Source organism: Ottowia beijingensis, assembly GCF_013423955.1.
GTDB classification, from domain to species: Bacteria; Pseudomonadota; Gammaproteobacteria; order Burkholderiales; family Burkholderiaceae_C; genus Ottowia; species Ottowia beijingensis.
In genome coordinates, this window is record NZ_JACCKX010000001.1 from 3,866,785 (window position 1) to 3,924,455 (window position 57,671).

The window sequence follows — 57,671 nt, forward strand, 5'->3', positions numbered from 1 at the left end:
CACCAGATTTACCAGGGCAACTGCTTCCCCGAGGGCACCGACCCGACGGTGGAGGGCTTTGACCCGATGGCTGCCGTGATGGACTACTACGACCTGAAGGTGGGCCGGGACAACCTCGACTTTGAAGGCTCGGAAGACCAGAAGAACTTTGCCGCCTGGCGTGGTGATGCTGTTCAAGGAGACAAGGCATGAGCGTCGTTGCTGTCAAACCCTACGACTTTCCCGCCCGCGACCGGCGCGAGAACTTCCCCGCACCGCTGCTCTACATCGGCTGGGAGGATCACCTGATGTTTGCATCACCGGTCTGCCTGCCGTTGCCGCCGGATACCCCGTTCGGCGCGCTGGCCCAGGGCGTGCTGCCCGGCGTGTACGGCGAGCACCCCGACTTTGCCAAGATCGACTGGTCCCAGGTCGAGTGGTTCAAGTCCGGCCAGCCGTGGACGCCCGATCCGGCCAAGTCGCTGCAGGCCAATGGCCTTCAGCACAAGGACGCGATCCGTTTTCGCACCCCGGGCCTGACCGGCATCCAGGGTACGTGCAGCTAAGTCCCATTCGGTGAGGAAGCCCGGGGCTACCCCGGGCCCCGCGTCCATGCCATGACCTACCAACTGACCATCGAGCCCTTGGGCGCAACGATCGACGTCGAAGAGGGCCAGACCCTGCTCGACGCCGCGCTGCGCCAGGGCATCTACATTCCCCACGCCTGCGGCCACGGCCTGTGCGGCACCTGCAAGGTGCAGGTATCCGACGGCGAGGTGGACCACGGTGCCGCCAACCCCTTTGCGCTGCTGGAGATGGAGCGCGACGACGGCAAGACCCTCGCCTGCTGCGCCACGCTGCAGTCGGACGCCACCATTGAGGCCGATATCGACGACGAGCCCGATGCACAGATCATCCCCATGCGCGACTTTGAAGCCACGGTGGCGCGCATCGAGCAGCTCACGCCAACCATCAAGGCGCTGCATTTGCGTCTGAACCAGCCCATCCGCTACCAGGCGGGGCAGTATGTGCAGGTGCAGATTCCCGGCGTGGAAGGGGGCCGTGCGTTCTCGATTGCCAATGCCCCGCAAGCCGGCGGCCAGAGCAGCGAGATCGAGCTGAATGTGCGCCGGGTGCCCGGCGGTGCGGGCACCACCTGGCTGCACGAATCGCTCAACGTGGGCGACCGGTTGCAGCTGACCGGGCCGTATGGGCGCTTTTTGTGCGCCGCTCGGCCGCCATGCCGATGGTGTTCATGGCCGGCGGCTCGGGCCTGTCGAGTCCGCGCGCCATGATTCTGGATCTGCTGGCCAGCGGTTGCACGCAGCCCATCACGCTGGTCTATGGCCAGCGCAGCGCGCAGGAGCTTTATTACGACGCCGAGTTTCGCGCCCTGGCGGCGCGCCACCCGCATTTCACCTACGTGCCCGCGCTGTCGGAAGCTGCCGACAGCGATGGCTGGGACGGTGCGCGCGGCTTTGTGCATGAAGCGGCCAGGGCGCACTTTGGCGGCAGCTTCACCGGTCACAAGGCATACCTCTGCGGGCCGCCGCCCATGATCGAAGCGTGCATCGGAACGCTGATGCAGGGGCGCCTTTTCGAGCGCGACATCTACACCGAGAAATTCCTCTCGGCAGCCGATGCGCAGCAGGCGCGCAGCCCGTTGTTCCGGACCATCTAGGAGTTGCCATGGGTGCCACCACCTGCCAGCAAGTGCGTGTCAGCGTGTCGCAGACCGGCGACTGTTTTGACTGCGCCACCAACGAAAGTCTGCTCGCCGGCATGTTGCGGCTGGGCCGCAAGGGCATTCCAGCCGGGTGCGTCAATGGTGGCTGCGGGGTCTGCAAGGTGCGCATTGTGGAGGGTGCGGTGCAGTCGCTCGGACCCGTCAGCCGTGCGCATGTCAGCACCGAAGAAGAAGCCAACGGCTACACGCTGGCCTGCCGCGTGGCGCCCACCCAGGCGGTGTGCCTGGAAGTGGCCGCCCGATTGCGCAAACCGTTTCTGGGCAGTGCCGCCTCGGTGGCGCAACGTCCAGCCAATTGAGTCATTGAAGATTTATCAACCAAGAGGAGACATGAATGGGTGTACTGAGAATCGGCCACGCGAGCCTGCGGGTCATGGATATCGCTGCTGCCGTCAAGCACTACGAAGAGGTCCTGGGCCTCAAGACCGTCATGAAGGACAGTGCGGGCAACGTCTACCTGAAATGCTGGGACGAGTGGGACAAATACTCCATCATCCTGACCCCCAGCGACCGGGCGGGCCTGAACCACGTTGCCTACAAGGTGGAGAAAGACGAGGATCTGGACGCGCTGCAGGCACGCATCGAGGCCTGGGGCATCAAGACCACGCTGCTGCCTGAAGGCACGCTGCCCTCCACCGGCCGCATGCTGCAGTTCAACCTGCCCAGCGGCCACGAAATGCGCCTGTACGCCATGAAGGAATACGTGGGCACCGATGTGGGCACTGTCAATCCCGACCCGTGGCCCGACGGTGTCCGGGGCGCGGGCGCGCACTGGCTCGACCACCTGCTGCTGATGTGCGAGATGAACCCCGAGGCCGGCATCAACACCGTGCAGGACAACACGCGTTTCATGAAGGAATGCCTGGACTTTTTCTTGACCGAGCAGGTGCTGGTGGGCCCCCAGGGCGACATGCAGGCCGCCACCTGGATGGCGCGCACGTCCACGCCACACGACATCGCCTTTGTGGGCGGCCCTGTCAGCGGCCTGCACCACATCGCGTTTTTCCTGGATTCGTGGCACGACGTGCTCAAGTCCGCCGACGTCATGGCCAAGAAGAAGGTCAAGATCGACGTGGCCCCTACGCGCCACGGCATCACGCGCGGCGAGACCATTTATTTCTTCGACCCCAGCGGCAACCGCAACGAAACCTTTGCCGGACTGGGCTACCTGGCGCAGCCCGACCGCCCAGTGACCACCTGGAGCGAGGACAAGATGGGCAGAGGGATCTTCTATCACACGGGTGACCTGGTGCCGTCCTTCACGGACGTCTATACCTGATCGGGCGCGCATCCATGCACAAGGAACACAGCATGAAAAACACAGGGTCATTGCCGCGCTTGCCCTGGCAGGCGGTCTGGCCGCGCCGCTGGCTCAGGCCGAGGGCACTACGTGCCCGGCGTCGAGGGGATGCAGGCGGCGAGCGTGCCGCCGCCCGGCTTCTACTACCTGGGCTATCTCCTCAACTACGACATCGACGATTTCCGCGCGCCAGGCACCAAGAGCAACCTGCCGGGGCACAACCGCGGCACCGTCTCGGCGCTGGCCAACCGCTTCGTCTGGGTCACGCAGCACAAGCTGCTGGGCGCCGACTACGGCATGGAGGCCATCGTGCCCCTGATGCGCACTTCGCTCACCATCAACGCGGCGGGCATCTCCGACACCCGCTCGGGCGTGGGCGACGTGTATCTGGGGCCGCTGGTGCTGGGCTGGCATGGCCCCCAGTGGGACGCCGTGGCGGCCGCGGGCATGTGGTTCGACACCGCCAGCACCAGCGACCCCGCCTCCCCGGGCAAGGGCTTCAAGAGCACCATGCTCACGGGCGGCCTGACCTACTACTTCGACGGCGCCAAGACCTGGTCGGGTTCGGGGCTGATGCGCTTCGAGCGCAACGGCAAGAACGGCGCGGGCATGCGCCCTGGCAACCAGATCACGCTGGAATGGGGCCTGGGCAAGTCCTTCGGCGCCTGGCAGGCGGGGCTGGTGGGCTACAGCCAGTGGCAGACCAGCGAAGACAGCGGGCCGGGCGCCAGCACCCACAAGGCATCGCGCCACGCGCTGGGCGCCGAGGTGGTCTATCCCGTGCCTGGCGCGGGCATGTTCCTGAAGGGCGCGCTCTACAAGGAGCTGAGCGCCGAGGCCGGCACCGGCGCGCAGCCCAAGGGCTCTCTGCTGCGCTTCTCGCTCGTAAAAGCCTTCTGAGCGGTGAGCGGTGAGCGCTGCCGCAGGCGGCTACCCCGGCGCAGCGGCGCGCACTTGTGCAAAGGCGCGCACCACGTCCAGAAATGCCCCCAGCACGGGGAAGGGTCATCGCTGCGGTACAGGCAGCTGAGCTCGATGTCGCTCAGGTGGCGCGAGCGCAGCGGCCGGTAGGTCACGCCGGGCAGGCGCAAGCTGGTGGCCGAGCGGGTGGTGATGCAGCAGCCAAAGCCGCCCGCCACCAGCGCCACGGCGGTCACTACGTCCTGCACCTCCTGCTCGACGCGCAGGGGACGCCCTCGGCGCGGAAAGCGTCCGTCACCTCCTGTGCCAGACCGCGCAGGGGCACGTTGGGGTAGAGGATGAGCGGCATGCCCTCCAGGTCGGACAGGCGCAGCGAGGGGCGCACCGCCAGCGGGTGGCTGGCCGCCAGGGCCACCACCAGCGGCTCGTGCAGAACGGTTTCGATGCTGATGTCGGCCTCTTGCGGCACCAGACGGTTAAAGCCCACGCTGATGCGCCGCTCGCGCAGCGCCTGCAGCTGGGCGTCTTTGGTCAGGTTATGCAAAACAATTTTGACTTCGGGGCGCTCCTCGTGAAAGCGCGCCAGGATGCGTGGGATCACATCCAGCACGCCCGAGCCGAACAGCCCCACATCCAGCTGCCCGATCAGGCCCTGGCCTGCCAGTCGCGTGCGCTCCAGCGCCTGCTGTGCCAGCGCGAGCAGGTTGGGGGTTTCCTGCAGCAAGGTGTGGCCGGCGTCGGTGAGCTGCATGCCTTTGGGGGTGCGCACAAACAGCGGCACGCCGATTTTTCTTCCAGCGCCTGGATGTGGCGCGTCAGCGGCGGCTGCGACAAATGCAGGCGGGCCGCCGCACGGCCAATGTGGCCCTCTTCGGCCACGGCAAGAAAGTGGCGCAGGTCACGCAAATCCATGGGGGCTCCCGTCCGTGCTGTAAAGATGCTGAAATGGTATGGGATACCGCAAAAACAGTATTGGAAGGTATCGGGAGGGCGTCCCATCATCGCGGGCATGGCCTGCTTGCCGAGTGGCGCAGCTTTTCAAGGACACCGAATGACGGCTTCTTCACCCGCCTCTCCCGCCTCCCACACTTCCCCTTCGGCGACCGCCCGCGGTGCAGTGTCCGACGCTTCCCGCCGTGTGGTCACCGTGCTGATTGCCCGCCGCGTGGCGCCCGCGTCGGTGGCGGCGTTTGAGGTGGCCATCCAAGGCATGCTGGCCGCTGCCGAAGGGTTTGCCGGGCACCTGGGCGGCCAGGTCATCCGACCCGGTGACAGCGACACCCCGGGCGAATCGCTTGCTGCGGACGGCAGCACCGAGCCGCTGCTCTACCACGTCGTTTTTGCGTTCGATAACGAAGCCCACCTGGCCGCCTGGCAAAACTCCGCCGAGCGCGCGCACTGGCTGGCCCAGGTGCTGCCGCACACCGTGGGGCAGCAGCAGCTGCACCGGGTTACCGGCCTGGACTACTGGTTTGCCGCCCCCAACAGCACCACCCGCCCCGCGCCGCCGCGCTGGAAGGTGGCCACCGTGACCTGGCTGGGCATTTTTCCTACCGTGCTGCTGCTGTTTCTGACCATTGCGCCGCTGATGGCCGACTGGTACCTGGTGCCGCGCGTGATGGTCATTACCGTGCTGGTCGTGCTGATCATGACCTGGGTGGTGGCGCCGCGCCTGACGCGCTGGCTGCATTCCTGGCTGCACGCCAAGCGTTGAAATCGCCCTATCACAAAAATCAAGGGAAAACCTAATAAATGCCAAAACGGTATTGAGGGTGGGCAAAAATGGTATTGGACGGTATTGAAATGTCTTTCTATCGTTGCTTCCTGGCTCGCAATTGCTGGTTTTTAAAGGCACCGCGTAAGCGACACACCACCATGCAGAAATTTGTCGTCAGCATCGAAGACACCGGCGAGCAGTACAGCTGCGTCGGCGGTCGCTCCGTGCTGGAAGGCATGGAAGCGTTGGGCAAAAAGGCATTCCCGTGGGCTGCCGGCAGGGCGGCTGCGGCGTGTGCAAGGTGCACATCCTGGAAGGCCAGTACGCGCGCCGCGTGATGAGCCGCGCGCATGTCAGTGCCGAGGAAGAAGCCGCTGGCTGCGTACTGTCGTGCCGCATCTACCCGACCAGCGACCTGCGTCTGCAGGTCGTGGGTGCAATGAAAAAGAACGTCTGCCGCCCGCTGGCGGCGCCCCGTCAACCCACCCGTGAACCCCATCAAAGGAGACCCACCATGGCATTAACCGGCGTTTTGCGCCCAGGACACGCACAAATCCGCGTGCTGGATCTGGAGGAATCGGTCAAGTGGTACACCGAGGTCATGGGCCTGGTGCCCATGGGCCGCGACAGCCAGGGCCGCGCCTATTTCAAAACCCGCGCCGAGCGCGATCACAACAGCGTGATCCTGCGCCAGGCCGACCAGGCGGGTATCGACCTGTTTGCCTTCAAGGTGCTGGACAAGGCCACGCTGGAAGACTTCGACAAAGCTGCAAGCCTTCGGCGTGAAAACCGAGCGCATCCCCGCCGGTGAGCTGCTGGAGACCGGCGAGCGCGTGCGCTTCCAGATCCCCACGGGCCACACCGTCGAGCTGTACGCCGAGAAAACCGACGTGGGCAACGGCATCGGCTACTTCGACCCCGATGTGGACGTGCTCGACGGCCCTGGCATTCGCCCCATCCGCATGGACCACTGCCTGCTGTACGGCGGCGACATCGAAGGCAACCTCAAGCTGTTCACCGAAGTACTGGGCTTCACCCTGGTCGAGCGCGTGAAGCTGGAAGACGGCAAGACCGACCTGGCCATCTGGATCACCTGCAGCGCCAAGGCGCACGACATCGCCTTCGTGCGCAGCCCCGAGGACGGCAAGCTGCACCATGTGTCGTTCCAGATGCCCAGCTGGGAGAGCGTGCTGCGCGCGGCCGACATCATGAGCATCAACCGCGTCTCGATCGACATCGGCCCCACGCGCCACGGCGTCACGCAGGGCACGACGATCTACTTCTTCGACCCCAGCGGCAACCGGCTGGAGACCTTCTGCGGCGGCTACGACCACTACCCCGACATGCACCCCATCACCTGGAGCTGGGAGAACGTGGGCCGCGGCATCTTCTATCACGACCGCAAGCTCAACGACGCTTTCCTGAGCGTGGTGACCTAAAGGAGCAGGCGGCAATGGCACAACACAGCGTTGAACAACGCGCCATCACTGCCGAGGCCGCCAACGCGGCCGTGGTTGCAGCGGTGGCCAAGGCGGGCGAGCTGGGCATCCGCATCAATGTCGCCGTGACCGACGCATCGGGCGTGCTGGCGGCCTTTCTGCGCATGCCGGGGGCGTTTTTGCATTCGGTGGACATTGCCATCGACAAGGCCTACACCAGCGCCGGCTTTGGCTTTGCCACGGCGCAGTGGGCCGGCATTTTGCAGGGCGACGAAGCGCTGCGCCTGGGCATGCCCACGCGCCCGCGCAACGTGGTTTTTGGCGGCGGCCTGCCCATGCGTGAGGGCGGGGCGCTGATCGGCGGCATTGGCGTGTCCGGCGGCAGCGCCGAGCAGGACGAAATCTGTGCCCGCGCCGCGCTGGCCGCGCTGGGGCTGGATTGCTGAGGATGCCCGGCATCCCGGACAAGCCGCAGCGTTGTTCAACATTTCCATAGCAAGGTAACACCATGAAAGAGTTTCTGAATTTCATCAACGGCGAATATGTTCGCAACGCCAGCGGCAAGACCTTCCAGGACATCAACCCGGTGAACGGCAGCGTCATCGGCAATATTTACGAAGCGGGGCAGGCCGAGGTCGATGCCGCCGTGGCCGCCGCGCGCGCCGCGCTCAAGGGCGACTGGGGCCGCCTGTCGGTGGCCGAGCGCTGCAAGCTGCTGGACGCCGTGGCCGGTGAGATCAACCGCCGCTTCGACGACTTTTTGCAGGCCGAAATTGCCGACACCGGCAAGCCGCACCACCTGGCCTCGCACGTGGACATTCCGCGCGGCGCCGCCAACTTCCAGATCTTCATCGACACCATCAAGAGCACGGCCACCGAGTCGTTCAACATGCGCACGCCCGACGGCAAGACGGCATTGAGCTACGGCGTGCGCGTGCCGCGCGGCGTGATTGCCGTGGTCTGCCCCTGGAACCTGCCGCTGCTGCTGATGACCTGGAAGGTGGGCCCGGCCCTGGCCTGCGGCAACACCGTGGTCGTCAAGCCCAGCGAAGAAACCCCGCTACCGCCACGCTGCTGGGCGAGGTGATGAACGCTGTGGGCATGCCCAAGGGCGTGTACAACGTGGTGCACGGCTTTGGCCCTGCCTCGGCCGGTGAATTTTTGACCAAGCACCCCGGCGTGAACGGCATTACCTTCACCGGCGAGACGCGCACCGGTACCGCCATCATGAAGGCCGCTGCCGATGGCGTGCGCCCCGTGTCGCTGGAAATGGGCGGCAAGAACGCCGCCGTGGTGTTTGCTGATTGCGACTTCCAGGTAACCATCGATACGCTGACGCGCTCGTGCTTTGAAAACGCTGGCCAGGTCTGCCTGGGCACCGAGCGCGTGTACGTCGAGCGACCCATCTTCGACAAAGTGGTGGCTGCCCTGAAAGAGCGCGCCGAAGCCATGAAGCCCGGCCTGCCGTTTGATCACGACACCAAGATTGGCCCGCTGATCAGCAAGAAGCACCAGGCCAAGGTGCTGGGCTTGTACAAGACAGCCAAGGACGAAGGCGCCACCATCGTCACCGGCGGCGGCATCCCCGACATGCCCGACGCGCTGAAGGATGGCTCCTGGGTGCAACCCACCATCTGGACCGGCCTGCCCGAAACCGCCACCGTGGTGACCGAAGAAATTTTTGGCCCCTGCTGCCACATCAGCCCCTTCGACAGCGAAGAGGAAGTGCTGGGCAAGGTCAACGCCAACCGCTACGGCCTGGCCACGGCCATCTTCACGCAAGACATTGCGCGCGCCAACCGCCTGGCGCACCAGATCGAAGTGGGCCTGTGCTGGATCAACGCCTGGTTCCTGCGCGACCTGCGCACGCCGTTTGGCGGCTCCAAGCAATCGGGCATCGGCCGCGAAGGCGGTGTGCACTCGCTCGAGTTTTATACCGAGCTGCGCAACGTGATGGTGAAGTTCTAAGCCAAATCGGCCTCTCGCGCTTGCCAGGCAAGCGCGAGTAGCTCTTATAAAAATAGCAAGGAGACAGTTTCACATGAGCAATACATCGTCCAACCCCGAGATCGGGCACAGCATCGAAGCAGCGGGCATTCGCACCAACTACCACGACAGTGGTGGCCAGAACGCGCCCGTGCTGCTCATCCACGGCTCGGGGCCGGGTGTTTCTGCCTGGGCCAACTGGCGCCTGGTGATGCCCGCGCTGGCGCAGAACGCCCGCGTGATTGCGCCCGACATGGTGGGCTTTGGCTACTCGGAGCGCCCGCAAGGCTTTGTCTACAGCATGGACGCCTGGGTGCGCCAGGCTGTGGGCCTGCTCGATGCCCTAGGCATTGAGCGCACCGACCTGGTGGGCAACTCGTTTGGCGGCGGCCTGTCGCTGGCGCTGGCCATTGCCCACCCCGAGCGCGTGCGCCGCTTGGTGCTGATGGGCAGTGCCGGTGTCTCCTTCCCCTGACCGAGGGGCTGGACGCCGTGTGGGGCTACACCCCTCGGTAGAGAACATGCGCGCCATCATGGACTACTTCGCCTTCGACCAAGGCCTGATGAGCGACGACCTGGCGCGCCTGCGCTTTGAGGCCAGCATCCGCCCCGGCTTTCAAGAATCGTTCGCCGCCATGTTCCCCGCCCCGCGCCAGCGCTGGATTGAAGCCCTGGCCAGCGCCGAGGCCGACATCCGTGCCCTGCCGCACCAAGCCCTGGTCATCCATGGCCGCGAAGACCGCGTGATCCCGCTGAGCACCTCGCTGACCTTGTCCAGCTGGATTCAGCGCTCCCAACTGCACGTCTATGGCCAATGCGGCCACTGGACGCAAATTGAACACGCCGCGCGCTTTGCCCGCCTGGTGGGCGACTTCCTTGCTGAAGCGCACCCCGACGAGCCGCTGCCGCTGCGGCCCTGAACGACTTTTCTGAACACCCTCGCCAAAGGAACCCCCATGACCATGACCCCTGCCTTGATCGAACAACTGGGCGACGAGCTGTACCAGGCCCTGACGCAGCGCCAAACGCTGGAGCCGCTGACCAACCTCCATGCCGACATCACCATTGAAGACGCCTACGCCATCCAGCAAAAAATGCTGGCGCGCCGCTTGGCCGCTGGTGAAAAAGTGGTCGGCAAGAAAATTGGCGTGACCAGCCAGGCCGTGATGAACATGCTGGGCGTGTTCCAGCCCGACTTTGGCTGGCTCACCGACGGCATGGTGTTCAACGAAGGCGAGGCCGTGCCCGCCAACACGCTGATCCAACCCAAGGCCGAGGGCGAGATTGCCTTCGTGCTGAAGAAAACCCTCAAGGGCCCCGGCGTGACGGCGGCCGACGTGCTGGCCGCCACCGAGGGCGTGATGGCCTGCTTTGAAATCGTGGATTCGCGCATCCGCGACTGGAAAATCAAGATTCAAGACACCGTGGCTGACAACGCCAGCTGCGGCGTGTTCGTGCTGGGCGACCGCCTGGTCGATCCGCGCGACGTGGACTTGGGCACCTGCGGCATGGTACTGGAAAAGAATGGCGAGATCGTTGCCACCGGTGCTGGCGCTGCGGCCCTGGGCCACCCCGCCAACGCCGTGGCCTGGCTGGCCAACACGCTGGGCCGCCTGGGCATTGCGCTGGAAGCCGGTGAAGTGGTGCTGTCGGGTTCGCTGGGCATCATGGTGCCTGTGCAAGCGGGCGACAACCTGCGTGTGACCATCGGCGGCATCGGCGGTTGCTCGGTGCGTTTCCTCTAAGGAGCGCGGCATGGACTTGCAACTCAGCGGCAAACGCGCCCTGGTCACCGGCTCCACCGCAGGCATTGGCTTTGCCATTGCCACCGAACTAGCACGCGAAGGCGTGGCCGTCGTGCTCAATGGCCGCAGCGAGGAGCGCGTGGCCCAAGCCGTGCAGCGCCTGCAGGCGGCCGTGCCACAGGCCCAGGTGCGCGGCGTGGCTGCCGACGTGGCCACGGCCGTCGGCTGCGACCTGCTGGCCCAGGCCAGCGCGGGCGTGGACATTCTGGTGAACAACTTCGGCATCTTCGATCCGCAGCCCTTCGGGGCCATCGACGATGCCCAGTGGCAGCGCTTTTTGATGCCAACGTGATGAGTGGCGTGCGCCTAAGCCGCGCACTGCTGCCCGCCATGCAGGCCGCAGGCTGGGGCCGGATCGTGTTCATTAACAGCGAGTCCGGCGTGAATCCCCCACCGAAATGGTGCATTACGGCATGAGCAAGGCAGCACAGCTGTCCGTCTCACGCGGGCTGGCGCAGCACTGCGCAGGCACGGGCGTGACGGTCAATGCCGTGCTGCCCGGCCCCACCAGCACTGAGGGAGTGGGCGACTTTTTCGCCAAGCTGGCTGCCGACCAGGGCGTGGATCTGGCCGAGGCCGAGCGGCGCTTTTTCGCCCAGGCACGCCCCACCTCGCTGCTGCGCCGCTTCATCGAACCTTCCGAGGTTGCCGCACTAGTGGCCTATGTGTGCAGCCCCGATCCTCCGCCACCAATGGTGCAGCGCTGCGGGTTGAGGGCGGCATCCTGTCTTCGATTTGCTGACCCTTTTTCCAAAGGACTTCTTATGACCCAAAAATCAAATGTGCCCTGATCGGCCCCGGTAACATCGGCACCGACCTGCTGGCCAAGCTGCAGCGCAGCCCCGTGCTCGAACCCGTGTGGATGGTGGGTATCGACCCCGAATCGGACGGCTTGAAGCGTGCCCGTGAGATGGGCATCAAAACCACCCACGAAGGCGTGGATGGCCTGATCCCCTACATGAAGGCAGACGGCGTGCAAATCGTCTTCGACGCCACCAGCGCCTACGTGCACGCCGAGAACTCGCGCAAGGTCAACGCGCAGGGCGCCCTCATGATCGACCTCACGCCTGCGGCCATCGGCCCGTTCTGCGTGCCGCCCGTCAACCTGAAGGAGCACGTGGGCAAGGCCGAGATGAACGTCAACATGGTCACCTGCGGTGGCCAGGCCACCATCCCCATGGTCGCAGCGGTGAGCCGCGTGCAGCCTGTGGCGTATGGCGAGATCGTCGCCACCGTCTCCAGCCGCTCGGCGGGCCCCGGCACGCGCAAGAACATCGACGAGTTCACCCGCACCACCGCCGGTGCCATTGAGAAGGTGGGCGGCGCCAAAGGGCAAGGCCATCATCATCATCAACCCGGCCGATCCACCGCTGATCATGCGCGACACCGTGCACTGCCTGGTGGAAGGCGAGCCCGACCGCGAAGCCATCACCAAGAGCATTCACGACATGCTGGCCGAAGTGCAAAAGTACGTGCCCGGCTACAAGCTGGTCAACGGCCCGGTGTTTGACGGCAACCGCGTCTCGGTCTTTCTGGAGGTTGAAGGCCTGGGCGACTACCTGCCCAAGTACGCCGGCAACCTGGACATCATGACCGCCGCTGCCGCGCGCACCGCCGAAATGTTTGCCGAAGAAATTTTGGCCGGCACGCTCACCTTGCAAGCCGCCTAAGGAGTTTTGACATGACACAAAAATCACCCTGCACGACATGACGCTGCGCGACGGCATGCACCCCAAGCGCCACCTGATGACCTTGGAGCAAATGAAGTCCGTGGCCCAGGGGCTGGACGCTGCAGGCATCCCACTCATCGAGGTCACCCACGGCGATGGCCTGGGCGGCGCTTCGGTGAACTACGGCTTTCCGGCGCACAGCGACGAAGAGTATTTGAGCACCGTCATCCCGCTAATGAAACAGGCCAAAGTCTCGGCCCTGCTGCTGCCGGGCATCGGCACCGTCGATCACCTCAAAATGGCCCATGGCCTGGGTGTGCACACCATCCGCGTGGCCACCCACTGCACCGAGGCCGATGTGAGCGAGCAGCACATCACCATGGCCCGCAAACTGGACATGGACACCGTCGGCTTTCTGATGATGGCGCACATGAGCGATTCTGCCGGTCTCATCAAACAAGCCAAGCTGATGGAAGGCTACGGTGCTAACTGCATCTACGTCACCGACTCGGCCGGCTACCTGCTGCCCGACCAGGTGAAAGAGCGCATCGCTGCCGTGCGCGATGCCCTGAAGCCCGAGACCGAGCTGGGCTTTCACGGCCACCACAACCTCGCCATGGGCGTAGCCAACAGCGTGGCCGCCATCGAGGCCGGTGCCAACCGCATTGATGCCGCTGCTGCTGGCCTGGGCGCTGGCGCAGGCAACACCCCGATGGAAGTGCTGGTGGCCGTTCTCGACCGCATGGGCATCCAAACCGGGGTGGACGTGTGGAAGATCCAAGACGTGGCCGAAGACCTGGTCGTACCCTTGATGGACTTCCCTATCCGCATCGACCGCGACGCGCTCACGCTGGGCTACGCCGGGGTGTATGGCAGCTTCTTGCTGTTTGCCAAGCGTGCTGAGAAGAAGTACGGCATTCCGGCGCGCGATCTGCTGGTCGAGCTGGGCCGCCGTGGCATGGTGGGTGGTCAGGAAGACATGATTGAAGACACCGCCCTGACCATGGCCCGCGAACGTGGCATTGCCCTGCCTGCATAACCTGCTTGCAAAGCAACGTCAGCACTGCCCCAGCGCGGTGCTGACCTGGGCCACCACGCTCAACCCTTGATCAACCCTTGAACCAGGAGTGCCTCCAATGAACATGCTCGCATGGTGGAACCCCGCTACAGGGCTTGGCTTTGCGCTGGGCCTGCTGTGCGGAATGGCCTTGGTGGCCCTGGTGGCCTGGTGCAGTCGTGGAAGACTTCGGTGGCGCAACCGCCGGGGCGCTTCTCGCCAGACCGTATTGGCACAGATCGACCAGCACGCGCTGGACGTGATTGTCAATAACGCGAGCATGCTGTCCTCCTTCACCCGGGTGGTGGCTTTTTCTCGCACGCAAGAGAGCAGCCTGCAGGCCCTGGATCAGAGCGTGCATGGCTTGTCTGAAAGCGTCGAGACGGTGGTGCAATCGGCCGACATCTCTCGCCAGCAAGTGCAATCCATGTACGAGCTGGCACTCGATGGCGACCGCTTGCTGCGCGAGACAACAGAGCAAATCACCGCCCTGGGCAGTTCTGCCCATGGCCTGGATGTCCGTTTTGGCGAAGTCCGCCAGCACACTGCCGCCATTGACGGCATCCTGTCCATGATTAAGAACGTAGCCATGCAAACGCACTTACTCTCCCTCAACGCCGCCGTGGAAGCCGCCCGAGCGGGCGAGCAGGGTCGGGGCTTTGCCGTGGTGGCCGACGAAGTGCGCAAACTGGCCGCCCGCACCAGCGAAGCGACCCAGCAAATTCAGCAGATGGTCGTCGGCATCACCCATAGCACGCAAGAAGCCGATCAATTTCTGCAAACCGTGCTGCAAGGCATGGATAGCGGTGTGGCCCGCACCCAACAAACGAGCAATGCCCTGGCCGACATCCGCGCCCGGGCTGAACAGGCGCTGACCGCTACCAGCAGCATGGCCCAGGCGGTGCAAACACAAACCCACTGGGGCGAACGCCTGCGCCAGCAAAGCGAAACTCTGTCACAAGCGGCCAAGGAATCGGTGGAATGGATTGGCAAAAGCAACACCCAGGTGCGCACCGTGCAAGCCATGGTGGGCCAGCTCAAACGCGAAACAGCCGCCCTGCAGCCCAAGCGCCAGGCGCTGGAAGTGATCAGCGATGGGGTGGAAGAAATGCGTGCCTGCAACATCCTTATCATGAATTCCGAAACATGGAACGATGTGGCCGCCGTAGTTCACCGCATTGGTGAACTCGACCAGCTCATCGACCAGGCATGGGCCCAGGCCGCCACCCTGCGCACCCGCGCTGCCGGCCAAGACTTTGACCGCGCCATGGCGCACTACCGCCAAGTGCGTGCCCGAATGCTGGAGTGTGCCCGCCAGGGCGACTTTGACACCATCCGGCAACTGGTCCCCGAGCAGGTGCGCCCCGCTTACGACCGCGTCAAAAACGCCTTGAGCGCCCTGGGCGATAGCACAGGCCGCAACGTTCCGGCCACCGCCGCCGCAGCGACACCCCAAACAAGCGCACCGGTGCCCGCCGTACCCAGCAACCGGGTGACCCCAGTTCTGCGCCAGGCAGGGCAGCCTTTCAGGCTATAGCCCATTAACCAACGCGGCACTTGGGCTAACGATTTCCGACTTTTATTCATCCCAACTTTTTGGAGTATTCACTATGGCACTCTCACCCCAAACCATCGCCCAACTTGCTGAACACCTGGAAACCTGCCAGCTTGAAGTTCGCGATACACCCAAAATCACCAACGACCACCCTGATATGGACTGGGACGATGCCTATGCGATTCAAGATGTCATCCTGCAGCGCAAGCTGGCACGCGGCGCGCGCGTTGTTGGCCTGAAGGCGGGCCTGACCTCACACGCCAAAATGAAACAAATGGGCGTGACCAACCCGGTGTTCGGCTTCCTGGTCGATGAATACGTGGTCTCCGAAGGGGCCACCGTGAACACCGCCGAACTGATTCACCCCAAGGTAGAACCCGAAATCGCCTTCGTGCTCAAGCACGCGCTCAAAGGGCCGGGCTGCCACATCGGCGCCGTGCTGGCGGCAACCGACTTCGTGCTGCCCGGCATCGAGGTCATCGACAGCCGCTACCGCGACTTCAAGTTTGACCTCAAGAGCGTGGTGGCCGACAACACCTCGGCCTCGCGCTTCGTGGTCGGCGGGCGCGCGATGCGCCCCGAAGACGTGGACCTGCGCACCGTGGGCATCGTGCTGGAGAAAAACGGCGAGCCCGTCGCTCTGGGCGCTGGCGCTGCCGTGCTGGGTCACCCCGCAGCGGCCATTGCCATGCTGGCCAACCACCTGGGCCGCCGCGGCCAGGAGATCCCGGCCGGCAGCCTGATTCTGTCGGGCGGCGCCACCGAAGCCGTGGCCGTGGCCGCGGGCGACAGCGTCTGCCTGCGCGTGCAGGGCATGGGCAGCGTCTCGCTGCGCTTTGCCTGAGGGGCCGCGTCGCCCCTTTTTGATGCAACCACAACGATAACTGGAGACAGCGCATGCAACGACGTGACTTCATGACCGCAGGCGCGCTGGCCGCGCTGGGCGCAACCCTGCCCGGCGCCGCCTGGGCGCAGTCGGCCTACCCGACCAGGCCTGTGCGCCTGATCGTGCCCTTTCCGCCCGGCGGGCCGACAGACATCATGGGCCGCACGGCCGCCAAGGCCATGGGCGACCAGCTGGGCCAGCAGTTCGTGGTGGAAAACAAGGCCGGCGCGGGCGGCAACATCGGCACCGACGCGGTGGCCAAGTCCGCGCCGGATGGCTACACCGTCGGCCTGTCGGCCATCAGCAGCCTGGCGATTGCCCCGCACCTGTATGGCAGCGTGCCGTTCAATGTCGAAAAAGACTTTGTCCCGATCTCCTGGTGGGCACCACGCCTTGCGCGCTGGTCGTGAATCCGTCGGCGCCGTTCTCCGACTTCAAGGGCATGGTGGCCTATGCCAGGGCCAACCCCGGCAAGCTCAGCTACGCCACTTCCGGCATCGGCACCAGCAACCACCTGGCGGCCGAGCTGCTGCAGTCGGTGGCGGGTATCAAGCTGACCAACGTGCCGTACAAGGGCTCCAGCCAGATCGTGCCGGACCTGCTGTCGGGCACGGTGCTGATGAGCATGGAAAGCTCGCTGGCCACCACCTTGCAGCATGTCAGGGCAGGCAAGCTCAAGGCCATCGCGGTCACATCGCAACAGCGCACCAGGGCCCTGCCCCATGTGCCGACGATCGCCGAGTCCGGCTACCCCGGCTTTGAGGTGGAGACCTGGTTTGGCCTGATCGCGCCCGCCGGCACACCCGCAGCCATCGTCCAGAAGCTGCAGGCTGCCTGGGCCGCCGGCTCTGCCGCCCCCGAAGCGCAGACCGCGTTTGACAACATCTCCGGCAACCTGCGCGTCACCACGCCGCAGCAGTTTGCCGAGTTCATCCGCACCGAAAACCGCCGCTGGGGCGACCTGATCCGCAAGAACGGCATCAAGGCGGAATAAACCCCTTTTCACAGACGGACACACCATGCCATTCGCACAGATCTACATTATCGAAGGCCGCACCGAGGAGCAGAAAAAGGCTGTCATCGAGAAGGTGACCCAGGCCCTCGTCGATGCAGTGGGCGCGCCGCCCGCCAACGTGCGCGTCTGGATCCACGATGTTCCCAAGGAAAACTGGGGCATCGCGGGCGTCAGCGCCAAGGAACTGGGACGGTAAGCGCCTTGTGGCCAAAATAGCTTGCAGCGCTTATCCAGCAAGCGTTGCGGATGAGCGAGCACCAGCGCCGCTCACTGGTACGTGAACTGCGCGACGAAGTGGCGCGCTGCGCCGACCGCGATCAGCTACTCGTGCGGGCGCGTCAATGGCTGTACAAGAACAAGCTGGTGATCGTGCACGAGCGGGCAATTCGGACACTGATTGCGGCGGCACTTGCCCAGCTTGAAGTTGAAACAGGCACCGCCATCGCCGCCAGCGTTGATCCAGCAACACTTGATCGCTGGCGAGCTCAGTTTCAGAGCTGCGCCCAGATGGACAAACCCAGCAGAGTTGGCTATGGGCTGCACCGGCGAAACACTCAACCCGCCAAATCAGCGAGGTACTGGAGCGCATCGACCTGCTTTACACGCTGGACGTTCATAAGCACCTGGCAGACATCCCCGATCTCATCTTGCGCCGCTACGCGCGCCGACTTGTCTCCAGGCCGCCCTCAGCCGGAGCCAAGATCAAAGAGCCAGCGCGCACCGTGGAGGTCGCATGCTTTCTTCGGTATTGCCTGTTCACCACCACAGACCAGTTGATCCTTATGGTGCAGCGCCGGATCGCCGATCTGTGGCGTCAGGCTGCCGCCGATGTCCCCGCTACCGTCAATTGGGCCGCAATGTACAAAACGCTGCTCGGCGAACTTGTTGCCTTGAGCGCGCAAGGTGCGGTGCCAGATGCTGAGTTGCGTGCCCGTCTTGAAGCCTTGATCACCGAAACCCAGAAACGCAAACCACCGAGCAGGGCCTCCCTGGTCCGCGAGGGATTGATTGATGGAATTCGCCCCGTGCGGTCGTTGCTCGTCGCCATTGCAAAGCTGCCCTGGCAGGCCACCGGCGAGCATCCTGCCATCGAGTACCTTGCCAAGCTGCAAGCTTTATATCTCAAAGGATCCAGAAAGCTGCCAGTTGAAGTGGTGGCACCAAGTCTGGGAATGATCTGGCAGGTTTCGATCTCCAGCCCAGACCGGGAACGGGCGTTTCAGGCGTTGGAGGTGGCCACCCTGTTTGCCCTGCGCCGCGCGGTGCGCAATGGCTCGGTCTGGATTGAGCACAGCCTGAGCTTTCGGGGTCGTGCGCGCTTGTTCTTCACGGACGAGCGTTGGCAGGCAGAGTCCAAGAAACACTATGCCCGTCTATCGTTACCCAGCAAGGCTGCCACTTTCTTGAAGCCTTTGCTGGCCAGAGTAACTGCCGGTGTCGATGCGGTGGCCGCTGCAGCCCGCAGTGGCGTACTGCGCGTGGATGATGAACTCCATTTGTCGCCATTGCCCGCAGAGGACGAAGACCCAGAAGTGACCAAGCTGCGCGCGGCTTTGGATCACCGCATCGGTGAGGTTCAATTGCCGGAAGTGATTCTGGCCGTTGACGCCCAGGTGCGCTTTAGCTGGATCATGCTCGGACGTGAGCCGCGCTCTACCGACGAGCTGCTGATGGTCTATGCCGGCATCATGGCCCACGGCACCAGTCTGACTGCGGTCGAATGCGCGCGCATGATTCCGCAATTGTCTGCCACCAGCATTCGCCAGGCCATGCGCTGGGCGCGGGACGAACGGCGTCTGAGCCAGGCCTGCCAGGCTGTGCTGGAATTCATGCAGCGACACCCGATTGCCGCCACCTGGGGGCGGTCCGATTTGGCATCTTCTGACATGATGAGCATGGAGACCACCAAACGGGTGTGGCAAGCCCGGCTTGATCCTCGGCGCAACACACCTTCCATTGGAATCTACTCCCATGTAAAAGACCGGTGGGGCATCTTCCATGCGCAGCCCTTTGTGCTCAATGAGCGCCAGGCGGGCGTGGCCATTGAAGGTGTCATCCGCCAAGAAAAGCTGGAGACCAGCCAGCTTGCTGTGGATACCCATGGCTACACCGACTTTGCCATGTCACATGCCCGTTTGCTTGGTTTTGATCTTTGCCCGCGGTTGAAGGAACTCAAACAGCGCCACCTCTTTGTGCCACGCGGCACCAAAGTGCCCGCAGAAATCGCTGCGGTGTGCGAAGCCAATGTCGACGTCGCTTTGATCGAAAAGCATTGGGATAGTCTGGTGCACCTGGCAGCCTCGGTCATGAGCGGACATGCCAGTGCGGTGGCAGCTCTTGCGCGGTTCGGTTCTGCCGCCCAGGGCGATCCAATCTATGAGGCTGGCGTGCAATTGGGGCGGTTGCTGCGTACGGCGTTTTTGGCTGACTACTTTGTCAAGGACGCTTTCAGGAACGAGTTGCGCCGGGTGCTCAATCGGGGCGAGGCTGTTAACGCCCTCAAGCGCGCCATTTATACCGGCCGGATCAGCCCGGCGCAGGCCAAACGTGTCGATGAAATGCAGGCTGTGGCCGATGCGTTGAGCCTGATGGCCAACATCGTGATGGCGTGGAATACCTCACAGATGCAGGCGGTCCTGGATCGCTGGTCGAACCGCCGCCAGGTCATTCCACCGGAACTGATCGGGAAGATTGCGCCCACCAGGCTGGAGAGCATCAACTTGCGGGGTGTGTTTCGCTTCCCGGTTGACCGCTATGCTGACCAAATCCTGCCTTCGCGGCCAAATGCATCGATAACTGGCACCAATGGATGAAACCGACCACGGTTTGACGCCACGAATCGCAGATTTGAAAGTGAACAGGAAAGTCAATGAAATCAACGATCTACCAACACCACCTCCGCGCCAGTGCTAGCTTTTCGTACCGTCACTTATTGCACTGAAAACGAGGAGACCCCAACAGCACCGGCACCACATCGAGCGGCTTCGAGCAGTTCGGCGAGACGGTCAACCGGCTGGACCAGATCAGCAAAAGTGTGGCGGACACGACGGGGCTCACGCAATCTCAGGTGGCACGCATTGCCATGGGTGCATCCGGTCACGTGGGAATCAATACCCCCTTGCGGGACTAGGCGCAAACGCGTCTGGCGACAAGAGCTATTTATCGGGGCTATCTGCCGCTGAACAAAAGGTGCTGACCTCCATGAACAGCGAGCAACTGGCCGAGTTCAAGCAGTTTGGCGACCGGGTGTCTCGGGACAGAAGCTTCATCAGCATGGTCGCCAGCGATAGCCGTGAAGCCCAGGACCTGTCCGCCCGGCTGGCATCGACCACCGCGCGGACCGAGCGGGCTGACGCCAGCCTGAACGAGCGTAGCGCCTTCGCAGAGCGGGTCTCGACGGCCTATGAGCGAGGAGAGACTATCTCGATCGATATCGCCCAGGATCCCCACAACCTCGCGATGTTCACCCGCTACGCCGAGCAGTATGGTGGCAACAGCGCGTCGGCGCGCGTGCTGATGGAAGCGGAGCTGGCCAGGCAGTCGCTGCAGCCCAACCGGGTGTTCTCGGACGGCACTGCAGTGCCGTCCGCCTTTGGGGACCTGTCCGTCCAGCACCTGCAGAATTCCAGCAGCCCTGCCCTTGCGCCGGATCTTGGAGGCCAGCACCGCGCCAACCAAGGCAGCGTGCGCAGCTCTGGCGGTGGGCCCAGGGCTGCGTCGCCGGGCGAGTCCCCGTCGGCCATGCGCAGCGAGGTCCAGGCAGAAGGCCAGCGTATCCGTGCAAGCTCCTCCGCGGATCAGGCCACCTTCGAGCGCAAAGCGCAGATCACCAAAACGCCGGATGGGACCCTGGCTTCGGAGCGGTCCCTGATGCTGCAAACTGGCAAGCAGGTGAAGGAGGATGCCGCCCCCATCGTTGAGGACGCCAAGCAAGCTGTCAAAGATGCGCTGAAGAAATAGACCCGTTAGAGGCTCTTGTCTGCGTCGTGCATGCGATTGCCGTACTCAGAGTGCGGCGGCTTCATGAACGGCGGATGTCCTTCGTCCCGCCAGTAGTTCGCCGCCAGGTCTCGACCGGAGGTACCCATTCCGGGGATCGGATTGAGTTCCTCCTCCGTCGGAGCTCGGCGAAGCAAACGCTGCCGCTTCCCAACTTGCGATAGCGCTCCTCCGATTGCCCCCGAACAGCATCCCCAAGACCATCATGACAACGCGTACCCCCAGTCTTCGTGGCGCGCAGGCAGGTAGCCGAGACCTGCGCCCAGCACTAGGATGAAGAGGAAGATGGCTTTTCGCATAGAACCTCCTTGCGATACGAGACACCTTACTGATCGACAGCCAGAAATCAAGGCGATCGGCGCATCCGCCACCGAGCTTCAAGCTCCTGTAACGCGCTGAAGCTATATCAGATTGGCTACGAGCTGTTCCAGTGTGAGGCGTTCTCGCGGAAATTGCGCTCGCACCGCGCTAGGCTCGGCGATACCCAGTAGCAGTCCAACTTGCACTTCGTCCGCCCCTCTCGCATACAGCTTTGCCGCAACAGTATGGCGCGCTCGAAGCGCCGTCATATTCTTGAGCTCGGCATAGCAGAAGATCTTGCGATAGGCTTCCAGGATGCTGCGGCATTGAAACTGCCTCTGACCGTTCGCTTCGTACGGCGTGATTTCAAAACCCCGTCCACTGGAAGACAAGAACAGTCGAGTGGTTGGATCGAGCCCTCTATATGCCCTATCGTCACCAAGTCCGAGTTTTCGGAGAACGCGCTCGGCGAGATAGCTGCTCAGAACCTCATCTAGCCTAGAGCTGCGAAAGAACAATGGCCGCGACCGGCCATTGATCGCGACCTCTGGTCGAAACTCGGACGAGTGGCGCACGCCCCAGTGGGGTCAAGGTAGTCTCGGATCTCCAGACGCGCGATCTCCAACGGTCGAGCCCCAGTGGCCAAGAGGAGAAAGTACAGCCCCAGATCTTCATGAGGCTGATGACTACGGCCGCGGATGCGTTGAGCACCTTCAGCGATCTCCTCTTCACTGAGGACGTGAGTGTTATGACTTGGCATAGGCTTCCCCTCTGTCCGCCCACTTCGAGAATTGAATCGCCATCCGATGCAAGCGAACTTGCTGCACAAACCTCTCGTTCTGGACTCCTGAACGCCCCCACCACCCTTACATCCTCCGAGCAGATACGTGCCCATTCAGTCGTCGTATCAGTTCTCGGACTCGACTCGCACACTCGCCCTCAGCCTTTGAGCGCGGCCAGCCCTTCGTCCAACATCTTCTTCGCATCCCCGAACAGCATGCGGTTGTTCTCTTTGTAGAACAGCGGGTTGTCCACGCCGGCGTAGCCCGAGGCCATGGAACGCTTCATCACGATGCTGGTCTTGGCCTTCCACACTTCCAGCACCGGCATGCCGGCGATAGGGCTGTCCGGGTCTTCCAGGGCGCTGGGGTTCACGATGTCGTTCGCGCCGATGACCATGGCCACGTCGGTGTCGGGGAAGTCCTCGTTGATCTCGTCCATCTCCATCACGATGTCGTAGGGCACCTTGGCCTCGGCCAGCAGCACGTTCATGTGGCCGGGCATGCGGCCCGCCACCGGGTGGATGGCGAAGCGCACTTCCACGCCCTTGGCGCGCAGGGTCTGGGTGATTTCGTTCACCGTGTGCTGGGCCTGGGCCACGGCCATGCCGTAGCCGGGTACGATGATGACGCTCTTGGCCTCGCGCAGCAGCTCGGCCGTTTCGACGGCGCTGATGGGCACCGCCTCGCCCTGCGGCTCGGCGGCAGCGGCGCCACCATCGGCCTTCTTGGGCGCGCCCGAGCCGAAGCCGCCGGCGATCACGCTGATGAAGTTGCGGTTCATCGCGGTGCACATGATGTAGCTCAGGATCGCGCCCGACGAGCCCACCAGCGCGCCGGTGACGATCAGCAGGTCGTTGTTCAGCATGAAGCCGGTGGCCGCGGCCGCCCAGCCCGAGTAGCTGTTGAGCATGGACACCACCACCGGCATGTCGGCGCCGCCAATCGCCATCACCATGTGCACGCCGAAGAGCAGCGCGATCACGGTCATCACGACCAGCGCCGTCATGCCCGCGCCGGGGCCGTGCGCGTTCAGGAACACGCGGCCGAACCAGATCACGACCAGGAGCGCGACCAGGTTGAGCCAGTGGCGCGCCGGCAGCAGCAGCGGCTTGCCGCCGATCTTGCCGTTGAGCTTGCCGAAGGCGATCAGCGAACCGGAGAAGGTGACGGCGCCGATCAGGATGCCGATGTAGATCTCCACCTCGTGGATGATCTTTTCCGCGCCCTGGAACTGCACCGAGGTGTCGATGTAGCTGGCAAAACCCACCAGGCAGGCCGCCAGGCCCACCAGGCTGTGCATGAGCGCGACCAGCTCCGGCATCTGGGTCATCTTGACGACCTTGGCCGCGTACAGGCCGATGGCGCCGCCGATGACCAGCGCGATGACGATCCAGGTGATGCCCGAGGGGCTGACGCGCGGGCCGAACACCGTGGCCAGCACGGCCAGCGCCATGCCGATCATGCCGAACAGGTTGCCGCGGCGCGAGGTCTCCGGGTTGGACAGGCCACCCAGGCTGAGGATGAACAGGATGGCGGCGCCCAGGTAGGCGACCGTGGCGAGACTTGGGGACATGGTGTTGTGCTCTCCTCGTTCTTCTTGTTGTGGCGATGCCTACTTGCGGAACATGGCCAGCATGCGGCGCGTGACGGCAAAGCCGCCGAACATGTTGACGGCCGTGAGCACCAGGGCGGCGAACGCCAGCCACATGATGAGCCCATCGGGCCGTCCGTTGGTCCCCGCCTCGGGGGTGCGATCTGCACCAGCGCGCCGATGGCGATGATGCTGGAGATGGCGTTGGTCACGCTCATCAGCGGCGTGTGCAGCGCGGGCGTCACGTTCCACACCACCATGTAGCCGATGAAGCACGCCAGCACGAAGACCGTGAAGTGGCCCAGGAAGGCCGCGGGCGCATAGGCGCCAATGAGCCAGAACAGCACGGCCGCCACGGCGAAGATAATGGTCAGCGCCTTGGCGGACATGGGCGCGCCCGCGCCATGGCCGTGGCCGTTCTTCTTCTCGGCCACCGCCGCGGCCGCGGCCTTGGGCGCCGGTGCGGGCGCCTGCTTGAGGGGCGGTGCGGGCCAGGTGATGGCGCCGTCCTTGACCACGGTGAGGCCGCGGATCGCCTCGTCTTCCATGTTGACCACGGCCACGCCGTCCTTGGCCTTGCACAGCTCTTCGGTCAGGCGCAGCAGGTTGGTGGCGTACAGCGTGGACGACTGCTTGGCCAGGCGCGAGGCCAGGTCGGTGTAGCCGATGAGGGTCACGCCATGGCGCACCACGGCCTCGCCGGGCACGGTGAGCTCGCAGTTGCCGCCCTGCTCGGCGGCCATGTCCACGATCACGCTGCCGGGCTTCATGCTCTGCACCATCTCGGCGGTGATGAGCTTGGGCGCAGGCTTGCCGGGGATCAGCGCGGTGGTGATGATGATGTCGGCGTCCTTTGCCTGCTCCGCGTACATCTTGCGCTGCGCAGCCTGGAAGCCCTCGCTCATGACCTTGGCGTAGCCGCCGCCGCCCGAGCCGTCTTCCTCGTAGTCCACCTTGACGAACTCGCCGCCCAGCGACTTGACCTGGTCGGCCACCTCGGCGCGCGTGTCGTTGGCGCGAACGATGGCACCCAGGTTGGCCGCCGTGCCGATGGCAGCCAGGCCGGCCACGCCCGCGCCGGCGATGAAGACCTTGGCCGGAGGCACCTTGCCCGCGGCCGTGATCTGGCCGTTGAAGTAGCGGCCGAAGGCATTGGCCGCCTCGATGACGGCGCGGTAGCCGGAGACGCCGGCGGTGGAGGTCAGCGCATCCATCTTCTGCGCGCGCGAGCGTGCGCGGCAGGCAGTCGATGGCCAGCACCGTGGTCTTCTTGGCGGCCAGCTGCTGCATCAGCTCGGGGTTCTGCGCGGGCCAGATGAAGTCGATCAGCGTGCCGCCTTCGCGCATCAGGCCGACTTCGGCCTCGCTCGGCGGGCGCACCTTGAACACGATGTCCGACGCGGCCCACAGCGCGGCCGCGTCCGGCAGCACCTCGGCCCCGGCGGCGCGGTAGGCATCGTCGCTGAAGTTGGCGGCTTCACCCGCGCCGGATTCGATGGAGACCTTGAAGCCCAGCTTAATGAGCTTTTCGACCACGTCGGGCACGGTGGCGACGCGTTTTTCGAGCGGGAAGGTTTCGCGGGGAATGCCAATGCACTGGGCGTCACGGCGATGCATTGCTGCGCTGGGGGCTGACTGCATGAATACTCCTCTCGATATGTGGCATTCCTTCTGGTGCATAGCGGTGCACCTGCCCTCGAAGGAGCGTTGAAGAAACTACTTCGTCAAACCTCTTCTCTTCACCGCCTCTAGCAACCATCCCTCACTGGCGGGTATCCCGGAATGAACACCTGCAGCGGCATGAGATAGAGCGACGGTTTCGCAGGCGGCATTCCCAACGAGAATCCCCACCGGGGCTTCCCGCAGATTCAGGCCGCTTGACTGGCCGATTGCAGCATTCGCAGGTTCACGGCACAGAGAGTGACCGCGTCTGCAATACAAGCAATTGCCTCTTCAGAACGCTGCGTCAGAGAACTCCAGCGTGGCGCCCGAGCCAGAGACGATTGCATGCCGCAGCCCCGCCGATTTGGAAAGAACGTGGTCACCGTAGAAGCGGCAGGTCAAAATCTTGTAGGTCAAGAAGTCCGAGCCAGGATCCGATGCGAGGAGGCGGTCGGCAGCCAATGCGGCCCGTCCCATTTGCCATCCAGCCGCGACGATGCCCAGGAGTTCCAGGAACGGACCAGAACCCGCCAGGGCAGGCTTGGGACCGCCCTCCCAAGACTTCACAAGCGACTCCACTGCTGCCTCGAGGTCGCCGATACCCTTGTTCAACTGAGCACCAATGGCGCGGAGTTCGGCATGCGCATGGGATTCCAGGTCAGCCTGGACCTGCCGCATACGCACGATCACCGCACCAATCGCGCGTCCGCCATCGCGGCCGATCTTGCGTCCCACCAGATCCATCGCCTGGATGCCGGTCGTGCCCTCATAGATCGTCGTGATGCGGGCGTCGCGGAGATACTGCGCGGCTCCGGTTTCTTCGATGAAGCCCACGCCGCCGTGAACCTGGATCCCCATGGAGGCGATATCCAGACCGGTTTCCGTGAACCACCCCTTGGCGACCGGCATCATCAGTTCGACGAAGGCCTGGTGGGCATCCCGGACTTCCGGATCCTGATTCAGCGCAGCCTGGTCCATGCTTGCCGCCATCACCGCCGCCAGCGCGCGCATGGCCTCAATCCGGGATTTCATGCTCAACAGCATTCGGCGCACATCGGGGTGCCGGATGATCGCAACTTTGGCGCTGGTCTCACCGCCTTGCTCCACGCCTTGAACCCGCTCCCGCGCATATGCCCTGGCCTTCTGGTAAGCGCGTTCGGCCAGCCCAATGCCCTCCAGGCCCACGGCGAAGCGCGCCGAGTTCATCATGATGAACATGTACTCCAGCCCGCGGTTCTCCTCACCGACCAGATAGCCGACCGCTCCCGCACCGTCGCCGAAAGCCATGACGCACGTGGGCGTGGCATGCAGGCCGAGCTTGCGCTCGATCGACACTGCTCGCACGTCGTTGTGCTCGCCCAGCGAACCATCTTCATTGACCAGCACCTTCGGCACCGCGAACAGCGAGATCCCCTTGGTTCCGGCCGGGGCGCCTTCGACCCTCGCAAGCACCAGATGCACCACGTTCGGAACCAGATCGTGGTCCCCGTAGGTGATGAAGATCTTGGTGCCATGCAATCGGTACGAGCCATCGGCCGCGCGGGTGGCGCGGGTGCGCACGGCGGAAAGGTCAGAGCCTGCCTGCGGCTCGGTCAGCACCATCGTGCCGGTCCATTCACCGCTGACCATGCGCGGCAGGTACCGCTGCTGCAGTTCAGGCGAACCAGCGTGACGCAGCACGTTCACCGCGCCTCGCGACAGCAGGCTCAGCAGGCCAAACGCGACGCTGCCGCTGTTCCACATTTCTTCGACTGCAGCGGCCAGCACGCCGGGAAGATTCTGTCCGCCCTGCTCTTCAGGCGCGGACAGTGCAGGCCAACCGGCCTCGACGAAACGCGCATACGCCTGCGCCCAGCCCGCTGGCATACGGGGCGCGCCACCTTCAAGGCGAACGCCCTCAATGTCTCCCGAGTGGTTCAGAGGAGCGATGACCTCCGAGGCAAAGACTCCAGCCTCTTCCAGCACTGCGCGAGCAAGGTCGGGAGTGGCCTCGCCATAGCCGGGCAGCGCTGCGATTTCATGCAGGTCCGCGAGCTCATTCAGAACGAACTGCATGTCCTGCAAAGGTGGGGTGTACTGACTCATAGTGCCTCCTGTGGCGAAGCGCTTGCGTTCAACAACGCAAACAGATGGATAAATTTCTTATTCGGATCTCCAACCGTGTGCGATGCCTCGGTCGTGAAGTACCGCTGCCTGAGACATCGCAAGGGCTTGCTGCAAGAGCATGCCGCTCACTCGCCGGTGAAGTTCGGGGGCCGCTTTTGGGAGAACGCCTGCAGACCTTCCCGGTAGTCGGCACTCCAGCCCATTTCGCGAATGAAGCTGGCCTCCATGGACAGTTGCTGCTCCAGCGAATGGCTGGTGGCCGCATGCATCAACTGCCGGGTGCGTACCAACGCCTTGGTCGGCATCTGGGCGATTTGTGCTGCCAAGGCATCGATGGTGCCGGCGAACTTCGAGTCCTCGACCACCTGCCAGATGAGCCCCCACTCAGCCGCCGTCGCGGCTGGGAGCTTCTCGGCGAGCATTGCCAGACCCAGAGCACGCACGGTGCCAACGGATCGCGTGAGAAACCAGGTACTGCCGGTATCCGGCGTCAGCCCGATCCTGGAGAAGGCTTGCAGAAAGTAAGCGGATTGGGCGGCCACCACCAGATCGCAAGCCAGCGCGATGGATGCGCCGCCTCCCGCAGCCAACCCTTGCACCGCCGCGACAGTAGGAACCTGCAGGCTCTGCAAGCGCATCACCAGCGGCTTGAAGTACCGCTCCACCAGATTGCCGATGTCCGGCAACTTGCCATCGACCTCCTGCATGGCGGGATCGGCAAGATCCTGCCCCGCGCAGAAGGCACGTCCCGCCCCGCCAAGCACCAGCACCCGCAACTGGCGGTCGGCTTCAATTCGGGACATGGCCTCATGGAGCTCCACCATGGTCTCGGCGTCCAGGCTGTTGAGCTTCTCCGGCCGGTTCAGCACGATGCGCGCCACGCCGCTGTCCACCGTGAAAAGAATGTTCTTGAATGTCATGCTTCAACTCCTTCAGGACGTGATCGGAATCAGTTCGGCTTGCGCACGACGATCCCGACGCCGATTGCGGTGACGACCATCCCGGCGACCGTCAGCCCCGTGACCGGCTCGCCAAAAGCACCCACGCCATCACCGCTGTCGTGGGAGGTACTAGGTAGAAAAGACTGGTGACGGAGGTTGCGGCGCCTCGCTGGATCAACAGATACAGCAAAGAGCTGCCTCCCAACGTCAGCCCCAGCACGGACCAGGCCATGGCCCCCGCCAGCTCCGAATTCAGGCCCCCAGCGGCGCCGACCCACCGCATCGGCTCCGTTTCCAGCAACGCCAGAGGTGTGGTCACCACAAACGCCGCCAGCAATTGGATGAAGCTGGCGGTCCGAACATCGCAGGGAGCCACGAAGCGCTTCTGGTACAGGGTTCCCATGGTGATGGCCAGCAGAGCCGTCAACGCGCAACCCAAACTGGCAGGGCCGACCTCCCCGAACCCCAGCTTTGCCCAAACCACCAGCAGCAATCCCAGCAGTCCGAGAACAAGCCCCACCCATTGGGCTCTTGTCACGCTGCCGCCTCGGCGGGAAAGCCAGATCGCCGTCAGAACGGGCTGCAACCCGACGAGCAATGCAGTCAGGCCCGCGCCCATCCCCATCTTCACTGCGGCCCACACGCCGCCCAAGTAGATGGCGTGCATCAGCATCCCGGTGACGCTCAGGTGCAGCCAGCTCCGGGCGTCCCGCGGCCACGTCGCCCGGGCGGCAACGGCCCAAATGCCAAAGCAGCCGACGGACAAGGCATAGCGAACCGCCAGGAACTTCATGGGCGGCGAATGCGGCATGCCGTACCTGGCCACGACAAAGCCCGTGGCCCAGATGACCACGAACACAAGGGGCATCGAGCGCACCAGCATCGGACTTGCCGCCGAATGCGCTGGCTCCCGGAGATCAGATGCGCTGGAAATAGGGACTCCCTGAATCAAAGACTGCGTGGGGAAACCACTCAGTGTCCGGTGAACAGAGGCTTGCGCTTGCCCAGGAAGGCAGTGACTCCTTCGACGGCATCACCGGTCTGGGTCGCCGCCGAGAAACACTCCGCCTCCTGCTGCAGCCCGTCCTCCATGCGCATGGACTGCGAATGCCGGATCGCCTCGAGCGCATGGCCCAGGGACGCCGGAAACGGCTCGCCGAGGCTCTTCAGATAGGCGACTCCCGCATCGATCGGATCCTCGACCTCGACGATGCGATGGATCAGGCCGATGCGCTCTGCTTCCTGGGCATCGATCGCACGGCCGCTGGCAATCAACTCCACAGCTCGCCCAACGCCCACCAGGCGCGGCAGCCGCTGCGTTCCCCGTAGCCGGGAATCAGGCCCAGCTTGATCTCGGGGAGGCCGAGCCGCGACGTGGGCGTCGCGATCCGAAAGGTGCACGCCATCGCCAGCTCGAGCCCGCCCCCGAACGCCACGCCAGTGATGACTGCGACGGAAGGAATGCGCAGGCTGTCCAGCTTGGCGAACGCCAACTGACCACGCCGTGCGGTTTCGCGCTGCTCGCCGGCATTCTTGCCCTGCAGTTCGCTCACATCGGCGCCCGCGCAGAAGGACTTGCCGCCGCCTGCACCAACGATGAGCAGTGCCCGGGCGTCCGATACCGCGACCTCGTCAAGACGGTTGGAGATCTCTCCGACCATCTCGGCGTTCAGCGCATTCAAGGCCTTCGGGCGGTTCAGCGTCAGGATCGCGACACCATCACGGTAGGTCAGCTCCGCGCTCATGCCTGGCTGCCTTCGTCGGATTGGGGACGGAAACGCGGCTTGCGCTTCTCCAGGAACGCCTTGACACCCTCGTGAGACTCTTCGGTACCGTAGTACAGCGCCAGCGCCTGCATGCCCAGGCCGCCAATACCACGGATCGAATCCGAATCGGCGTTGAAGGAGCGCTTGGCGATGGCAATCGCTGTCGGGCTCTTTTCCATGATTTCCTGGCACCAGCGATCGACTTCGGCATCCAGTTCCGCCATGGGAACGACAGCGTTGACTAGCCCCATGGCGAGCGCTTCCTGCGCCTTGTAGCGGCGGCACAGATACCAGATCTCACGGGCTTTCTTCTCGCCAACCACGCGGGCGAGATAGGCCGTGCCAAAGCCGGGATCCACCGAGCCGACCTTCGGGCCGACCTGGCCGAACTGAGCCGTGTCCGCAGCAATCGCGAGATCGCAGCAGGTCACCAGCACGTTGCCGCCACCGATGGCAAAGCCATTGACGCGGGCAATCACGGGCTTCGGCACCTCGCGGATCATTCCTTGCAGTTCCTCGACCGGCAGACCGATCAGGCCCCGGCCGTCGTAGCCACCATCATGGGCCGACTGGTCGCCCCCTGTGCAGAACGCCTTCTCGCCCACGCCGGTGAGCACGATGACGCCAATGCTCTTGTCCCAGCCGGCACGGTGCAGCGCGTCGATCAGTTCGTCGCAGGTCTTGCCGCGAAATGCGTTGTACTTTTCGGGACGGTTGATGGAGATGCGGGCAACGCCGCCCTTCACTTCGTAGAGGATGTCCGTGTAGTTGCTCATGGTCGTCTCCTGGTGGGGTTAGCCGTGCATGGTCAGGCCGCCGGACACCGAGATGACCTGGCCGGTGATGAAGTTGGCGTCGTCGCTGGAGAGGAACGCCACGGCGCCGGGAATGTCCTCGGGCTGGCCAAGGCGCTTCAGGGGAATGGCCCGCTTGAGACCGTCGTAGATCTTCTGGCCGAACTCGCCGCCGCCCGTGAAGGACTGCAGCAGCGCGGTATCGGTGGGCCCCGGGCACACCACGTTGACGCGCACATTGCTGCGTGCCGTCTCACGGGCCAGCGTCTTGCTGAAGGCGATGATGCCGCCCTTGCATGCGGAGTAGACGGATTCGCCGGACGAACCGACGCGCCCCGCATCGGAGGCGATGTTGACGATCTTGCCGCCGCCGGCCGCCACCATGAAAGGCACCACGGCATGCTGCAGGCTCAGGGGGCCCTTGAGGTTGATCGCGATCAGTTTGTCCCACAGATCGGGCGTGGTCTCGACAAACTGCTTGGCCACGTCCCAGCCGGCGTTGTTGACGAGGATGTCGATCTGCTTGAGATCGGCGTGGATCTTCTGCACAGCCTTGGCAACCGCGTCGTGATCCGTGATATCCAGCTGAGCCGTGGTCAGCTGACCCGCGTACTGTTGGAACTGGCCCTTGATTTCATCGAGGCCAGCCTGGTTCAGATCCAGTGCGGCGACGCGCGCACCCTCCTCCAGGAAACGCTGCACCAGGCTGCGCCCGATGCCGCCGGCTGCGCCAGTGATGATGGCCACTTTGTCTTTGAGTCCACGCATGGGAATGCTCTCCTGTAAATAAATTGAGTCAGTGATTGCGGTTGGCGATGACCTGAGCGACGTGGTCGCGCAGCTTGAATTTCTGCAGCTTGCCGGTGGCAGTGCGCACGATGGGCTCGAAGAGCACGTGCTTCGGCGTCTTGAAACCCGGTAGCCTGGCGCGGCAGAACTGGATGACCTCTTCCTGCGTCAAGGTGCCGACGTGCTGCGGATGCAGCTCCAGCACTGCACAGGGGACCTCACCCCATTTCTCGTCCGGCACGGCGACCACCGCGGCCTGGAACACCGCCGGGTGCGTGAACAGGACCTCCTCGACCTCGATGGAAGAGACGTTCTCGCCGCCGGAAATGATGATGTCCTTGGAGCGGTCCTTGATCTCGATGTAGCCGTCCTCATACACCACGGCCAGATCGCCACTGTGCATCCAGCCACCCTCGAAGGCCTCTCGCGTAGCCTCGGGGTTCTTGAGGTAGCCCTTCATGCCCAGATTCCCTCGGAAAAGCACCTCGCCGATCGTCTTGCCGTCGCGGGACACGGGCTGCAGGGTATGGGGATTGGCCACCATCATGTCTCCCGCGACCGCCGTGCGAACGCCCTGACGGCCCATGTGGCGCAGACGCTCTTCAGCCGGCATGGCGGCCCACGAATCCTGAGGCACGCAGGTGGTGTTGACACCGTGCTGCTCAGTCATGCCATACACGTGCAGCACCTCGAAGCCCAGGGCCTCGGTTTGAGCGATCACCGACACTGGCGGCGAGGCTCCGGCGCAGGCGACCCAGATGGGGAGCTTGGCTTGCTCCAGTTCTGCGGCTTGCCTGCGATCAGCGAACTGAGCACCGCCGGGGCGCCGCAGAAATGCGTCACGCTATGCTGGCCGATGGCGTCGTAGATGTCCTCCGCGACCACCTTGCGCAGGCACACACTCGTCCCGGCCACGGCGGCCAGGGCCCACGCATAGCACCAGCCGTTGCAATGGAACAGCGGCAAGGTCCACAGGTAGACCGGGACTCCTACGTTCAACCGCGCATAGAGGGAGGTGCCGAGCGCATTGAGATAGGCCGCACGGTGGTGGTAGACCACGCCCTTGGGGTTGCCCGTGGTTCCCGAGGTGTAGTTCAACGCGATGGCGTCCCACTCGTCCTCGGGGTAGCGCAGCTGCGCATCAGCAGGCGCATCGGCCAGGAAACGCTCGTAGTCGATCACACCCACCGGGTCGGCGTCTGGGACGTCGCTTGCACGGATGTCCACCACATCCATTTGCAAGCCGGAGAGCTTCACCGCCGCACGCGCCACCTCGGCAAATTGCTGGTCCACCATCAGCAACCGGGTCTCGGAATGCTGCAGGATGAAGGCGATCGCCGCCGCGTCCAGGCGGATGTTGATGGAGTTGACGACAGCGCCCGCCATGGGCACCCCAAACTGCGCCTCCAGCATCTCGGGGATATTGGCCGCGAGGATGGCGACCGTATCTCCACGCTGGATGCCCGCGCCGATCAACGCGCGTGCCAGGCTGCGGCAACGCTGGGCGTAGGCGGCCCATGTATAGCGCCGCTCGCCATGAATGACAGCGATGCGGTCTGGATGGATGTCCGCCGCTCGGTCGAGCAACGCCAGCGGGGTCAGTGGCTGGTAGTTGGCCGGGTTCTTGTCAAGACCTTGTTTGAATTTGTTCGTCATGCTTGTCTCTGAGTTAGGGCTGTCAAAGTCAGAACGAAACGGCCAGACGCGTTGCCTGGTCGATGGCGCGCAATGCGTCCAATTCGGCAGCAACATCGGCTCCGCCGATCACGTAGGGCTTGACGCCTCGCTCGGCCAAACCATCAAACAGCGTCCGGTTCGAGAGCTGTCCCGCGCAGAGGATGACAGTGTCCGCGTCCAATACGCGAGCCTCGCCATTCACGCTGTAGTGCAGGCCCTGGTCGTCAACGGCCTGGTAACTTGCTCCGGCCGTCATCGCCACGCCTGCCTTGCGCAGCTTGGCCTTGAGAATCCACCCGGTGGACTTGCCCAAGTTCTTGCCCAGTGACTCGGGCTTGCGTTGGAACATGTGGATGACGCGCTCGGTGCCGTGCTGCGCAGGCGCCTTGAGCCCGCCCGCGCTGCGAATGGCCGTATCCACACCCCAGGCATCCATGAATACCTTTGGCTTGAGCGACTCCTCGGCACTGCCGACCAGGTACTCGGCCACGTCGAAGCCGATTCCGCCCGCGCCGATGATAGCGACCTTGTTGCCCACCGGCACGCCGTTGGCCAGCACATCCAGGTAGCTGACCACCTTCGGGTGATCAAGGCCTTTGATCTCGGGCTCGCGCGGGATCACGCCCGTCGCAATCACCACCTCGTCGAACTCACCCGAACGCACACGCGCGGCGAGATCCTCCGCATCGGCTCGGGTTTTCAGATGCACCGCGACCTTCAGGCGCTCCAGCGAGACCCGGAAGTAGCGCAGCATTTCGTTGAACTCGTTCTTGCCCGGCACTTTGCGAGCCATATTCAGTTGGCCACCGAGCTGATCGCCTGCCTCGAACAAGGTGACCCGATGACCACGCTGCGCGGCATTGATCGCAAAGGCCATGCCGGCAGGCCCGCCACCGACAACGGCGAAATGCTTGGGCGCGGTGGTCTTGCTATCGTCGAACTCGATCTCGCGCCCTGCCCTCGGGTTCACCAGGCAAGTCGCCACGCGGTCGGTAAAAATGCGGTCAAGGCAGGCTTGGTTGCAGGCGATGCAGGTATTGATCTCGTCGGCGCGGTTCTCGCGCGTCTTGCGGGCGAACTCGGGATCGGCGAGCAGCGGACGGGCCATCGAAACCAGATCGGCAGCGCCGGAAGCGATGATCTCTTCAGCCACATCAGGAGCATTGATGCGGTTGGACGCCATCACCGGAATGCCGACCGCACGCTTCACGTTGCGGATCGCGTCGATCCATGCCGCACGCGGGACCGGCGCTGCCATGGTCGGCACGGACGATTCGTGCCAGCCGATGCCGGTGTTGATCATGTCGGCACCCGCCGCTTCGACCCGGCGGGCGAGTTCGGCCACTTCTTCGCCGGTCATACCCCCGTCCATCAGGTCGATGGACGAGATGCGGTAGATGACCATGAATTCGGGCGAGACCCGCGCCCGCACGGCCTTCACGATTTCAAGGGGAAGCGGATCCGGCGATCAAAGTCGCCGCCGAACTCGTCGTCGCGCTGATTGGTCAATGCTGCGGTGAACTCGTTGATCAGGTAGCCCTCGGAGCCCATGATTTCGACACCCACGTAGCCAGCCTGCTCTGCCAGTGCCGATGTGTTCGCAAAGCTCTCGACCGTTGCCCAGACCTCTTCGGTCGTCAGCGCACGTGGAGGAAAGACGTTGATCCGCGCCTTGCCGGCCGACGGCGCCACACAGGTGGACACCTTGGCATAACGGCCTGCGTGAAGAATCTGCAGGACGATGCGTCCACCGGCCTCATTCACCGCCGAGGTGATCGCGCGATGCTCGCCCAAATCCCCGGGCTTTTGCAGCACCAGACCACCTTCATCCATCACCCCTTCGGGCACGGGGAGTAGCCGCCGGTAAGGATGAGGCCGATCTCACCTGCGGCACGGGCCGCGTAGAAGGCCGCCAGTCTTTCATGGGGACGATCCATTGTTTCCAGGCGCGTATGCATTGCGCCCATCACCATGCGGTTCGGCAGATCTACCCCAGCGACGCGCAGGGGCTCAGGAGGTGTGGATAGGTTGACATGTTTGTCTCTCGTGCTGGGTTTGGGGTGAGTGCAATGATCCTCGCCCCATCAATTTACGTCAAGATCATGACGTATTTTATTTGAGAAATACAGGGTTAACACCTACTTCATATAACATCTCAATCCAAATAACCATCAACATCACTACACAAATGAAAGCGATCGGCGCTACGACGATGACAGCTCCTACAGGCGTGCGGGGATGCCGAACCAGGTGTGGAACTCGCATTCGACGCGCGGCGCCCCTCCCCCGGCAAGGCGAGGTTGGGCTAGCAGCACCTGGCCAGGCCGCGAGGCCCCCACATCCATGCCACTCACGTGGCAGTACTCGTCTTGAGGGTCTTGAGGGTCAGTTCCGAAGCCGATCGGCCATGGTTGATGCACGCAAGCGCAATCGCTCCCACAACGCCTGCGGCACCGATGACCAGGAAGTTCTGCTCAAGAGGAAGTTGCAGGGACACGATCAACCCGATCAGCAAAGGCGCAGCGATCGCCCCCATGCGCCCGATGCCCGACGCCATGCCGATGCCGGTGGACCGAATGTCTGACGGGTAGTACTGGCCGCTGTAGGCGTAGACCACAATTTGCGCCCCCGTCGAGCAAGCCCCAACCGCTGCGATGATGAAATAGAGCACCTCCGTCGAGGTTTTCAGCGTCATCATGTACAGGAAGACGCCGCCCAACGCGTACATGCAGACCACGACCCATTTGATGTGGAACCGGTCCGCAAGCCACCCGCCGCCGATCGATCCGATCACCGCACCCACATTGAGTGCGATGACAAAACTCAATGCGGAGCCAAGGCTGTAGCCCGACATGGCCATCAGCTTCGTCAGCCAGGTGCTGAGCGCGTAGATCATGAACAAGCCAGTGAAGAAAGCCACCCAGAACATCACCGTGCTCAGTCCGCGCCCATCTTGGAACAGTTGCGCTACGGTGGCACCGGCCCCAGCATTGGTGGCCCGAGGCGGATGGAAGGTGTCGTTGGCGCCGATCTTCAACCCCGGATCGATGGATTGGGCGATCTGACGCAGTTGCGCACTGTCTCGCCGGGATACCAGGAACGACAGCGATTCAGGCATCGACTTCAGGATGAAGGGGATCAGCAGCACCGGGACACCGGCGGCAAAGAACACGATCTGCCAGCCAAACTGCGCAATGAACTGCTTTCCCAGCACGGCAGCCAGAATGCCGCCGATGGCGTAGCCGGAAAACATCACGGTCGTCAGGAAACTCCGGATCCGCTTGGGCGCGTACTCGGTCATCTGAGCTGTGATGTTCGGCATCACGCCGCCAATGCCCAGCCCCGCGATGAAGCGCGCGATGCTGAAGGTGACAGGATCTTTGGTCAGCCCCGCTGCCGCGGTGAATACGCTGAAGAGAAACACACAAAGAGAGATCGTCCAACGGCGGCCGATCTTGTCCGACAGCGCGCCCAGAAAGATAGCGCCGAACATCATCCCGAACAGAGCCGAGCTGGCCATGAAGCCAGCGGTCGCGGCTTCCACGCCCATCTCCTTCATGATGGCCGGAAGCGCCGCTCCAGCGACCGCCAAATCATAGCCATCAATGATGATGACCACGAAGCACCAGGCCAGCACCTTGGCATGGAAACGATTGAACTTGGCCTCATCGGCAAGTTCGTGCACGTTGATCTCTCGCATGGGTCTTGTCTCCTTGTTTCGGTAGGGATACATCGGAACCACGACCAAGACGTGCTACATCGGCGCGCTCATGCGAAGCACAAGCGACCAGAACAGACCTGCGCGCAGCCCATCGCTCTAGCGACGGCGCGATCTTTGCAGAGCCAGCAATTTATATCAAGTTATTGATACATAATTTCTCTAAAGACTAGGGTTTACACCTATATTTATACGGAAAATCAAACCGATCTATGCAAATATGATTACATAATTCCAAGAATCGACGCATCAGAATCATCAGCAGAATTGGGCAACTTGAGTCCGTAGTTTTGACACGTCCCCATCACCCCTCCCCTCCGAGCAGCATGAAAGCCGTACTCATTCGTCAGTTCAGCGAGGACCCTCGCACACATCACGTCGAAGAAGTGGCCGAACCGGTTGTCGGCTCCGATGACATCCTGATCGCTGTCAAAGCAGCGTCTCTCAACTTTCCCGATCTCCTGGTCATGAGCGGGAAGTACCAAATCCTTCCCGAGCGCCCGTTCACTCCTGGAAAGGACGCAGCTGGCATCGTGGAGGCCGTCGGCCCGAACGTCCGCACCTTCAAGCAAGGGGACCACGTTGTGGCCCAAGTGGAGAACGGCTGCTTCGCAAGTCGCCTGTCCGTTCCTCAGTCGAGCGCACAAAAGATACCAACAGAAATGCCCTTCGCTGATGCGGCCGCGATGGGCCTCGTGTACCAGACGGCGTACTTTGCGCTCACGGACCGCGGCAATTTCCGCAACGGAGAGACCGTGCTGATCAGTGGAGCTGCCGGGGGTGTAGGGCTTGCCGCCGTTCAGATCGCCAAGGCCCTAGGCGCGAAAGTCCTCGCGGGCGTGACCTCGGAAGCCCAGGCGAAAGCAGTGCATCAATCCGGAGCCGATGAGGTGATTGACCTCTCGGCCGCCAACCTTCCCGAGTCCACTCGCGAGCAAGTGCATCGCGCTACGAATGGAAAAGGAGCCGACGTCTTCCTCGATCCCGTGGGCGGCGATGTGTTCGATGCGTGCATTCGCTCGCTCGCGCGGCGCGGCCGGGCGGTGATCATCGGGTTCGCCGCTGGCAAGATTCCGGTGATCAAAGGCTCCTACCTGCTGCTCAAGAACATCTCTGTCTCCGGTATGCAGTGGACGGACTACCCGACCTACTCGCCCGAGCTCGTCGCAGAGGCTCAAGCAAAACTGAACGAACTCTACCTGCAGGGACTCTTGCGCCCACACATCACGCAAGTGTTCGCTCTTGAATCTTTCGCTGACGCAGCCGCCCGGCTGACATCAAGAGGGGTGATCGGGAAGCTTGTCCTAACCATCCACTAGCACTGTTCACTACTCACTTCGGAGACTTGGATGAAAGGCTACGTGCTGGCATTCATTGACGTGGAAGATCCGTCAAGCTATGCCCCCTATGCAGCAGGCGCACCTGCAACGATCGCAGCCCATGGCGGCAAGTACCTCATCCGCAACGGAGCCAAGGAACTGCGCGAAGGAGCGCTTCCAGCAGACCGCCTCGTCGTCCTGGAGTTCCCGTCCGTGGCCCAAGCCCGCGCCTGGTACGAATCACCCGAGTACCAGGCGCTGGTACCAATTCGCCAAGGAGCCTCGAAAGGATCTCTCATGATCGTGGAAGGATTTGGCGAAGTTTCGTGAGGCGTGCAGACGGACACCCTTGCTCCCCGATCAAGCAAACGCTTGAACCACCGTTGCCGTTGCATTGCCTCGGATCCACCTCCGGCGACGTGGCGCCCTAGCCATGACGCTCAACCAGAACGCCCTACAGCGGACGATAACTCACCTCGGAATCTCGGTTCTAGCCCTCATCTTCCTCAGGGATAGCATCCATTTCCAAGGCGACCTTCGACATCCCGTCATTGAGCTGGTTAATGTGGTGCAGCAGAGAGATCTTGTCGTCGAAGCGAAAGCTTGCCACCGCTTGACGATAGAACTCGTAGATTCTTGGCTGGATTCCGTCCCAGAACGCCCGACCCGGTGGCAGCATCACAACTTTCTTGGCGCGCCTATCAGCTGGATCCACGACGCGAGCCACGTGCCCTTCGCGCTCCAGGCGCTTGAGAACCCCATCGAGACTCTGGCGGCTCACGACCAGATAGTCCGCCAGGTCGGAAAACGACATTCCATCCTTCACCTGCTTACGCGACAAGGCTCCCAGCGTCGCCCACTGGACTGTGGTGATGCCAAGCTCCTTGACGGACTGGCGATCCAAGGTGTTGCCAGCTTGGAACAGGCGAAAAACAATCGGTTGTGAACGGCGGAAACCGATTGATCGTAGTTTTCGTTATCAGACATGCGCAGGTTAGTAGTCAGGGAGCTTCAAAGAGTTCAGAACCGAGCCATCAGGTAGCTGAACACCTCACGGGAACGACGGACAGGCGCCGTACCGCGATCCGCGAAAACGCGTCTTCCCTAAGCGCCGCGAGCATCGACAGCCATTTGTCCATCTTAGCGGCTTTGCGCAAGGATGTTGACATAAACCCCTTTGGATTGAAGGCCGGGCCCAAATTGCCCGTCAGGTACTCGCCAAGAGATGGGGCACTCCTCATGTCGGCGCTTTACCGCAGTTGCCGCGGTCGCCCGGATCATCGGCGTCGCCAAGAGTCGTTCAAGGAAGTCATCACCCCGCTGTCCGACAAGCTGACGCCCGCGGCCCGAAAGGAAAAGCGGCCTAGTCACACAAAGCCCATCACGGCGACGGACTTCGCGGCCGCTCGCGCAGTGTCTCGCGGCCTTGGCGCCCAGCAGTTCATCAGGGGAAACATGGCACCCCAAACAGGAGCCAGAGCCAAGGACACCCCGGATTCACATCTACATCCTTATATACCTTAACCACCCACATCTCTCACACCACAGTAAAAGCCCCAGGTTTTCCCTAGTTTTTATATCAAGTTATTGACGTATATTCTCGGCATCCAAAAGACTTCAAGAAGTTTCACGAGACAACGTATGGGATCCGGTATCTGCTTTCAAGGGCCGTCCACCCGGGCCGGCCCACTTCTTCCCGACAGCTTCGCACGACCGATTTAGCCACCCGGCGACGACCGAATGCGACCGAGGCCCTCGCCTCCCGCAACGCCTGACGCGCCGCTCTGCCCACCATCAGCCCGAGAAGGACGCCCATGGGATCCGACACCATCCTCGAGACCACCGATCTCACCAAGACGTTCAGTGGCTTCACTGCCGTGAACAAGGTCAACCTGCGCGTGCGCCGGGGTTCGATCCACGCCCTGATCGGCCCTAACGGCGCTGGCAAGACGACGGTGTTCAACTTGCTGACGAAGTTTCTGCCGGTGTCCAGCGGCACCATCCGCTACCGCGGCGACGACATCACCCACGAGACCCCCGCGAAAACTGCTCGCAGGGGCATCGTCCGGTCCTTCCAGATCTCGGCCACGTTCCCGCATCTCACCGTGTTGCAAAACGTGCGGGTTGCGCTTCAGCGCAGGCAAAGCGCGTCCTTCGAGTTCTGGCGCCATGAGAAAGCGTTGAGCGTGCATGACGCCAGAGCCATGGAACTGCTCGAGTCGGTCGGCCTCGGTGGCCTGGCCGGCGTGAAGGCCGTGGAACTGCCCTACGGCCGCAAGCGCGCGCTCGAACTAGCCACCACCCTGGCCCTCGAGCCAGAGCTGATGCTCCTGGATGAACCGACCCAGGGCATGGGCCACGAGGACGTGGGACAGGTGGTGGGCCTCATCCAAAGGTCGCCGCCCACCGGACGATCCTGATGGTGGAACACAACCTGTCCGTGGTCTCCCAGTTGTGCGACACGATCACCGTGCTGCAGCGCGGCGCCATCCTCGCCGAAGGCGATTACCAGACTGTTTCGAACGACGCGCGTGTGCGAGAGGCCTATATGGGCGCCGAAGCGGAGGCAGCATGAGCGACATCCTCCTTGAAGTACGCGATCTGAACGCCTACTACGGCGAGTCCCACGTGTTGCATGGCGTTGACCTCGAAGTCCGCACGGGTGAACTCGTCACCCTGCTGGGCCGCAATGGTGCAGGCCGGACAAGCACCCTGAAGGCGATCATGAACCTCACCGACCGCAAGACCGGCGCGGTGCGATTCAAGGGCCAGGACATCGGCAAGCTCGAGCCCCATGAGATCGCCCGGCGCGGCATCGGTTACTGCCCGGAAGAGCGAGGCATCTACGCCGGCCTGTCGACGGAGGAAAACCTGCTGCTGCCACCCGTGGTGCAGCCGGGCGGCATGAGCGTGGACGAAATCTACGCCATGTTCCCCAATCTCCACGAGCGCCGTCGCAGTCCCGGCACGCGCCTTTCCGGCGGAGAGCAGCAAATGCTGGCCATGGCCCGCATCCTTCGCACCGGCGCCCGACTGCTGCTGCTCGACGAAATCACCGAAGGCCTCGCGCCGGTCATCGTGACCGCGCTGGGCAAAGCCATCCGCCAGCTCAAGGAGCGCGGCTACACGATCGTCCTCGTGGAGCAGAACTTCCGGTTCGCCGCACCGCTAGCCGATCGCCACTACGTCCTCGAGCACGGCCAGGTCGTTCTCACCATCGACCGGACCGAGCTTGCGGACCGCACCGATACCTTGCACGAACTGCTCGGTGTCTAACACCCCCACCCCACCCAGGAGACAGCCATGAAATTCAAGGCGCTGGCGCTTTGCGCCGCCATTTCCACCTTGTTCGGAGCATCGGCGCACGCGCAGATCTCCGACAACGTCGTGCGCATCGGCGTGCTGACCGACCTCTCCGGCACCTATTCCGACCTTGCAGGTCCTGGCTCGGTGGTCGCCACGCAGATGGCCATCGACGACTTCATCGCGAAGGAGAAGCCGAATTTCAAGATCGAGATGGTCACGGCGGACCACCAGAACAAGCCCGATATCGCTTCCAACAAGGCGCGCGAGTGGTTCGAGCGCGACAAGGTGGACATCGCCTCCGAGCTGGTGACCACCTCCGTCGGCCTGGCGGTGCAGAAGATCGCGAAGGAAAAGAACAAGATCGCGCTGAACACTGCGACTGCGTCGACCCGGGTCACCAACGAGGACTGCAACGACGTCACGATCCATTGGACCTACGACACCTACGCGCTGGCCAACGGCACGGCGCGTGCAATGGTGCAGAAGGGCGGGAAGAGCTGGTACTTCATCACTGCCGACTACGCGTTCGGGCATTCGCTCGAGAAAGACGCCTCCGACGTCATCAAAGCCAACGGCGGCACGGTCGTCGGGGCGGTGCGCCACCCATTCCCCGGCAATGACTTCTCGTCCTACTTGCTCCGCGCGCAGAGCTCTGGCGCGCAGGTGATCGGCCTGGCGAACGCCGGCAACGACATGATCAACACCATCAAGCAGGCGGCCGAGTTCGGCATCTCGCAGAAGCAATCCCTGGCGGGCCTGCTGGTGTTCCTGTCCGACGTCCATTCGCTTGGCCTGAACTACACCCAGAACATGTACCTGACCGAGGGGTTCTACTGGGATCTCAACGATGAGACCCGCGCCTGGTCCAAGCGCTTCTTCGAGAAACGCAAGAGCATGCCCACGATGATCCATGCGGGCCAGTATTCCGCGATCACGCATTACCTGAAGGCCGTCAAGGCCGTCAACAGCGACGACACCCAGAAGGTGTTGGCGCAGATGCGCAAGACGCCGGTCAACGACTTCTTCGCCAAGAACGGGCAGATCCGCGAGGACGGCCGCATGGTGCACGACATGTACCTGTTCCAAGTCAAGAAGCCGTCCGAGTCCAAGGCCCCTGGGACTACTACCACGTCCGCGCGACGATTCCCGGTGCCGAGGCCTTCCAGCCGCTGTCCGCGTCGCGCTGCCCACTGATCAAGAAGTCCTGAAGTCCGGCCGGAGATCCCGATGAGCACCCAAGCCCTCCTGAGCCAGCTGCTGCTGGGCCTGATCAATGGCTCGTTCTATGCCATCCTGAGTCTGGGCCTTGCGGTGATCTTCGGCCTGCTCAACATCATCAACTTCGCCCATGGCGCGCTCTACATGATCGGCGCGTTCTGCGCTTTGCTGGCCATGCAATGGTTTGGCATCGGCTACTGGGGGCGCTGATCATCGCCCCCGTCGTCGTGGGCGCGCTGGGGGTTCTTATCGAACGCCTGCTGCTGCGGCATCTCCACCAGCTTGACCACCTCTACGGCCTGCTGGTGACCTTCGGACTCGCTTTGATGGCCGAGGGCTTCTTCCGCTGGGCCTTCGGCATCTCGGGGGCGCCCTATCCCATCCCTGCCGCGCTGCAAGGCGGCGTGGACATCGGCATCATGTACCTGCCCCTGTATCGTGCATGGGTCGTGGTCGCCTCCCTGATCGTCTGCTTCGCGACCTGGTACGTGATCGAGCGCACGCCCATTGGAGCACGGCTGCGCGCAGCCACCGAACGCCCTCGGCTGACGCAAGCGCTGGGAATCAACGTGCCCGTCATGGTGACCGCGACCTATGCGGTCGGCGTAGCGCTGGCGGCTTATGCCGGGGTGCTGGCGGCGCCCATCATGCAGGTCAACCCGGTGATGGGATCGAACCTGATCATCGTGGTGTTCGCTGTCGTCGTGATCGGAGGCATGGGCTCGATCCTGGGCTCCATCGTCACCGGTCTGGGACTTGGTCTGCTCGAGGGCCTGACCAAGGTCTTCTATCCCGAGGCGTCGGCCATCGTCATCTTCGTCGTCATGGTCATGGTCCTGCTGGTACGTCCCGCCGGTCTCTTCGGCAAGACGGCCTGAGCGGCGCGTTCAACTCGAATCCAAGGAATCTCAGCATGCGCGCGCGCTACATCCTCCTAATCCTGCTGGCCATCGCGGCCCCCTTCTTCATCTACCCAACCTTCCTGATGAAGGTCCTGTGCTTCGCGCTGTTCGCCACGGCCTTCAACCTTTTGCTCGGCTTCGGGGGCCTGCTTTCCTTCGGTCACGCGGCCTTCTTCGGCGGCGCCGCGTACATCTGCGCGACGGTGGTCCAGCAATGGGGCCTGACGCCGGAACTGGGCATCCTGGCCGGTGCGCTGTACGCGCTGGTACTGGGGGCGATATTCGGCTGGATCGCCGTGCGCCGCGCCGGCATCTACTTCGCCATGATCACGCTGGCGCTCTCGCAGCTGATCTTCTTCCTGGCCCTGCAACTGCCCTTCACGGGTGGCGAGGAAGGCATCCAGGGTGTGCCGCGCGGCCGCCTGTTCGGTGTCCTCGACCTCTCAGACAACCTTGCGATGTACTTTTTCGTGCTCGCCGTCTGCGCAGCAGGCTTCTGGCTCATCCATCGAACCATCCACTCGCCCTTCGGACATGCGCTGACCGCGATTCGTGAAAACGAGCCCCGTGCGATCTCTCTCGGCTACGACGTGTCACGCTACAAGCTGCTGGCATTCATCCTCTCGGCGACGATGGCCGGCGTCGCCGGCGCGCTCAAGTCGCTGGTCTTCCAACTCGCGACACTGACGGACGTGCACTGGCACATGTCGGGCCAAGTGGTCCTGATGACGATCGTCGGAGGCCTAGGAACGATCTTGGGCCCTGCCGTGGGCGCGCTGACCATCGTCTCGCTGGAGAACCAACTCGCCGACCGCGTCGGCTCCTGGGTCACCGTGATCATGGGCGCAATCTTCGTGCTGTGCGTCATGCTGTTCCGCCGCGGGATAGTGGGCGAATTCAATGCGTGGCGCGAAACCCGACGCCGACGCTCCGCGCGAGGATCCTCCGGCCCGACCGACGCGCCCTGATTGCCTGCCTAGCATCCCGCTCTGACCAGATTCCCCCGCACTCCGCGTCGGCACCGTGCTCAGTGAACTCATTCAGAGCATGCCGGCGCCGCGATCCACCCGAGACATCGGGCCCTAGCTAACCAGTGCCCGCATATGCCCATTGATCCCGTCCGCCTGAAGAATTGGCCCTTCCAAGAGGTCGTGCATGCCTACTCGGCGCGCGACACCATTCTTTACGCGCTGTCTGTCGGCCTCGGCGCCGACCCCACGGACCCCATCAACTCCGGTACGTGTACGGAGAGGCACTTCAGGTGCTGCCGACAATGTCCCTGGTGCTGGGCGACTCCGCACTGTGGTTCCACGACCCCGAGTTCGGCCTCGACTGGTCCCGCGTGCTGTACGGTGAGGTCAGCATCGAGCTCCATGCGGCGCTGCCCAGTCAAGGGGTGGTGATCGGCCGAACGACGATCGACGACGTGATCGACAGAGGGATCAACAAGGGCGCCTTGATCTATACATCCCGCACGGTGACCGACCAATCGAGTGGACAACGGCTTTGCACAGTGCGCTCTACCTACGTCTGCAGGTCCGAGGGAGGATTCGGCGGCCCCGCTGCCACGGCTCGGCCTCTGCACGCACTCCCCGCGCGACACCCTGATGCCAGCTGCGAGCTCCCAACTCTGCCGCAGGCTGCACTGCTCTACCGCCTGAATGGGGACTCCAACCCACTGCACGCTGATCCTGTCGTGGCACAAGGCGCAGGATTCGAGCGGCCCATTCTGCATGGCCTATGCACGGTCAGCGTTGCCGGCCATGCCCTCCTCAAGACACTGTGCCACTATGACTCTGCGCGTGTTCGCAGCCTGCGCGCGCGCTTCTCCAAGCCGGTTTATCCCGGCGAAACACTCTGCACCGACATTTGGAGGGAGGCACAAGGGCTGGCGGGCTTCCGGTGCCGGGTGATCGAGCGCGGCATCGTCGTGCTCGACAACGGGTTGCTCGAGTACGAAGAAGCCTGATGCGTCAGCCGCTGGGACTGGCCATCCCAGACCGTTGGCCATTCTCCTGCGCTGAGCGCCGCGTCCTTCAGCTTCGGCAAGCTCTTCTCGGATGCCTCGGGATGCCTCGGGATGCCTCGGGATGCCTCGGGATGCCTCGGGATGCCTACAGGGTATTCCTGGGCAGACACCGGGCTCGCAGCAAAGGGGTGCAGAGGGTCAAACACACTTTGGATGCGCCGATCTAGCGTGATTGGCTCTGCAAGCCGCCTGCAATGGCTTTGATGTACTCATCCTCAAGGCCAAGCTCGATCAGCGCTTGGTGAAGTGCAAGAACATAGTCGGCGTTCGAGCCAAAGCGGCCTGCCGCCTTGGCAACCAATCGGGTAACCGTTTCCACAGATACATCCGTTTCATGCTGTGGGTGAGCAGGGTTACCCACGAAGGCCAGGGCCTCGACACTATCGCCACTAGCAAGCACAACGGGAACCCAGCTCGGCAAGTAGGCGCCCCCGGCCATCTCGCGCAGCCATAGGAGCCGCATTTCGGTGTCGACAACTTCTGGGCGGATGCGCAAGGCAACCCCTGTACTTGTCCACCTGCTTCCAAAGCCAGCACACGGCCTGGGTGCTCTAGCGTGCCGCGGCCTGAGATCGAGCGCACGCTGAAGCTGCGATGCCATCCGTCGAGCACAGCCGGTGATTTGTCCGCCAGCTCCAGCATTGGATTCCACATCAACGAGCCGTAGGCGAACACCCAGATCATGTCGGATGGCCTGCCTTCAAGCGCTTGCGCCAGGGAACGATTGACATCTTCCTCAGACCAGGAAAAGTCTGCCGGCAACGCCAAGCGGGCCAGATAGCTTCCGTCGAGAAGGTGCTCGCGTGTCAAGATGTTCATCGGCGAAAAGGTTACCTCATGTGGTTGGACACGGGCGGCGCCTACATCCCGGCGTAGTTCGGCCCGCCGCCGCCCTCCGGGGTGACCCAGACGATGTTCTGCGTCGGGTCCTTGATGTCGCAGGTCTTGCAGTGCACGCAGTTCTGCGCGTTGATCTGCAGGCGCTCGCTGTTGTCGTCGTTCGTCACGAACTCGTAGACGCCGGCCGGGCAGTAGCGGCTCTCGGGCCCGGCGAACTTCGCGAGGTTGACCTGCACCGGCACCGCCGCATTCTTCAGCGTCAGGTGGGCCGGCTGATTTTCCTCGTGGTTGGTGTTGCTGATGAACACCGACGACAGCCTGTCGAAGCTCAGCCTGCCGTCGGGCTTGGGGTAGCTGATCGGCGAGAACTCACTCGCCGGACGCAGCGCGTTGTGGTCGGCCTTGTGGTTGTGCAGCGTCCATGGCGGGCTCTTGACGCCCAGCTTGGGCAGCAGCCACTGCTCAATGCCGGTCATCAACTGGCCGGTGGTCTTGCCCTTTTTGAACCAGAGCTTGAAGTTGCGGGTCTGCTGAAGCTCTTCGTTCAGCCAGCTCTTTTCGAAGGCTTCCGGATAGGCCGTCAGCTCGTCCTGCGCGCGGCCAGCCTCCAGCGCAGGGGCCAGCGCCTCGGCGGCCAGCATGCCGCTCTTGATGGCGGCATGGCTGCCCTTGATGCGGGCCGCGTTCAAATAGCCGGCATCGCAGCCGACCAGGCAGCCACCAGGGAAGACCGTTTTGGGCAGGGCCTGCGGCGTGCCGTTGTTGATGGCGCGGGCGCCGTAGCCGATGCGCTTGCCGCCTTCGATGTGGGCGGCGATGGCCGGGTGGGTCTTCCAGCGCTGCATTTCCTCGAAGGGGCTGATGTAGGGGTTGGCGTAGTCCAACCCGATGACGAAACCCATCGTGACCCGGCTGCCCTCGAGGTGGTAGAGGAAGCCGCCACCGAAGGTGTCGCTCTCCATCGGCCAGCCGGCCGTGTGCACGACCTTGCCGGGCTGGGCATTGTCGGCGGGGACCTCCCACAGCTCCTTGATGCCGATGGCGAAGGTCTGCACGTCCTTGCCTTCGGTCAGCTTGTACTTGGCAAGCAACTGCTTACCGAGATGGCCGCGCGCGCCCTCGGCGAAGACGGTGTACTTGCCCAGCAGCTCCATGCCGAGCTGGAAGTGGTCGGTTGGTTCGCCGTCCTTGCCCAGTCCCATGTTGCCGGTGGCCACGCCCTTCACGCGGCCCTGCTCATCGTAGAGCACCTCGGCGGCGGCGAAGCCCGGGAAGATCTCGACGCCCAGGCTCTCGGCCTGCTGGGCCATCCACTTGGTGACGTCGGACAGGCTGATGACGTAGCAGCCATGGTTGTGGAAGTTGCGCGGCACCAGCCAGTCGGGCGTGCGCGAGCTGCCCGTCGCGCTGAGGAAGAGCACGTCGTCGCCGGCGACGGGCTGACCCAGCGGGGCGCCCAGCTCCTTCCAGTTCGGGAACAGCTCCTCCATCGCGCGCGGGTCCATCACCGCGCCTGACAAAATGTGGGCGCCGGGCTCTGAGCCCTTCTCCAGCACAACGACACTGGCGTCGGGCTTGAGCTGCTTGAGCCGGATAGCGGTGGCGAGGCCCGCCGGGCCGCCGCCAACGACAACCACGTCGTACTCCATCGCTTCACGCGGGCCGTAGGTACTATGAATGTCCTCAGGGCTCATGGGTGGGTAGTCTCCATTGACTGTATTTCTGGCTATGCCACTGCTCCCCGTCCGGAAAAGCGGCCCACCGCGCCGGACAACGCGGTGATCGATTGGCTTGGAACGTCAGACTTTTTCGAGAATGACAGCGATACCCTGCCCCACACCAATACACATGGTGCACAGCGCGTAGCGGCCGCCCAGCGTGTGCAGCTGGTTCACGGCGGTGGTGGCCAGGCGTGCGCCCGAGGCGCCCAGCGGGTGGCCCAGCGCAATCGCGCCGCCCCACTGGTTGACGCGCCGGTCGTCGTCGGCGATGCCCAGGTCGCGCAGCACGGCCAGGCCCTGGGCGGCAAAGGCTTCGTTCAGCTCGATCACGTCCATCTGGGCCAGCGTCAGGCCGGTCAGCTCCAGCACCTTGCGCACGGCGGGCGCGGGACCGAAGCCCATGATGCGCGGCGCCACGCCGGCGGTGGCCATGCCGACCACGCGGGCGCGCGGCGTGAGGCCATACTGCTTGGCGGCCTCTTCATTGGCCAGCAGCAGGGCGCAGGCGCCGTCGTTCACGCCGCTGGCGTTGCCGGCGGTGACGCTGCCGTCAGGCCGCACCACGCCCTTGAGCTTGGCCAGCGCCTCCTGCGTAGTGGCGCGGGGGTGCTCGTCCTGGCTCACGACGATGGGGTCGCCCTTCTTCTGCGCGATGGACACGGGCACGATCTCTTTCGCCAGGTGGCCGGCGGCAATGGCTGCGGCGGCCTTTTGCTGCGAGGCCAGGGCCATGCGGTCTTGGGCTGCGCGCTCGATCTTGAAGTCGTCGGCCACGTTCTCGGCGGTCTCGGGCATGGAGTCCACGCCGAACTGGGCCTTCATCAGCCTGTTGACGAAGCGCCAGCCGATGGTGGTGTCGTACACGGCGTTGTTGCGGCTGAAGGCGGTTTCGGCCTTGGGCATGACGAAGGGGCGCGGCTCATGCTTTCCACGCCGCCGGCGATCATCAAGCGGGCCTCGCCGGCCTTGATGGCGCGCGCGGCCGAGCCCACGGCATCCAGGCCCGAGCCGCACAGGCGGTTGATGGTGGCGCCGGGCACGTCGATGGGCAGGCCGGCCAGCAACGACGACATGCGCGCCACGTTGCGGTTGTCCTCGCCGGCCTGGTTGGCGCAGCCGTAGAGCACGTCGGCCACGGCGGTCCAGTCCACGTTGGGGTTGCGTTCCATCAGCGCCTTGATGGGCACGGCGCCGAGGTCGTCGGTGCGCACGCCGGCCAGGGCGCCGCCGTAGCGGCCGAAGGGGTGCGCACGGCGTCGCAGATGAAGGCTTCTGAAGTGTTCATGATGATCTTTGAATCAGGTTGAAAGCAGCGGGTCGAGGTCGCCCAGGGTGAAGCCGAAGCCGGCCTCCTCCGCGAGACGCTGGAGATCGTTCTCGAGCTGGTCGCGATCCTGCTGGCGCGCCCAGAACACCGGGCCGCCCTCCCAGCGAGGAAAGCCATAGCCTTGCACCAGCACTACGTCGATGTCGCTGGGGCGGGACGCCACTCCTTCGGCGAACAGCAAGGCGGCCTCGTTGACCATGGCGAGTAGAGCCCGGCGTTGGATCTCTTCAGGTGCGAGCCTGCGCCGGGTGATGCCGCGCTGCGCGCTCGCCTGCTGGACCATATCGCGGACAGCCGCATCGGTGGTCTTCTCTTGCTTGCCGTCTACATAGGCGTAGTAGCCCGCACCTGTCTTGCGCCCCAGGCGCCCAGCCTCGCACAGCTGATCCAGAATGGACACGTAGCGTTCGCGCGAATCACGCGTCGCCGCCTGCGCCTTGCGCATGCGCCAGGCAATGTCGAGGCCGGAGAGATCGGCCACAGCGAACGGTCCCATCGCAAAGCCCAGCCCGGTCAGCGCGTTGTCCACATCCTCAGGCCAGGCTCCGTCCTCGAGCATGAACTCGCACTGGCGGCGGTAGGCGTTGTAGATGCGGTTGCCGATGAAGCCGAAGGCATTGCCGGTCAGCACGGGCATCTTTTTGAGGGTGGCACCGAGCGCCATGCCGGTGGCCAGCACATCAGGGGCGGTCTTTGCGCCGCGCACCACCTCCAGCAGCTTCATCACGTTGGCCGGGCTGAAGAAATGCAGCCCCAGCACATCCTGTGGCCGCAAAGTGGCCGCAGCAATCGGGTCGATGTTGAGGTAGGAGGTGTTCGTCGCCAAGACGGCACCCCGCCGCGCATGGGCGTCGATCTTGCGAAAGACCTCCTGCTTGACGGCCATGTCTTCGAAGACCGCCTCGATCACCAGGTCGACCTGCTGCAGACGTTCCCATTCGAGGCTGGTCTGAAGGCGTGCCTCATTGGACGACGCGGCATCGGCCGAGAGCTTGCCTGCAGCGACGCGCTCACGGTAGTGGTCCGTGATGCGTTGCCGCCCTCGTTCCAGCGCAGCTCCGTCCTGCTCAAGCAACAGCACGGCCAAGCCCGCGTCGAGCGCCGAGATGGCGATGCCCGAGCCCATGGTGCCAGCCCCGATCACGGCAATGGAACGCACCTCGCGCGCAGGAGCTGAAACGCCTGCGGCAGCTTGGTGGCTTCCCGCTCGACCTTGAACTGGTATCGCAGCGCCTGGGCGGCAGTCGTGGGCACAAGGGCCAGAAACAGTTCGCGCTCCTTCTGCAGGCCTGCGTCGAACGGCAGCGTCGACGCAGCCAGCGCGTCGAGCAGCGCGCCATAAGCCGGCTGCAGCTTCTGACGGGCGGTGAGCTTCGCCCGCTGCGCAGCCACCGTGGACTGCACCTCCGCAGCATCGAGTTCGCCATCCCGAGCCCGCGGATAGGGAGCGCCCTTTTCCGCGAGCGCCGTCGCGCGCGCAGCGGCTGCGCCAATGACATCGCCGGCCACCACGTCGTCGAAAAGGCCCGACGTGGCGAGTTGTCGAGCGCCCTGGGGCTGACCGCCGGACATCAGCGCATGGGCGGCGGCAATGCCTACGAGGCGAGGCAGCCGCTGCGTTGCGCCAGAGCCGGGGATCAGGCCCAGCGTGATCTCGGGAAGCCCGATTCGGGCCTTTTCCTGTGCGATACGCCCATGGCAGCCCAGCGCCAGTTCCAAGCCACCGCCCAAGGCAACGCCGGAGATCGCGGCCACGACGGGCTTGCTGCTCGCCTCGAGACGGGCGATAACTGTGCGGAGGATGGGCTCCTGCAACTGGCGCGGCGTGCCGAACTCGGTTACGTCCGCACCGGCCGAGAATGCCTTCTCGCTACCGGTCAGCACAATGCCTCGCACGGCGGAGTCGGCCTCCGCGGCGTCGAGGTGCTGCACGATGCGTTCGCGCAATGCGTGGCCCAGACTGTTGACGGGCGGGTTGTCCAGGGCGATGACGGCGATGCCGTTGCGTATGTCGAGCATGGGCAACCTCACTCGGCCTTCATCAGCTGCTTGCCGATGACCAGTTGCTGGATCTGCGTGGTGCCTTCGTACAGGCGCAGCAGGCGCACGTCGCGGTAGAAGCGCTCGACCGGAAACTCGTTGATGTAGCCCGAGCCGCCGTGGATCTGCACGCCACGGTCGGCCACGCGGCCCACCATCTCGGTCGTGAACATCTTGGTGCACGAGGCGCGCATGCTCACTTCCGGATCGGTGACCCCAAAGGGCTTGGCGTCGTAGCGCTGGGCGGTTTCGCGCACCAACGCCCAGCCGGCCAGCAACTCGGCCTGGCTATCGGCCAGCATGGCCTGAACCAATTGGAAGTCGCCGATGCGCTGGCCGAACTGCTTGCGCTGCTGCGCGTAGGCCACACTCTCCCGCAGGATGCGCTGCGCCATGCCGCAGGCCAGCGCCGAGATGTGCAAGCGGCCACGGTCGAGCACCTTCATTGCCGTCTTGAAGCCCTTGCCTGCTTCGCCGCCGATGATGCTGGCGGCGGGAACTCGCACGTTATCGAGGTTGACGTCGCAGGTGCGCGTGCCTTTCTGTCCCATTTTCTTGTCGGACTTGCCAAGCGTCAGACCTGGCAGGCCGGCGGGGACGATGAAGGCCGAGATGCCGCCCGCGCCCGAGCCGCCGGTGCGCGCCATCAGCGTGAAGGCACCTGCGCGCGGCGCATTGGTGATGAAGCGCTTGGTGCCGCTAATCAGGTAGTCGCTGCCGTCCGCCACGGCCTTGGTCTTCAGCGAGGCAGCATCCGACCCCGCATCGGGTTCCGTGAGCGCGAAGGAGATGATCAATTCGCCGCTGGCGATGCGCGGCAGGTACTCGGCCTTCTGTTCGGGCGTGCCATCCATCAGGATGCCTTGCGAGCCGATGCCGATGTTCGTCCCCGCCACCGAGCGGAAAGCGAGCGCCGTCTGGCCGAGTTCATAGGCCACCTCGCACTCCTGTGCCATCGACAGGCCAACGCCGCCGTACTCCTCAGGAATCGAGATGCCGAACAGGCCAAGCTCTTTCATGTCGGCCACGATGTCGGCCGGTACTTCGTCGTGCTCTTCGAGATGGTTTTCGGCGGGCACCAGCCGCTCGCGGACAAAGCGTTGAACGCTGTCTTTCAGCAGTTGGAAGGTTTCTTGATCAAGCGCCATGGGGAATCTCCTTTGAATGGGCAGGATTGTTTAATGATCGAATGAACTTGACAATTAGAAAGAAAATGAACATTCTGTTCAAAAATTTCGACATATAGGATCCATGGACGCCCACGCACTCACACTCTTCGTCGACATCGTGGAAGCGGGGAATCTCAGCCTGGCCGCGCGCAACATGAAGATGAGCCGGGCCAATATCAGTTATCACCTGACCCAGCTTGAAAGGTCGGTCGGGATGCAGCTGATGCGGCGCACGACGCGGCGCGTGGAGCTCACGGACATCGGCCAGCGCCTCTACCACCACGGGTGTGTCATTCGCAATGAAGTGCTCGCCGCCAAGGAGTCGGTGGCCGTGTTCGGTAAAGGCCTGCATGGCGCGGTTCGGCTCAGCTTGCCCACCGGATTCGGGCACATGGTGATGTCCAGTTGGCTGATCGAGTTCAAGCGCCTCTATCCCGACATCGATCTCGATCTGCTGTTCGACAACCGCGTCGACGATCTCCTGCGCGACGAAGTGGACATCGCGGTGCGCGTCATGTCGGAGCCTCCGCAACAGATGGTGGCCATCGAGCTGGCCCAGGTGCGCTACGTCACCTGCGCATCGATCGACTACGCCCGCGGGCACGCGATGCCAGAGCGGCTGGAGGAACTCGGCAATGTTCCCCTGATCACGTCGGCTGTGGCAGGGCGCAACCTGAGAGTCTCGGCCTATCAAGAAGGTGAGGAACGGCGCGAACTCACGCTGCACCCCACCCTGGCATCGGAAAACTTCCAGTTCCTTCGCGAAGCCATCCTCGCCAGTCTGGGCGTCGGTCTCGTCCCCGACTATGTCGTCCGCCAGGATGTAGCCGAGGGACGCATGGTCACCGCTTTGTCCGATTGGCGCCTGAGCGTATTCGGTACCCGCATGTTCCTGCTTCGCATGCCCGGCGCCTATCAAACCGTTGCGACCCGCACGCTCATCGACTTTGTCGTCCAGAAGGCAAGGTCTTGGGCAACATAGGGTTGCGCCGGAGTTCGCTCTAGACATCTCCAGTACCTTTGATCTGGACTGAACTGGCAACCCGACAACGCCGCGTCTCAGTTGACCTGGCCGCTGCGCATCCAGCGCCCCATAGCCTGAGGGTCGGCAGAATCCACGTACTGCGAGACGCCCTTGAGCAGCCCCAGATCTAGTTGCGCGAGATCCGCCAGCTTCAACGCAAGGTGCAAGTCTTTGCTGACCACGTTGTAGATGGCGGTATAGGCCTCCTCCGAGCGCGCCCATGCGCGGTACTGCGCCCTGCCCGTTTGGGCATCGGCGGTGAGAAAATTCAGCCCAGTGCTCACGGCCAGGATCGGTGAGAGCCCCTCGAAGCTCACGCCATGCCGCTGCGCGAGCTCGATGGCCTCGGCGGTGAGGAACATGTTGGTCACGCACAGCATGTTGTTGATCACCTTGACCACCTCCGCCGCGCCCAGCGCGCCGCAATGGAAAATGCGTTCGCCCATGGCCTCCATCAGGGGCATGACGGCCTGCACGTCGGCGGCGTCGCCTCCCAACATGATGGTGAGCGTGCCCTGCTCTGCTCCCACAATGCCACCACTGATCGGCGCATCGATCAGGCGCGCACCGGCGGCTTCGATCGGGCCCTTCAGCGCCTGCAAGGTATCCGGCAAGGTAGTACTCATCATGCAGACAATGGGACGCTGCCCGGGCGCAATCGCCTGCACCAGGCCGCGCTCGCCCAACACGGCTTCCATGATCTGCGCATCATTGGCCAGGAGTACGACCACCGCATCCGCGCCTGCACAGGCAGCGACGTCAGTAGTGACCGTCGCACCCTCCTGAGCGAACGCCTCGAGCACGGCCTGGTTGCGATCGCAAACGATCAAATCGAAGCCGGCACGCCGGGCACAGCGGGCCATAGGCGCGCCCATATTGCCGACACCGATGAATGCTACGGTCTTGAGTTTCATGTGCATGTCTCCTTCGCTGCGGCGGCTCAGGCGCACCCTTTCCCGTGGGCCGGGCCTGCCACGAAGGCGCCTGACGCCACCACGGCGTCATGATTTCTTGGGATCTGCCATTCGGGCACACGGCCCGAATGCTCAGACAGGGGTACGCTGCGAGAACTTCGGCGCGCGCTTCTCCAGCAAGGCGGCGAGACCCTCCTGCGCCTCGGGGCCGCCAAACCCCATGAACTCCAGTGCCAGCGAGGTGTCGAAGATCGGACCTGCCTGGCGCAACCAGTTGTTCAGCGCGTACTTGGTCCAGCGCAGCGCTGCGGGCGCGCCGTTCGCCAGCTTCTGCGCCACCTCCAGAGCCTTCTCCTGCAGGGCGTCGTCTTCGACGGAAAGAGACACCAGCCCCAGCGCCTCGGCCTGCTCGCCGTTCAGGGGTTCGCACAGCATCAGGTGGTACTTGGCCTTGGCCATGCCACACAGCAGCGGCCAAACGATGGCCGCGTGGTCGCCCGGCGCAACGCCCAGCTTGGTGTGGCCGTCCACGATGCGCGCCGTCTTGGCCGCGATGGAAATATCGGCCAGTAGGGCTGCCACCAGACCCGCACCGACTGCCGGGCCATGGATGGCCGAGACGATGGGCTTCGAGCAGTTGATGATGTTGTAGACCAGGTCGCGCGACTCTCGCCACACCCTGGCACGCACGTTGAAATCGTCCGTCATCTCCTTGAGCATGGTGAAGTCGCCGCCCGCGGAGAAGGCGCGCCCTGCGCCGCGCAGCACGACAACACTGACGTCCGGGTCGGTATCGATTTCGCGCCAAACATCGGCAAGTTCGGCATGGCCGCGCGAATCGAGGGCGTTCATGCGCTCGGGCTTGTTCAAGGTCAGGCGCAGTACACCCTCCAGCGGACGATCGAACTCGATGGCTTCATAGCCTTGATAACGGTTGCTCTGGGTCATGTTCAGCTCCAAGGTAGTGAGAGGGTCAGACGAGGCCGGTGAGATAGAAAACGGCAATCACGAACAGGGCTGCCAAGGTCTTGATCAGCGTGATTGCAAAGATGTCCTTGTAGGCTTGCCGGTGCGTGAGCCCCGTAACCGCAAGCAAGGTGATGACCGCGCCGTTGTGCGGCAAGGTGTCCATACCGCCGCTGGCCATGGCCACAACGCGGTGCAGCACCTCCATCGGAATATGGGCGGCGTTGGCCGCAGCGATCAGGTTCTCCGACATGGCCGCCAGCGCGATGCTCATGCCGCCCGACGCCGAGCCTGTAATGCCCGCCAGCGTGCTCACGGAGACTGCCGCATTCAGCAACGGGTCCGGCACGCTGTGCAGAGCGTCCCGGATGACCAGGAAGCCGGGCAGCGCGGCGATGACCCCGCCGAAGCCATATTCGGATGCGGTGTTCATGGATGCCAGCATCGCCCCGCCCACGGCAGCCTTGCTGCCCTCGGCAAAACGCTGCTTCACCGCAGAGAACGCAGTAGCCAACACGACAAGAATGCCCAGCAGCAGCGCTCCTTGCACCGCCCAGACTGCCGTCAAGCCGGCGATTTGGGTTTCCACGGGCTTGGCCAGCCCCGGAAGGCTGACGCTGTGGAGTGCGCCGTACCACTGGGGGATCGCTTTCGTCAGCCAGAAGTTACCGATCCCCACCACGAGCAGCGGGAGCACGGCCAACAGCGGCGATGGGAGCTGCTTCCCTGCCAGTTGCTGCGGCTCATTGGTGTGATCGGAACCATAGCCCTCGCCGTTCCTGGCCGCTACGCGGCGGCGCCACTCCAGATACGCCAGGCCAGTCACGGCCAGGAACAAGGCGCCCAGCACGCCAAGCACCGGTGCCGCCCATGAGGTGGTGTTGAAGAAGGTCGTCGGAATGATGTTTTGGATCTGCGGCGTGCCGGGCAACGAGTCCATCGTGAACGAAAAGGCGCCCAGGGCAATCGCCCCGGGCATCAAGCGCTTGGGAATATTGCTTTGCCGATAGAGTTCAGCCGCAAACGGATACACCGCGAACACGACGACGAACACCGATACGCCGCCATAGGTCAGCAGTGCGCAGACCGAGACGATGATGAGATTGGCTCTGGAGCGGCCAAAGTAGCGGATCGCGGTCGCCACAATCGATTCCGCGAACCCCGACAACTCGATCGCTTTGCCAAACACCGCCCCCAGCATGAAAACCGGGAAGTACAGTTTGAGAAAGCCCGCCATTTTCTCCATGAAGACGCCGGCGAATACCGGTGCGACGGCGGATGGCTCGAAAAAATAACGGCACCGAGTGCCGCAATCGGCGCCGCCAATATGACACTGTAGCCGCGGTATGCGGCGAGCATCAAAAATACCAGGGCGCACAGCACCACAACGAATGACATATTTGTCTCCAATGCCTATTATTTCTACGGCTGCGGCAAATAATTAGAAGCCGAGCGTGGCGTTAGTCGCCGAGCACCTACGAGCAAATATTCGCTGAAGGCTTTTAAATTATCTGGTGCACCATTGCTTCGCGAAAGAAAACGATTGCACCCTTGTTGTGCACTGATGCACAATAAGCCTATGAAACAGCTTCCGGAATGGAATGACCTAAGAGTCTTCTTGATGGTGGCCCGCCTGGGCACGATTTCTTTGGCCGGAGAGAGGTTGGGTATCGAGCACTCCACGGTCTCGCGCC

37 protein-coding genes and 19 pseudogenes (2 of these 56 only partly in view) are annotated in these 57,671 nt (G+C 63.5%); 33 read left to right on the top strand and 23 right to left on the bottom strand.

Translation table 11 applies throughout. From position 1 onward, the window contains the following. From H0I39_RS19050 to H0I39_RS19075, 6 genes and pseudogenes are all read left to right on the top strand, one after another. On the top strand, window positions 1-192 hold the 3' portion of the coding sequence (locus tag H0I39_RS19050) for an aromatic/alkene/methane monooxygenase hydroxylase/oxygenase subunit alpha (RefSeq protein ID WP_047350220.1). 1,368 nt of this gene lie to the left of the window's left edge; only the last 192 of its 1,560 coding nucleotides appear in the window; its start codon lies beyond the left edge, outside the window; it ends in the stop codon at window positions 190-192. Then, the gene (locus H0I39_RS19055; RefSeq protein ID WP_024538558.1) at window positions 189-545 is read left to right on the top strand and encodes a phenol hydroxylase subunit P4; all 357 of its coding nucleotides are present in this window, start codon (window positions 189-191) and stop codon (window positions 543-545) included. The genes H0I39_RS19050 and H0I39_RS19055 overlap by 4 nt, the downstream gene beginning before the upstream one ends. 51 nt (window positions 546-596) lie before the next feature. Then, window positions 597-1,660, top strand: a pseudogene (locus H0I39_RS19060) (NADH:ubiquinone reductase (Na(+)-transporting) subunit F). 8 nt (window positions 1,661-1,668) lie between these two features. Then, window positions 1,669-2,025 carry a 2Fe-2S iron-sulfur cluster-binding protein gene (locus H0I39_RS19065; RefSeq protein ID WP_180551532.1) on the top strand — a complete coding sequence of 119 codons (357 nt, stop codon included), beginning with the start codon at window positions 1,669-1,671 and terminating at the stop codon, window positions 2,023-2,025. Window positions 2,026-2,060: 35 nt separating this feature from the next. Then, window positions 2,061-3,005: a catechol 2,3-dioxygenase gene (locus tag H0I39_RS19070; protein WP_180551533.1), complete on the top strand. Its 945-nt coding sequence runs from the start codon at window positions 2,061-2,063 to the stop codon at window positions 3,003-3,005. Window positions 3,006-3,116: 111 nt separating this feature from the next. Then, window positions 3,117-3,926 (top strand): SphA family protein, encoded by an 810-nt coding sequence (locus tag H0I39_RS19075; RefSeq protein WP_308645896.1) that lies wholly within the window; start codon window positions 3,117-3,119, stop codon window positions 3,924-3,926. A 30-nt stretch (window positions 3,927-3,956) separates the two neighbouring features. On the opposite strand, the pseudogene H0I39_RS19080 reads toward H0I39_RS19075, so the two are convergent. After that, a pseudogene (locus H0I39_RS19080) lies at window positions 3,957-4,859 on the bottom strand (LysR family transcriptional regulator). A 205-nt stretch (window positions 4,860-5,064) separates the two neighbouring features. Here H0I39_RS19080 and H0I39_RS19085 point away from each other — a divergent pair. The 17 genes and pseudogenes from H0I39_RS19085 (at window position 5,065) to H0I39_RS19160 (ending at window position 21,037) form a co-directional block, all read left to right on the top strand. Then, complete coding sequence (locus H0I39_RS19085; protein WP_180551534.1) at window positions 5,065-5,661, top strand: putative antibiotic biosynthesis monooxygenase; 597 nt, start codon at window positions 5,065-5,067, stop codon at window positions 5,659-5,661. 304 nt (window positions 5,662-5,965) lie between these two features. Continuing rightward, window positions 5,966-6,013, top strand: a pseudogene (locus H0I39_RS23775) (hypothetical protein); the annotation flags it as partial. A gap of 165 nt (window positions 6,014-6,178) precedes the next feature. After that, window positions 6,179-7,103 (top strand): annotated as a pseudogene (locus H0I39_RS19095) (catechol 2,3-dioxygenase). A 14-nt stretch (window positions 7,104-7,117) separates the two neighbouring features. Further along, complete coding sequence (locus tag H0I39_RS19100; protein WP_180551535.1) at window positions 7,118-7,549, top strand: GlcG/HbpS family heme-binding protein; 432 nt, start codon at window positions 7,118-7,120, stop codon at window positions 7,547-7,549. A 62-nt stretch (window positions 7,550-7,611) separates the two neighbouring features. Continuing rightward, window positions 7,612-9,071 (top strand): annotated as a pseudogene (locus H0I39_RS19105) (2-hydroxymuconic semialdehyde dehydrogenase). A 73-nt stretch (window positions 9,072-9,144) separates the two neighbouring features. After that, window positions 9,145-10,009: pseudogene (locus H0I39_RS19110) on the top strand (alpha/beta fold hydrolase). Between the two features lie 42 nt (window positions 10,010-10,051). Further along, complete coding sequence (gene dmpE, locus H0I39_RS19115; protein ID WP_047350414.1) at window positions 10,052-10,834, top strand: 2-oxopent-4-enoate hydratase; 783 nt, start codon at window positions 10,052-10,054, stop codon at window positions 10,832-10,834. A gap of 10 nt (window positions 10,835-10,844) precedes the next feature. Further along, window positions 10,845-11,636: pseudogene (locus H0I39_RS19120) on the top strand (SDR family NAD(P)-dependent oxidoreductase). Between the two features lie 33 nt (window positions 11,637-11,669). After that, window positions 11,670-12,564 (top strand): annotated as a pseudogene (locus tag H0I39_RS19125) (acetaldehyde dehydrogenase (acetylating)). A 22-nt stretch (window positions 12,565-12,586) separates the two neighbouring features. Then, entirely contained in the window at window positions 12,587-13,603 is a 1,017-nt protein-coding gene (gene dmpG / locus H0I39_RS19130; protein ID WP_308645939.1) for a 4-hydroxy-2-oxovalerate aldolase, read from the top strand. Between the two features lie 97 nt (window positions 13,604-13,700). Further along, entirely contained in the window at window positions 13,701-15,158 is a 1,458-nt protein-coding gene (locus tag H0I39_RS19135) for a methyl-accepting chemotaxis protein (protein WP_180551537.1), read from the top strand. 73 nt (window positions 15,159-15,231) lie between these two features. Further along, on the top strand, window positions 15,232-16,020 hold the full coding sequence (gene dmpH / locus H0I39_RS19140; RefSeq protein ID WP_180551538.1) for a 2-oxo-3-hexenedioate decarboxylase: 789 nt from the start codon (window positions 15,232-15,234) through the stop codon (window positions 16,018-16,020). A 53-nt stretch (window positions 16,021-16,073) separates the two neighbouring features. Beyond that, complete coding sequence (locus H0I39_RS24345; RefSeq protein WP_257646276.1) at window positions 16,074-16,472, top strand: Bug family tripartite tricarboxylate transporter substrate binding protein; 399 nt, start codon at window positions 16,074-16,076, stop codon at window positions 16,470-16,472. Next, a complete protein-coding gene (locus tag H0I39_RS19145) occupies window positions 16,442-17,056 on the top strand; it encodes a tripartite tricarboxylate transporter substrate-binding protein (RefSeq protein ID WP_308645946.1) in 615 nt (204 codons plus the stop codon). The genes H0I39_RS24345 and H0I39_RS19145 overlap by 31 nt, the downstream gene beginning before the upstream one ends. A 25-nt stretch (window positions 17,057-17,081) precedes the next feature. After that, the gene (thmT, locus tag H0I39_RS19150; RefSeq protein ID WP_047350381.1) at window positions 17,082-17,273 is read left to right on the top strand and encodes a 2-hydroxymuconate tautomerase; all 192 of its coding nucleotides are present in this window, start codon (window positions 17,082-17,084) and stop codon (window positions 17,271-17,273) included. Between the two features lie 50 nt (window positions 17,274-17,323). After that, a pseudogene (locus H0I39_RS19155) lies at window positions 17,324-19,890 on the top strand (Tn3-like element IS1071 family transposase); the annotation flags it as partial. Between the two features lie 388 nt (window positions 19,891-20,278). Then, the gene (locus tag H0I39_RS19160; RefSeq protein ID WP_257645894.1) at window positions 20,279-21,037 is read left to right on the top strand and encodes a hypothetical protein; all 759 of its coding nucleotides are present in this window, start codon (window positions 20,279-20,281) and stop codon (window positions 21,035-21,037) included. A gap of 1,278 nt (window positions 21,038-22,315) precedes the next feature. On the opposite strand, the gene pntB is transcribed toward H0I39_RS19160, so the two are convergent. The 12 genes and pseudogenes from pntB to H0I39_RS19215 form a co-directional block, all read right to left on the bottom strand. Then, complete coding sequence (pntB, locus tag H0I39_RS19165) at window positions 22,316-23,731, bottom strand: Re/Si-specific NAD(P)(+) transhydrogenase subunit beta (protein ID WP_180551539.1); 1,416 nt, start codon at window positions 23,729-23,731, stop codon at window positions 22,316-22,318. A gap of 39 nt (window positions 23,732-23,770) precedes the next feature. Continuing rightward, a pseudogene (locus tag H0I39_RS19170) lies at window positions 23,771-25,366 on the bottom strand (Re/Si-specific NAD(P)(+) transhydrogenase subunit alpha). 336 nt (window positions 25,367-25,702) lie between these two features. After that, window positions 25,703-27,496, bottom strand: a complete 1,794-nt coding sequence (locus tag H0I39_RS19175) for an acyl-CoA dehydrogenase (RefSeq protein WP_180551540.1) — start codon at window positions 27,494-27,496, stop codon at window positions 25,703-25,705. Between the two features lie 146 nt (window positions 27,497-27,642). After that, the gene (locus tag H0I39_RS19180) at window positions 27,643-28,437 is read right to left on the bottom strand and encodes an enoyl-CoA hydratase-related protein (protein ID WP_180551541.1); all 795 of its coding nucleotides are present in this window, start codon (window positions 28,435-28,437) and stop codon (window positions 27,643-27,645) included. A gap of 29 nt (window positions 28,438-28,466) precedes the next feature. Continuing rightward, window positions 28,467-29,341: pseudogene (locus H0I39_RS19185) on the bottom strand (DMT family transporter). 89 nt (window positions 29,342-29,430) lie between these two features. Further along, a pseudogene (locus H0I39_RS24350) lies at window positions 29,431-30,203 on the bottom strand (enoyl-CoA hydratase/isomerase family protein). Then, complete coding sequence (gene badI / locus H0I39_RS19195; protein ID WP_180551542.1) at window positions 30,200-31,000, bottom strand: 2-ketocyclohexanecarboxyl-CoA hydrolase; 801 nt, start codon at window positions 30,998-31,000, stop codon at window positions 30,200-30,202. Before badI ends, H0I39_RS24350 begins: the two are co-directional and overlap by 4 nt. Before the next feature lie 18 nt (window positions 31,001-31,018). After that, window positions 31,019-31,786 (bottom strand): glucose 1-dehydrogenase, encoded by a 768-nt coding sequence (locus tag H0I39_RS19200; protein WP_180551543.1) that lies wholly within the window; start codon window positions 31,784-31,786, stop codon window positions 31,019-31,021. 28 nt (window positions 31,787-31,814) lie between these two features. Next, window positions 31,815-32,534 carry an AMP-binding enzyme gene (locus tag H0I39_RS23555; protein ID WP_308645898.1) on the bottom strand — a complete coding sequence of 240 codons (720 nt, stop codon included), beginning with the start codon at window positions 32,532-32,534 and terminating at the stop codon, window positions 31,815-31,817. Next, the gene (locus H0I39_RS23560) at window positions 32,525-33,463 is read right to left on the bottom strand and encodes an AMP-binding protein (protein ID WP_307776845.1); all 939 of its coding nucleotides are present in this window, start codon (window positions 33,461-33,463) and stop codon (window positions 32,525-32,527) included. Before H0I39_RS23560 ends, H0I39_RS23555 begins: the two co-directional genes overlap by 10 nt. Before the next feature lie 28 nt (window positions 33,464-33,491). Further along, window positions 33,492-35,519: pseudogene (locus H0I39_RS19210) on the bottom strand (oxidoreductase). Window positions 35,520-35,834: 315 nt separating this feature from the next. Further along, window positions 35,835-37,184 (bottom strand): MFS transporter, encoded by a 1,350-nt coding sequence (locus H0I39_RS19215; protein WP_180551544.1) that lies wholly within the window; start codon window positions 37,182-37,184, stop codon window positions 35,835-35,837. 344 nt (window positions 37,185-37,528) lie between these two features. On the opposite strand from H0I39_RS19215, the gene H0I39_RS19220 reads away from it, so the two are divergent. Further along, a complete protein-coding gene (locus H0I39_RS19220; RefSeq protein WP_180551545.1) occupies window positions 37,529-38,521 on the top strand; it encodes an NADPH:quinone oxidoreductase family protein in 993 nt (330 codons plus the stop codon). Window positions 38,522-38,551: 30 nt separating this feature from the next. Then, on the top strand, window positions 38,552-38,851 hold the full coding sequence (locus H0I39_RS19225; protein ID WP_180551546.1) for a DUF1330 domain-containing protein: 300 nt from the start codon (window positions 38,552-38,554) through the stop codon (window positions 38,849-38,851). A 160-nt stretch (window positions 38,852-39,011) separates the two neighbouring features. Here the strand turns inward: H0I39_RS19225 and H0I39_RS19230 are convergent, their stop codons facing one another. Then, window positions 39,012-39,425 (bottom strand): MarR family winged helix-turn-helix transcriptional regulator, encoded by a 414-nt coding sequence (locus H0I39_RS19230; protein ID WP_257645895.1) that lies wholly within the window; start codon window positions 39,423-39,425, stop codon window positions 39,012-39,014. A 910-nt stretch (window positions 39,426-40,335) separates the two neighbouring features. Between H0I39_RS19230 and H0I39_RS19235 the strand changes: the two are divergent. From H0I39_RS19235 to H0I39_RS19260, 6 genes and pseudogenes are all read left to right on the top strand, one after another. After that, window positions 40,336-41,096, top strand: a pseudogene (locus tag H0I39_RS19235) (ABC transporter ATP-binding protein). Continuing rightward, entirely contained in the window at window positions 41,093-41,797 is a 705-nt protein-coding gene (locus H0I39_RS19240; RefSeq protein ID WP_180551547.1) for an ABC transporter ATP-binding protein, read from the top strand. The pseudogene H0I39_RS19235 and the gene H0I39_RS19240 overlap by 4 nt, the downstream one beginning before the upstream one ends. Before the next feature lie 27 nt (window positions 41,798-41,824). Next, window positions 41,825-43,035 (top strand): annotated as a pseudogene (locus tag H0I39_RS19245) (ABC transporter substrate-binding protein). Between the two features lie 19 nt (window positions 43,036-43,054). Then, window positions 43,055-43,923, top strand: a pseudogene (locus H0I39_RS19250) (branched-chain amino acid ABC transporter permease). 35 nt (window positions 43,924-43,958) lie between these two features. Then, window positions 43,959-44,915: a branched-chain amino acid ABC transporter permease gene (locus tag H0I39_RS19255; RefSeq protein ID WP_180551548.1), complete on the top strand. Its 957-nt coding sequence runs from the start codon at window positions 43,959-43,961 to the stop codon at window positions 44,913-44,915. A gap of 305 nt (window positions 44,916-45,220) precedes the next feature. Further along, window positions 45,221-45,916: a MaoC family dehydratase gene (locus tag H0I39_RS19260; RefSeq protein ID WP_307776846.1), complete on the top strand. Its 696-nt coding sequence runs from the start codon at window positions 45,221-45,223 to the stop codon at window positions 45,914-45,916. A gap of 223 nt (window positions 45,917-46,139) precedes the next feature. Here H0I39_RS19260 and H0I39_RS24355 read toward each other — a convergent pair. The 6 genes and pseudogenes from H0I39_RS24355 to H0I39_RS19285 all read right to left on the bottom strand — a co-directional run bounded on the left by H0I39_RS24355 (window position 46,140) and on the right by H0I39_RS19285 (window position 53,052). Further along, window positions 46,140-46,795: pseudogene (locus tag H0I39_RS24355) on the bottom strand (gamma-glutamylcyclotransferase). A gap of 41 nt (window positions 46,796-46,836) precedes the next feature. Beyond that, entirely contained in the window at window positions 46,837-48,510 is a 1,674-nt protein-coding gene (locus H0I39_RS19270; RefSeq protein ID WP_180551549.1) for an electron transfer flavoprotein-ubiquinone oxidoreductase, read from the bottom strand. Window positions 48,511-48,615: 105 nt separating this feature from the next. Beyond that, a pseudogene (gene pcaF, locus H0I39_RS19275) lies at window positions 48,616-49,822 on the bottom strand (3-oxoadipyl-CoA thiolase). A 13-nt stretch (window positions 49,823-49,835) separates the two neighbouring features. After that, the gene (locus H0I39_RS22805) at window positions 49,836-51,023 is read right to left on the bottom strand and encodes a 3-hydroxyacyl-CoA dehydrogenase (protein ID WP_308645899.1); all 1,188 of its coding nucleotides are present in this window, start codon (window positions 51,021-51,023) and stop codon (window positions 49,836-49,838) included. Further along, window positions 51,005-51,883: an enoyl-CoA hydratase/isomerase family protein gene (locus tag H0I39_RS22810; protein WP_257645897.1), complete on the bottom strand. Its 879-nt coding sequence runs from the start codon at window positions 51,881-51,883 to the stop codon at window positions 51,005-51,007. The genes H0I39_RS22805 and H0I39_RS22810 overlap by 19 nt, the downstream gene beginning before the upstream one ends. Before the next feature lie 8 nt (window positions 51,884-51,891). Then, window positions 51,892-53,052, bottom strand: coding sequence for an acyl-CoA dehydrogenase family protein (locus H0I39_RS19285; RefSeq protein WP_180551550.1), 1,161 nt, complete (start codon window positions 53,050-53,052; stop codon window positions 51,892-51,894). A 103-nt stretch (window positions 53,053-53,155) separates the two neighbouring features. Between H0I39_RS19285 and H0I39_RS19290 the strand changes: the two genes are divergently transcribed. After that, window positions 53,156-54,055, top strand: a complete 900-nt coding sequence (locus tag H0I39_RS19290) for a LysR family transcriptional regulator (protein WP_180551551.1) — start codon at window positions 53,156-53,158, stop codon at window positions 54,053-54,055. 77 nt (window positions 54,056-54,132) lie between these two features. On the opposite strand, the gene H0I39_RS19295 is transcribed toward H0I39_RS19290, so the two are convergent. The 3 genes and pseudogenes from H0I39_RS19295 to H0I39_RS19305 form a co-directional block, all read right to left on the bottom strand. After that, complete coding sequence (locus H0I39_RS19295) at window positions 54,133-55,011, bottom strand: NAD(P)-dependent oxidoreductase (protein WP_180551552.1); 879 nt, start codon at window positions 55,009-55,011, stop codon at window positions 54,133-54,135. Window positions 55,012-55,143: 132 nt separating this feature from the next. Next, entirely contained in the window at window positions 55,144-55,959 is an 816-nt protein-coding gene (locus H0I39_RS19300) for an enoyl-CoA hydratase/isomerase family protein (protein ID WP_180551553.1), read from the bottom strand. Between the two features lie 25 nt (window positions 55,960-55,984). After that, window positions 55,985-57,375, bottom strand: a pseudogene (locus H0I39_RS19305) (GntP family permease). 145 nt (window positions 57,376-57,520) lie between these two features. Between H0I39_RS19305 and H0I39_RS19310 the strand changes: the two are divergent. After that, window positions 57,521-57,671 carry the 5' portion of a LysR family transcriptional regulator gene (locus tag H0I39_RS19310; RefSeq protein WP_180551888.1) on the top strand. 791 nt of this gene lie beyond the right edge of the window, so the window shows 151 of its 942 coding nt (coding positions 1-151); the start codon lies at window positions 57,521-57,523; the stop codon falls past the right edge of the window.

Bases quoted from the DNA above. Each gene is read 5' to 3' on its own strand.
- H0I39_RS19055 (WP_024538558.1), top strand. From the start codon at position 189: ATGAGCGTCGTTGCTGTCAAACCCTACGACTTTCCCGCCCGCGACCGG.
- H0I39_RS19065 (WP_180551532.1), top strand. From the start codon at position 1,669: ATGGGTGCCACCACCTGCCAGCAAGTGCGTGTCAGCGTGTCGCAGACC.
- H0I39_RS19070 (WP_180551533.1), top strand. From the start codon at position 2,061: ATGGGTGTACTGAGAATCGGCCACGCGAGCCTGCGGGTCATGGATATC.
- H0I39_RS19100 (WP_180551535.1), top strand. From the start codon at position 7,118: ATGGCACAACACAGCGTTGAACAACGCGCCATCACTGCCGAGGCCGCC.
- dmpE (WP_047350414.1), top strand. From the start codon at position 10,052: ATGACCCCTGCCTTGATCGAACAACTGGGCGACGAGCTGTACCAGGCC.
- H0I39_RS19135 (WP_180551537.1), top strand. From the start codon at position 13,701: ATGAACATGCTCGCATGGTGGAACCCCGCTACAGGGCTTGGCTTTGCG.
- dmpH (WP_180551538.1), top strand. From the start codon at position 15,232: ATGGCACTCTCACCCCAAACCATCGCCCAACTTGCTGAACACCTGGAA.
- H0I39_RS24345 (WP_257646276.1), top strand. From the start codon at position 16,074: ATGCAACGACGTGACTTCATGACCGCAGGCGCGCTGGCCGCGCTGGGC.
- thmT (WP_047350381.1), top strand. From the start codon at position 17,082: ATGCCATTCGCACAGATCTACATTATCGAAGGCCGCACCGAGGAGCAG.
- H0I39_RS19160 (WP_257645894.1), top strand. From the start codon at position 20,279: ATGAACAGCGAGCAACTGGCCGAGTTCAAGCAGTTTGGCGACCGGGTG.
- pntB (WP_180551539.1), bottom strand. From the start codon at position 23,731: ATGTCCCCAAGTCTCGCCACGGTCGCCTACCTGGGCGCCGCCATCCTG.
- H0I39_RS19175 (WP_180551540.1), bottom strand. From the start codon at position 27,496: ATGAGTCAGTACACCCCACCTTTGCAGGACATGCAGTTCGTTCTGAAT.
- H0I39_RS19180 (WP_180551541.1), bottom strand. From the start codon at position 28,437: ATGACATTCAAGAACATTCTTTTCACGGTGGACAGCGGCGTGGCGCGC.
- badI (WP_180551542.1), bottom strand. From the start codon at position 31,000: ATGAGCAACTACACGGACATCCTCTACGAAGTGAAGGGCGGCGTTGCC.
- H0I39_RS19200 (WP_180551543.1), bottom strand. From the start codon at position 31,786: ATGCGTGGACTCAAAGACAAAGTGGCCATCATCACTGGCGCAGCCGGC.
- H0I39_RS23560 (WP_307776845.1), bottom strand. From the start codon at position 33,463: ATGACGAACAAATTCAAACAAGGTCTTGACAAGAACCCGGCCAACTAC.
- H0I39_RS19215 (WP_180551544.1), bottom strand. From the start codon at position 37,184: ATGCGAGAGATCAACGTGCACGAACTTGCCGATGAGGCCAAGTTCAAT.
- H0I39_RS19220 (WP_180551545.1), top strand. From the start codon at position 37,529: ATGAAAGCCGTACTCATTCGTCAGTTCAGCGAGGACCCTCGCACACAT.
- H0I39_RS19225 (WP_180551546.1), top strand. From the start codon at position 38,552: ATGAAAGGCTACGTGCTGGCATTCATTGACGTGGAAGATCCGTCAAGC.
- H0I39_RS19240 (WP_180551547.1), top strand. From the start codon at position 41,093: ATGAGCGACATCCTCCTTGAAGTACGCGATCTGAACGCCTACTACGGC.
- H0I39_RS19255 (WP_180551548.1), top strand. From the start codon at position 43,959: ATGCGCGCGCGCTACATCCTCCTAATCCTGCTGGCCATCGCGGCCCCC.
- H0I39_RS19260 (WP_307776846.1), top strand. From the start codon at position 45,221: ATGTCCCTGGTGCTGGGCGACTCCGCACTGTGGTTCCACGACCCCGAG.
- H0I39_RS19270 (WP_180551549.1), bottom strand. From the start codon at position 48,510: ATGAGCCCTGAGGACATTCATAGTACCTACGGCCCGCGTGAAGCGATG.
- H0I39_RS22810 (WP_257645897.1), bottom strand. From the start codon at position 51,883: ATGCTCGACATACGCAACGGCATCGCCGTCATCGCCCTGGACAACCCG.
- H0I39_RS19285 (WP_180551550.1), bottom strand. From the start codon at position 53,052: ATGGCGCTTGATCAAGAAACCTTCCAACTGCTGAAAGACAGCGTTCAA.
- H0I39_RS19290 (WP_180551551.1), top strand. From the start codon at position 53,156: ATGGACGCCCACGCACTCACACTCTTCGTCGACATCGTGGAAGCGGGG.
- H0I39_RS19295 (WP_180551552.1), bottom strand. From the start codon at position 55,011: ATGAAACTCAAGACCGTAGCATTCATCGGTGTCGGCAATATGGGCGCG.
- H0I39_RS19300 (WP_180551553.1), bottom strand. From the start codon at position 55,959: ATGACCCAGAGCAACCGTTATCAAGGCTATGAAGCCATCGAGTTCGAT.